We start from the raw sequence: 57,671 nt of genomic DNA on the forward strand, positions 1-57,671 counted from the left end.
CTACTATTCTTAAGCTGTTACTCCGTTTTTATGAAATTCAGCGTGGTGATATCCATGTAGGCAGCACACACCTCAGCCAAATGGGTTTTAGTTTCTGGCGAGGACAGTGCGGAGCGGTAACACAGGATGGTTTTATTTTCTCGGATTCTATAGCCCGGAATATTGCAGTTGGTGATCCGTATCCTGATCATGCTAAGCTTCAGCAGGCGTTGAAGGTAGCCAATATCACTGATTTTATACAGAGTCTGCCTTTAGGGTTAAACACCAAGATCGGTTCTGAGGGGAATGGGATAAGCCAGGGGCAGAAGCAACGTATATTAATTGCCCGGGCTGTTTATAAAGATCCGCGTTATCTGTTTTTTGACGAGGCAACAAATGCGCTTGATGCGAGAAACGAATCTGTAATCATGGATAATCTGGAAAGCTTTTTTAAAGGACGTACGGTAGTTGTGGTTGCCCATCGTTTAAGTACGGTTAAAAATGCGGACAATATAGTAGTGCTTGATAAGGGGAGGATTTTGGAAGAGGGAACACATGCTGAACTCACAGCGTTGAAAGGTGAATATTATCAGCTGGTCAAAAACCAGCTTGAACTTGGAAATTAGAGGATTAAATTACGCTTGAACAAAAATGCCGGAAGAATCTATATATCAACAGAATCATAGTGAAGAGGTGAATGAAATCATCACAGCAGTACCGTCATGGGTGCTCCGCCGCGGTATTACAGTCGTCTTTTTGGTTATCTTAAGTATAATCCTGCTTGCTGCTTTTATCCGGTATCCGGATGTAATCAGCACGAGTCTGAAAATCAATTCATTGAATGCGCCTAAGCCTGTTTATGCAAAACGGGCGGGTAAATTAACAGAGTTATTGTTGCCTGAAAAAAAGAGAGTAGAATTAGGGACGCCAATAGCTTTTCTGGAAAGTACGGGTTCTCACCGGGATGTACTTAAGCTTTCAGCGCAATTGAAATCACTGCGTGAAATGGTTTTGAGTGCTAAACCTTTGAGTTTGTATTTGTTGTCTCCAAATAGTAATCTGGGTGAATTACAGGCAGCTTATCAGAATTTTTACCAGCAATATGTACAGTATCTTTCTACGCAAAAGGGTGGGTATTATCAGGAAAAGCGTGTTTTCCTGGAAAGGGATCTCGGGTCTATCAAAGCGCTTAAAAGCCAGATTGTAACGCAGCAAAAGGTACAGCAAAAGGAGTATGCAAATATAGAACAGCAATATCTTTCTTATCAAAAGTTAATGGCTAAAAATGTCATTTCAAAAAGTGAGTTTCAAGAGCAGGAAAACAAATATTTGTCTGGTAAGTATCCTTTACAGCAAACTGAAACTGCGTTATTGAATAACACGGTAGCTTATGCAACTAAAGAAAAGGAAATACTGGATCTGGAGAATACGATTGCAGAGCAGCGGGCTAAGTTTTTACAGGCAATTAATAGTGTGATCAGTGATACAGAGGTTTGGATCAATCAGTATGTAGTGCTGGCACCGGTTGCTGGTACGCTTGGTTATGCGGGGGTTATTCAGCAGAATCAAACTGTAACACTGAATCAGGAGCTATTTGTAATTAATCCCGGAAATACTGACTTTTTTGGTGAAATACAGATCCCACAGAATAATATGGGAAAAATACGAATCGGGCAACGGACTTTAATTAAGATGCATAGTTATCCTTATGAGCAGTTTGGGATGATCAGGGGGAATATCAACTATATTTCGGATGCGGCGTTTAAAGACAGTGTTTTTATCGCCAAGGTTGGTTTTAAGACTTTTGAAAATAAAGACAATCTGCATAAAATAGTACTCAAAAACGGCATGTTGGGCAATGCAGAAATTATCACTGAAGAGAGTTCGTTGTTACAGCGGTTTTATAGGAATATTATTAAGGAATTAAACGGCCGGGAATAATTAACTGATAAGACGGATAAGCGGGCTGCATGCCGGTGAGCCGGCAGCATTAAACCTGTTTTGTTTTCCAGCTGCCTTTTTTAAATAAGATATAACCGGCAATGGCAATTCCTGTTTCTGCAACCGGGATGGCTATAAATACTCCGTCCGGGCCCATATTGAAATGTTTCGACAATATAAATGCGAGTGGAATCTGGAATAACCAGAAGCCGAAGAAGTTAATCAGGGTTGGAGTTGTTGTATCTCCTGCACCATTAAAGGTACTGGTCATGACCATTCCTACGCCGTAAAATAAGAATCCTGCACTCATCATATTCAGTCCTCTGGAAGCGACTTGCTGAATAAGTACATCGTCCGTAAAGAAGGAGATGAAATAATGTCCGGCTAAAAGGCAGAGTACCATAGCTATTCCCATATAAATAAGGATGTATTTAGTGGTTTGCCATACGGAGTCTTCTGCACGTTTCAGGTTTTTTGCACCAAGGTTTTGTCCTACAAGTGTTGCTGCCGCGCCGCTTAAGCCCCATGCAGGTAACATAAAAAACATCATGAGCCTTAAGGCGGTCTGGTAACCGGCTGAACCATGATCGCCGCCGGTAGTGGCTACGAGCTGTGCCAGGAAAATCCAGCTGCAAGAGGCAATGACGAATTGAAAGATAGCAGGGACTGCAATTTTCAGCAGGGCGATAATTTGTTTGAAATGAGGGATAAAATAGGTAAGTTTTATTTTTAACTGACCGTTTCCTTTTATCAATTGATATACCTGGTAACAAACACCCAGTCCTCTGCCTATGGTGGTCGCAATAGCGGCACCGGTTAACCCAAAAGCTGGAATAGGGCCGAAGCCATTAATTAATATTGGACATAGGATGATATTGGCCACATTGGCTACCCATAAACTTTTCATGGCAATAGCCGCATTTCCGGCACCTCTGAAAATTCCGTTAATCAGAAATAGCAGGACAATTATTGTGCTGCCGCACATCATAATCTGAATAAAAGGTGTGCCTGCGGTGGCTGTGTTTGCCGAAGCACCCATCAGCATCAGAATTTCACGGGCATAAATAAACCCGGCTATACTGAGTGCCAGGTTAAAGGCAACAGCAACCAGAATGGCCTGCATCCCTGCTTTTGCAGCGGCAACGGGATCTTTTTCTCCGATCCTTCTGGCTACTACTGCGGTGGCAGCCATACTCATTCCAACGGCAAGCGAATAGATAATGGCCAGTACAGATTCTGTTAAACCGACAGTTTGTATAGCTTCACTGCTATTGTGAAGGTGGCCCACAAAATAAAGATCAACCAGTGCGAAGACCGATTCCATGATCATCTCGAGCATCATCGGGATGGCGAGCAGCAAAACAGCTCTGCGCATACTGCCCTGGGTAAAGTCTAATTCTTTTCCCTGAACTGCTTGTTTGAGTAAGTCAAAGATTTTACTGGTCTGGCTGATTGAACTGTTTTGTGGTGTGGTCATATAATTATTATTCTATACTGAATAGGCTTTGATCATGTTTTCGCTTACTTTACAGCCTTTGCCTGTAGTAGTATCAATTAATACGTAATCAAACCATCCGTCTGAAGCTATTTTTCCTGTACGGACGTTTTCTATTTCAAATTGTACGCGGCAGCCTTTTTCATTGATTGTGAAGATCCCTGTTCTTATTTTAAGCAGATCCCCTAAAATTAACGGTCTTTTATAGTCTACATGGGCAGTTCTGACTACCCATCCGAAACCACTTTTCAGGAAGTCTTCCATCGGCATTTTATAGAATTTCTCCATCTGATCGTAACGGGCAGCCAGTACGTAGTCAAAGTATTTGCTGTTGTGTACATGGTTAAACATGTCTATATCGTCCGGTCTTACCTTCAACTCTGTCTCAAATATACTATATTCAGTCTTTTCCATCCTGCAAAAGTAAAGTTTGAGGGCTGCTTATTGAAATATTTTATCAGGATACGTGTTTATCCTGAAAACTTACACTATCTTTGCGCGTAATTAATTAATCAATATACACTTTAGTATAATTCAAGCAATGTATTTAAGTAAAGAAGTAAAAGCCGACATTTTCAAAACTCACGGCGAAGTAGAAACTAACACAGGATCTGCTGAAGGACAAGTAGCGTTATTCACTTACCGTATCGCGCACTTAACAGGACACTTAAAGAAAAACCGTAAGGATTTTTCTACTCAATTGTCTCTTCAAAAATTAGTAGGTAAACGCCGTGGTATTTTGGCTTACCTGTTTAAAAAAGATATCAATCGTTACCGTGCTATTATCAAAGCTTTAGGGCTGAGAGACATTATCAAACCATTAGGTTCGACAAGAGATAGCAAATAAGCGTTAAAATATCAAGAAAAGCCATTCTTAGGGATGGCTTTTTTAATTGAAATATAAAAATATAATATATATAAATCTGGTGTGTCGAAAGAGGAAAACACACCGCAACAATTTGTAAATGAATGTAATAAAAAAATCGTTCGATCTTGGAGATGGAAGAACCATCGAAATTGAAACAGGAAAATTAGCTAAACAGGCTGATGGATCCGTTGTGGTAAGAATGGGTGACACAATGTTATTAGCGACTGTAGTTTCTTCAGTAGGTGCTAAAGCTGGTGTTGACTTTTTGCCTTTATCTGTAGATTACCAGGAAAAATATGCGGCTGCTGGTCGTATTCCAGGTGGTTTCTTACGTCGTGAGGCAAGATTATCAGACTATGAGGTTTTAATCTCACGTTTGGTTGACCGTGCTTTACGCCCGATGTTCCCTGAAGATTATCACTCTGATACTCAGGTAATGATCACATTGATTTCTTCTGATAAAAATATAATGCCAGATTCATTGGCTGGTTTAGCTGCTTCAGCTGCCATCGCTGTTTCTGATATTCCTTTTAACGGACCAATCTCTGAAGTTCGTGTTGCTAAAATTGATGGTCAGTTAGTGATCAATCCTTATGTTAGCGATTTAGAACGTGCTACTTTAGAATTCTTAGTAGCTGGTACTGAAAATGACATCGTCATGGTTGAAGGTGAAGCTGATGAGATTTCTGAAGAAGAAATGGTTGAGGCTATCGAATTCGCACACAAAGCGATCGTTGTTCAGGTTAAAGTTCAAAAAGAACTTGCTGAAGCAGTAGGTAAAACTAAAAAACGTGAGTATTCACATGAAGACAGCAACCCGGAATTAAAAGAGCAGGTTTATGCTGCTACTTATGATCAGGTTTATGCTGTAGCCAAAAGCCAGACTTCTAAAGGTGAGCGTACGGAAAAATTTGCTGAGATTTCAGCGGCTTTCGTAGCAACGCTTGGTGAAGAGGTTGATGCAGTTACTGCTTTCTTAGCTAAAAAATATTTCCATGATGTACAATATGATGCTATCCGTAACCTTGTTTTAGACGAAGGTATGCGTTTAGATGGCCGTGATGTACGTACAGTACGTCCTATCTGGAGTGAGGTAAGTTATTTACCATCTGCTCACGGTTCGGCAGTATTTACACGTGGTGAAACCCAATCATTAACTACAGTTACTTTAGGTTCTAAAGATGATGAGCAAATGATTGATGGTGCTTTCGTCAATGGTTACAACAAATTCTTATTGCACTACAATTTCCCAGGTTTCTCTACAGGTGAAGTTCGCCCGAACAGAGGTGCTGGCCGTCGTGAAATTGGTCATGGTCATCTGGCTATGCGTTCTTTAAGAAAAGTATTACCAGGATTAGAAGAAAACCCATATACAATCCGTATCGTTTCTGATATTCTTGAATCTAACGGTTCTTCTTCAATGGCAACTGTTTGTGCTGGTACATTAGCATTAATGGATGCAGGTATTAAAATCAAAGCTCCGGTTTCGGGTATTGCAATGGGATTAATTACTGATGAGAAAACTGGTAAATATGCAATCCTTACTGACATCCTTGGTGATGAAGATCACTTAGGTGATATGGACTTCAAGGTTACTGGTACTGAAAAAGGTATCGTTGCTTGTCAAATGGATTTAAAAATCAATGGTTTGAAATGGGAAGTTTTAACTGCTGCCCTGAAACAAGCTAATGAGGCTCGTTTACATATCTTAAATGAGATGGCTAAAACTATCTCTGCTCCACGTGAAGATTACAAGGATCACGCTCCCCGTATTGTTTCTTTAAGTATTGACAAGGAATTCATAGGTGCTGTAATTGGCCCGGGCGGTAAAATTATTCAGGAAATGCAACGTGAAACTGGCGCATCTATCTCTATTGAAGAGGTTGGTAACAAAGGTATCGTTGAAATCTTCGCGGATAATAAAGCTGCAATTGATGCTGCTGTTAAACGTATTAATGCAATCGCTGCTAAACCAGACATAGGTGCTACTTATGATGGTAAAGTAAAATCTATCATGCCGTTTGGTGCTTTCGTTGAGATCATGCCAGGTAAAGATGGTTTACTTCACATTTCTGAGATTGCCTGGGAACGTTTAGAAACTATGGATGGTGTCCTTAAAGAAGGTGACAAAATCCAGGTTAAATTGTTAGATATCGATAAACAAGGTAAAATGAAACTTTCCAGAAAAGCTTTATTGCCTCGTCCACCGAAACCAGAAGGTGTAGAGACTAAGCCTGCTTAGTTTTATCATCCTATAAATAAAAAAACGCCTCACGAAATAATCGTGAGGCGTTTTTTTATGCTTTAATTTTTGGTTGTTCCTGAGCTATTCGTGCTTTAAAGAGTCTATTGGGGCAGCTTTGGCTACTTTAACGGATTGTATGCTAACAGTGATAATCGCTATGATTGATGATAAACTGATTGCGATAACAAAAGGCAACGCGTTTATCCCCACATTAAATTCATAGGCCGAAAGCCATTTGCTGATGATAATATAGGCCAGGGGAAATGCAATCAGGTTCGCAATAGCGACCAATTTAATGAAATCTTTGTTGAGCAAAGTTAAAATATTCAGGGTACTTGCGCCTAAAACTTTGCGGATACTGATTTCTTTTTTTCTTTGTTCTGCCATGAATAAGGCAAGACCCAATAAGCCCAGGCAGGAGATAAATATAGCGAAACCTCCAAACCAGTTGGATAGAATTCCTAATAGCCGCTCATCCTGGAATTTTTGCTCAAAATTATCACTTGCAAAAGTCCTGTCTACCGGGAAATTTGGATTGAGTGCTTTCACAACTTCATCAATTTGCGCTGCCGAGGTACTAATATTCTGCGCCGGATTTAACCTGGCAATGATAAATTCAACGTTTTCCATGTGATTTGTGATATACATCGGGGCGGCAGTTTTATATGGTGATTCCATGACAAAGTCTTTCATTACGCCGATGATGGTAAAAGGTTTACCCATTACATTGATGGTTTTCCCGATAGGATTTTTGAATCCTATTACTTTTACCGCTGCCTCATTGATGACAATATTCGTTGAGTCAGCTGTAAATTTGGATGAGAATTCCCTGCCAGCTACCATTTCCGAACCCATGGTTTGAGCAAAGTCTTCACCGGCAGCACGAGTATTGAATAAGATGTCTTCTTTGGGATTTTTACCTGGCCAGCTAACGCTAAAGGTATTATTGCCACTTATGTTTAAAGCGGTGCTGAAATAAGTGACCTGGGTAACTGAACCGGTTTTAATCAGTCTTTCTTTTAAAAGCGCCAGTTTCTCTTTGCCTGCAAGATTTCCCTGTATGGGAATTTGTACTAAACCCGCCTTGTTATAGCCAACTGGTTTATCTTTAATGTAATTAAGCTGCTGATAAATAACAGCTGTACAAATGATCAGACAAGCTGCAAATACAAATTGAAAGACTACTAAAATTTTTCTTACTGAAAGCGAAGAACTGCCGGCTGTATTGAACCCTTTTAATACTTTAACCGGTTCAAAAGAGGAGAGGTAGAATGCCGGATAGCTGCCTGCAACAAAACCAGTGAATGTAGTCAGACCAACCAGAACTGACCAGAATGTCCAGCTCTTATAGCTGATGATCAGTTCAATACCTAATAGTGAATTGAAATAGGGCAGGCTGACTTCCATTAAGGTAAAAGCCACCAGCATAGCCATGAAAGAAAGTAAAATAGATTCTATCATAAACTGACCTACTAAAGCACCTCTTGATGAACCGATTGCTTTTCTGACACCAACTTCTTTGGCCCTTTTTTCTGATCTGGCAGTGGAAAGGTTCATGAAGTTTACACAGGCAATTAAAAGAATACAAAAGGCCAGGATAAGAAATATCCGAAGCTGATCAATTTTACCTCCAACCGATTTACCGTTTTCAAAGTTATCGTATAAATGCCATTTCGATAGCGGGTGTAGTAATGCCTTGCTGGATGTGCCTTCCTGGTTGCGGCTATAGATATCTCTGATTTGAGAATTTGCCTGATCAAAATATGTATCTTTCTGTAATTGAACTACAGTCAGACACATATTGTTTCCCCAGTTGATGTCTTTTGCCCAGGGGTTTTGTTTAATGAAGAGTGTCCATGGCATGATATAGTCTAGCTGGATACTGCTATTTTTAGGGACATCCTGAATAACAGCTTCGACTTTTAAGACCTCAGTATTTTGCAGCTTTACCATTTTATTGATGGGATCTTCGTCGCCAAAGAGGTTTTTAGCCATGCTTTCTGTTAAAATAACTGAATTAATATTGGTTAAAAGTGTATTTGGATTCCCTTTGATAATTTTATAATCGAATATTTTCAGGAAGGATGGGTCTGTATAAACAGCTTTCTTTTTGAAAGTTTTTTCTCCATTGCTAATGACCTGCTCTTGCGGATAGGAAGAGTGAGAAGCGTAGGCCACACCTGTAATTTTACTTCTTACCTCGTCAGCCATGGCATTGGGTGTCCAGGCCCAGCTAAAGGTCTTTGTAGTGGTTTTAACGTTGTTATAGATGATATAAGTTTTTTCGAAATTAGTGAACTGCCGGTCGTAACTCCATTCATAGGCTACATAGAGCAGTAATATCATACAACTGGCCAGTCCGATGGCCAGGCCTCCTACATTAATTAAGGTATAGCCTTTATTTTTCCAAAGACTGCGTAAAGCTATTTTAAGGTCGAGTTTAAACATGTATTTAAGGTTAATATTCGTCTGAGGCCAAAAGCTAAACGTATGCCATTCCCTTGTAAAGTGTTTTTTGATGGGATAAACGATGTTTTTATATTGCTATAGGTTTCAAACTGCCCGAAAACGAACAGCGAGTGTGCGATTTCGTAATTATTGTGATGTTTTAGTAATTACATATTTCGTTGAATGTACCTTTTATCTCTATGAATTTGCGCTATAAACGGGTTATTTTTTTATATTTACTTTCTCAATAGCATTACAATTTAACCACATGAAACACCTGATTGCCCCCTCTGTACTCTCTGCTGATTTTGCCAATTTACAACGCGACATAGAAATGATTAATTCCAGCGATGCAGATTGGTTTCATGTAGATATTATGGATGGCGTATTTGTACCGAACATTTCTTTTGGTTTTCCAGTGATGGAAGCCTTGAAAAAACATGCAAAGAAACCTCTGGATGTCCATTTAATGATCGTTAATCCTGATCTTTATATTGAACAGTTTGCAGCGGCAGGAGCGCATAGTATTACGGTACATTATGAGGCTTGTGTACATCTGAACAGAACAATTCAGGCTATCCATAAAACAGGAGCGAAAGCTTGCGTGGCACTTAACCCGCATACGCCTGTAGAATTGCTGATTGATATCCTTCCGGTACTGGATATGGTATTGATCATGTCGGTAAACCCTGGTTTTGGCGGACAGCAGTTTATTCCCAATACACTGCTTAAAATCAGAAGGTTGAAAGCTATGGCTGCTACGGTAAATCCGGGATTACTGATTGAGGTAGACGGCGGCGTAGGTATCCATAACCTGGGCGATTTACTAGCTGCTGGTGCGGATGCTTTTGTAGCTGGAAATGCTATTTTCAGTGCTGAATCCCCTTTGGAAATGATCACCGCGATGAAGCGTGAATCAGCATCCTCTCTAAGCAGTATATAAAATCCATTCGTTTAGTAGTTATTTCAAAAAACCAAATATTATTTGGATAAAACAATTACATTTACAATAATTAATTAGCATATAAAATGAGACATAATTTTGGAGCAGGCCCCTGTATTTTACCTCAGGAAGTGTTTAGACAGGCGTCACAAGCCGTTTTAGATTTTAAGGATGGGTTATCGATTTTAGAGATTTCCCACCGTACACCAGAGTTCGAGGCCGTATTAGCTGAAGCTGTTAAGTTGGTTAAAGAGTTGTTAAATGTACCGGAAGGATACTCCGTTTTATTCTTACAAGGTGGTGCAAGTTTACAGTTTGCGATGGTTCCAATGAACCTGTTAAGCGAAGGACAGACAGCAACTTACCTGGAGACAGGTGTATGGGCTAACAAAGCTATTAAAGAAGTGAAAAACTTTGGTACTGCGAATGTAGTGGCATCATCGAAAGACGCTAACTTTAACTATGTGCCTAAAGGATATTCTATTCCTGAAGACAGCGCGTATTTCCATTGCACTTCGAATAACACGATTTATGGAACTGAAATGTTCAGCTTGCCTGAAACTAAAGTACCGGTGGTGTGCGATATGTCATCAGACATTATGAGCAGAGTGATCGACGTTTCACAATATGATCTGATCTATGCTGGTTCACAAAAAAATATTGGCCCTGCTGGTTCGGTTTTAGTCATTGTTAAGGATGAGATTTTAGGTAAAACAACCAATAAAATCCCTTCTATGTTAGATTATAAGGTACATATTGAAGGTGGTTCTATGTACAATACGCCTCCTGTTTTTGCAATCTATGTAGCGATGTTAAACCTGAGATGGTTAAAATCTAAGGGTGGTGTTGCTGAGATTGAAAAAGAAAACATTGCGAAAGCCAATGCTTTATATATGGAGATTGACAGAAATCCTTTATTTAAGGGGACTGCTGTCGTAGAAGACCGTTCAAGAATGAATATCTGTTTTGTAATGGAGGATCCTGAACTGGAGAAACCATTCCTGAAATTCGTGGAAGAGAATGATATCGAAGGTCTTAAAGGACATAGAAGTGTAGGTGGGTTCAGAGCTTCTATTTACAATGCGTTACCAATTACAAGTGTACACAGACTAGTGGAATTGATGCAGGTTTTTGCAGAGAAACACCAAAAATAAAATTTAATGATTAAGATACTTGCAAACGATGGGATCGATCCTATCGGAAAACGATTATTAGAAGAAGCCGGTTTTATTGTAGATACAGAAACTGTTGCTCAGGATAAACTGATTGAAGCATTGCAAAATTATGATGCAATTACAGTTAGAAGTGCAACGAAAGTCCGTAAGGATGTAATTGATGCTTGTCCAAATTTAAAGTTGATTGGAAGAGGTGGAGTAGGGATGGACAATATTGATGTGGATTATGCACGTGAACAAGGTCGCGCGGTAGTGAATACGCCTGCTGCTTCCTCTTTATCAGTTGCAGAACTGGTATTTGCACATTTATTCACTGGTATCCGTTTTTTACAGGATGCTAACCGTAAAATGCCTGTTGAAGGGGCTACGGGTTTCAATAAACTGAAAAAGGATTATGCAAAAGGTACTGAGCTTAGAGGTAAAACTTTAGGGATCATTGGCTTTGGCAGAATTGGAAGAGAGACGGCTACTTTAGCTTTAGGCTTAGGTATGAATGTACTGGCTTATGATCTTTATCCTTTTGATGGTAAACTGACTTTAAAGTTTCAGGGTGATTTAAGCCTTGATATTCCTGTTAAAACAGTAAGTCTGGAAGAAGTGATTAAAAACAGTGATTTCATCACTTTACATACGCCTTTTGCTGACCGTCCTATATTAGGTGCTGCTGAGTTTGATTTAATGAAACCAGGAGTTGGTGTAGTAAATTGTTCAAGAGGTGGTACAATTGATGAGCAGGCACTGATTAATGCGTTAGATGGTGCTAAAGTTGCTTTTGCAGGTTTAGATGTGTTTGACAATGAGCCTACTCCTCTGGAGGCGATTTTAAAACATCCTAAGATCTCGTTAACACCGCATATTGGGGCTGCAACGAATGAAGCACAGGAGCGTATTGGGGAAGAATTGGCTTCATTGATTATTGCACATTTTAAAAAATAACTATTAAAACAGTAAAATAAGTTAAATGGTTTGGGGATTTGATTATATTCGCCCCAAACCAAATAACACCTGTTTCATGCCTTTAGTAAAGCCTTTTTCAGCGCTTATCCCTGCTGCACATTTGCAGTCTTCTGTGGTCACACGGCCGCTTGAGTATTATAGTACAGGTGAGGCCAAATTAATCGCCTCTGAAAACAATTATAGCTTTCTTCATTTAATTAGTCCGGCGTTGGATCATGCTTATTTGCGTGATATGAACCAGGATCTGATCTTCCGCAAGATTTCTGAAAACTTCGATTCTTTTCTAAGTGGTAATGTACTGGTTCCAGTTAACCGTCCTTGTTATTATATTTATCAGGTTACCTGCAATGGGTTTACCCAGAAAGGTTTATGGACTTTAAGTGATGTACAGAGTTATCTGGATGGCAGTATTAAAAAGCATGAGCTGACGGTAGAGCGGAGGGAAAAACAGCTGGCTGATTATCTGCACCATACCGGGCTGGACGCGAACCCGGTCTTAATTACTTATCATCCGGTAAAGGCTATAGACGAAGTGATTGCAAAGTATATGCAGGAGCTTCCGGTAATTGATTTTACATTTACTGATCTGACCGGACATAAAGTCTGGCTGATTGATGATGAGGATGCTATTGATTTAATTACGAGTGAGATCGCAGAGATAGCTACTGTATATATTGCGGATGGTCATCATCGTGCGGCAGCAATGTCAAAAATGGATTATTTCTCCACGGTATTTATGAACACGGATGAAATTAAGGTCTTGCAGTTTAACAGGCTGGTCAGAGATCTGAATGGTTTAACGGCAACGGATTTTCTATCCAGGTTGGGTGATGCTTTTACGGTAGAAAAATCGCAGGAGCCGGTAGATCCGGATCAGTTACATACGATTGGAATGTATTTGGATAAACAGTGGTATTTTTTATCTCCAAAACCTAATGCTTATGATGCGAACGATCCTGTAGAGTTACTGGACGTGAGTATTTTACAGAATCAGCTGTTAGGCCCGATATTAGGGATTGATGATCCGCGTACCAATGCCAGGGTGACTTTTGAAGGAGGAATTACACCTTTAGCAGCGTTACAGCAAATGGTGGATAACGGTCTTTATGCAGTGGTATTTACTTTGTTTGCAGTTTCGGTAGAACAGATTATCAATGTAGCAGATGCGAATAAGACCATGCCTCCAAAGTCTACGTGGATAGAGCCAAAGTTCCTGGTCGGCATGCTGACTAATTATTGTATTTAAGCTTTTTTACGGAGTTTACTGTAAAAGAAAAGGCCGCCGGTAATGATAATCAGGATTAAAAACAAAATGGAATACGTTTCTGTGTTTTTTTCTGCTGCAATAACGGCTGTTTTTTTCTTCAGTTCTTCATTCTGATCTTGCAATTTTTTAATGGCTTGCATATAGCTTTCAATGCGCTTTGCATTATTGCCGGCATTGGTTTGTACTTGCTGTACTTCCTGATCCTTGTAGTTCATTAATACTTTAAGTTCCCTGAATATATTGTTGTCATTCAGTATGATACCTCGTAATATTTCATTAGAATTTTTGAGGTCATTTTTAGTCTGCAAACCGAAAATACCAGTTCTAGCACTAAGGCTTAAATCGTATTGTCCGAATTTGGCACTCCGCTCTGCGAGTAAGGCATTTATTTTTAAACGTTGCACCTGATAGGCAGAGGTGTCACTTTGTACGGCTAAGGCGTTAATAGTAGTGCTTAAACAGATAAATAGGAGGAGAGGTCTGATCATAAAGTATTATTTTGATGTATAAAGCAAAATCTATGCCTTATTAGGGATGAAACTGGATGCGGACAATATCACCGAGGTGTAGTCCGAGTAATCCGCTTGCTTTACCTTTGTTAATAGCAATTTCCAAATGGTTGCTGATTCCAAAGAGGCATAATTTCTCTCCTTCGGAAACTTCGTTATAGTGCCAGCTGAGCTGGGTAATGGTTTCGCTTTTCCGGAAATAGAGGGTGAAGTCTCTGTTACGCTGTATTTTAGTAAATAGTTCTTTGGTAATATTGGTAATTACGTTGCAGAAAGTGTCAATGTAAATGACGCTCCCTCTGATCATATCTTGTTCGATAACCGGATTCAACAGCATCTTTTCTTCAATGCTTGCTGTTGGTAAACCGATGTCTTTCAGCTTTCCGCCTTTGGCAAGGTGAATGGCTGCTTTAACAAAAATATCAACGAGCGGGAAGTGCAGGTACTTCAAATCCTGCATAATATTCAGCTCTACAATCTCATCTGGTTTGCCGTCGAATAGTAAAGAAAAAATCCCGTTATCAGCGCCGACAAAATAATGATCGTGATATTTTAACCCGATATATTTTGTATTTTCACTGAACACAGAATCTATACCTATCAGGTGCACAGTACCTTTAGGGAAATAGTGGTAAACATTCTTTAAAACAAAGGCTGCGTAAGAGATATTGAAGGATGGAACTTCATGGGTAATATCAACAATAGTAGCTGTAGGCAAGATCGTCAGGATACTGCCTTTGAGGGCAGCCTGATAAAAATCTTTGGATCCTAAATCTGTTGTTAAAGTGATAATGGCCATTAAAAATTGAATATTTATTCTTATTCTTGCGTATGCGGTAAAGCGCTACAAATATTCAACTTTTATATCAAAATATACACTCCTATCTAAAAAACAATATTTTGAACGAACTAAAACTAACATTAGAAACAGTAGATCCGGTACAATTCTGGGGTGCGAACAACGAGCATTATGAGTTGATCAAACACGCATTTCCTAAACTGAAAGTTGTTGCCAGAGGCAATGAGGTGAAGGTGTTAGGTGATGAAGGTGAGCAAAAACTCTTTGAAAAAAAGTTTGGTAAATTGATTGGTCACCTGGAGCAATATGGCTCTTTAAGCCCGGGTGATATTGAATCAATTTTAGCGTTTAAATATAACGCAGATGCTTATGGTGCTGATGCTGCACCAGAAAAAGTGAATGGTGGTGGCGGTGGAGAAGTCATTGTATTCGGGAATAGCGGTATGATGATCAAAGCCCGGACGGCCAATCAACGCAGAATGGTTGACAGTATCGTGAAAAACGATGTGCTTTTTGCTATCGGCCCTGCGGGGACGGGAAAAACGTACACGGCGGTAGCGCTTGCTGTGAGAGCATTGAAAAATAAAGAGATTAAAAGAATTATTTTAACCAGACCGGCTGTAGAGGCCGGGGAGAGCTTAGGTTTTCTGCCTGGTGATTTAAAGGAGAAAGTAGATCCTTATCTTCGTCCGCTGTATGATGCGCTTGATGATATGATTCCGGCAGAGAAGCTAAAGTTGTATTTAGAGAACAGAACGATCGAAATTGCACCGCTGGCGTTTATGCGTGGCCGTACTTTGGATAATTGTTTTGTAATTTTGGACGAAGCACAGAATTCAACGGATTTACAGTTAAAAATGTTCCTGACAAGGATGGGGCCTTCTGCGAAATTCATCGTTACTGGTGATGTGACGCAGATCGATTTGCCTAAGAAACAAATGTCGGGTTTACATAATGCTTTGCGTATCCTGGATGATATTCCGGGTATTGAAATCATCTACCTGACCGGGGAAGATGTGGTCAGGCATAAGCTGGTGAAAAGGATTTTGAAGGCGTACGGAGATATACAGTAATTTATAAACAATAATTGATGTGATCCATCAACAACATGAAAGCAATAAAAGAAACAAATTTTAATTTTCCTAAACAGAGTAGTTTTTACAAGGGTAAGGTGCGTGATGTATATACTATTGATCATCGTTTGATGGCCATGGTAGTGACTGACAGGATTTCTGCATTTGATGTGGTTTTGCCTGAGGCTATTCCTTTTAAGGGTCAGGTGTTAAATCAGATCGGTGCTAAATTTTTAAAGGCAACGGCAGATATCGTTCAGAATTGGGTGATTGCTGTACCGGATGAAATGGTAACGATTGGCCGCATTTGTGAGCCTTTTAAGGTAGAAATGGTGATCAGGGGTTATCTTGCCGGCCATGCGTGGAGGGAATATAGTGCGGGTAAAAGAAGTGTGTGCGGTGTAGCGCTTCCGGATGGTCTGAAGGAGAATGACAAGTTGCCTCAGCCGATTATTACGCCTACAACAAAAGCGTCTGTTGGGCATGATGAGGATATCTCGAGAGAAGATATTTTAGCGAAGGGTATTGTTTCTATTGTTGATTATGATCAGTTGGAGAATTATACTTATGCTTTGTATAAGAGGGGAACTGAAATGGCTGCTGAGCGTGGTTTGATCCTGGTGGATACGAAGTATGAGTTTGGTAAGGTTGGTGAGGATATTTACCTGATTGATGAGATTCATACGCCGGATTCTTCGCGTTATTTTTATGCGGAGGGCTATGAGGCGCGTCAGGCGGAAAATACTCCTCAGAAACAGCTTTCTAAGGAGTTTGTACGCAAGTGGTTAATTGAGAATGGTTTTCAGGGTAAGGATGGACAGGAAATTCCTGTAATGACTCCTGAGATTATTGCTTCTATTTCTGAGCGTTATATTGAGTTGTATGAGCAGATTACTGGTGATAAATTTGTAAAGAATGAGCAGGATGATATTCTGAACAGGATTGAGCAGAATGTTTTAGGTAGCCTGTTATCAAATTAAATGCTTAATTTTTTATATTAAAAAAGGGGGATGTTATGAAATTTTCAGTAGATAAACACGAAAAGTATGTCGCTATCAGGTTGGATGAAAACAGACTGACTGCTGATAATACGCCCGGATTAAAATCTGAGTTCATTTTATTGAATGCTGAGGGCTATTGTAATATCGTTCTGGACTTATCGATGGTGAGTGATTGTGATGATTCACAGGATCTTAGCTGTCTTTTGGTTGGGGACAGGCTTTGCAAGAAGGCAAATGGGTTATTCCTGGTAACGGGGGTAACGGAGTGTATTGCCAAATTATTGGAAATGTCGTCTATTGACCAGTCATTAAACATCGTGGGCAACCTGGATGAGGCGGAAGATTTGATCTTCATGGAAGAGATAGAGAAGGAATTACTAGGGAGCTTTGATCAGGAAAATTAATGAAGTTTGAGGTTACCATTTTAGGAAGTAGTTCTGCTACTCCTGTTTTTAATAGAAATCCGTCAGCACAGCTTTTAAATTGTAAGGATAAGTTTTATTTGATTGATTGTGGTGAGGGTACTCAGCAGCAGTTAATCAGGTTTGGTTTTAAGGCGAGTAAGATTGATGTGGCTTTTATCAGTCATCTTCATGGTGATCATTATTTTGGTTTGATTGGTCTGCTTTCAACGATGAATTTAAATGGCCGGATTAAGCCTTTCCAGATTTTTGCTCCGGCAGCTTTGATGGAGATACTGGAGATTCAGTTCAGGTATTCTGAAACGAATTTAAGGTTCGAGATTGAGTTTTGTCCGATTGTAGCGGATGTATCGAGAGTGATTTTCCAGAATCAGGATTTAACGGTTGAAACAATTGTGCTGAATCACAGGATCCCGTGTACGGGGTTCAGGTTTACGGAGAAAAAGAGGTTACGTAAGGTTTTAGTGGATAAGCTGGAGGCTGCAAATATTTCTCCGGATTATTATCAGTTGTTGAAGAAGGGTTTGGATTTGACTTTGCCGGGTGGTGAAGTGATTTTGAATGCTGATTATACGATTGATTCGGATACGCCGAAAAGTTATTGTTATTGTTCGGATACAATGGCGGATGGGAGTTATCTGGAGAGTATCCGGGGGTGCACAATGTTGTATCATGAGGCAACGTTTATGGACGATTTGCTGGAAAGGGCAAATGTGACGCATCATACGACGGCTTTACAGGCTGGGTTGGTGGCGAAGGAGGTTGGTGCTGGTAAGTTGATTATTGGACATTTTTCTTCAAGATATAAGGCGTTATTGCCGTTGCTGGAGGAGGCGCAGAGTGTTTTTGAAAATACTGCGTTGGCTTTGGAAGGGGTTACATTCACCGTTTAAATTATTAGAAAAAAAAGGAAGGGTAGCATGTCCTGACGGAATTCATGAAGAATGAATCATTGTCAGGACATGCTACGCCTTCCTTTTTTTTTACCACTAAAATAAGTAAAGGTTCATTCCAATTTGGGCATGATGCAGATTGGGGTAAAAAAAAAGATAGGAGACGCTTGTTTGTTGCAAAAAACAGGAGACGCTTGTTTGGTGGAGAAAACAGGAGACGCTTGTTTGGTGGAGAAAACAGGAGAAACTTGTTTGTTGCAGAAAACAGGAGATACTTGTTTGATGGAGAAAACAGGAGAAACTTGTTTGGTGGAGAAAACAGGAGAAACTTGTTTGATGGAGAAAACAGGAGAAACTTGTTTGATGGAGAAAACAGGAGAAACTTGTTTGGTGGAGAAAACGGGAGACGCTTGTTTGTTGGAGAAAACAGGAGAAACTTGTTTGTTGCAGAAAACAGGAGGTACTTGTTTGATGGAGAAAACAGGAGACGCTTGTTGATGCAGAAAATAGGGGAAACTTGTTTGGTGCGGAAAAACAATCTGACTGATATTTGGTTACGGTATAATGCGATATGATTCTGCTTATAAAAATTCTTCGGTTCCAAATGTTCGTGTTTTGCGATGGGTTTCAAGACTTTCTTTTTTGATGGATGAGCAGTTCAGGATTCCGGGGACAAAGTACAGGTTTGGGCTTGATCCGCTGCTGAATTTAATCCCTTTTGCTGGTGATATTGTTGGGTTTGCTGTTTCGGGTGGTTTGGTACTGGCTATGGCCAGTAAAGGACTCACGAGCAAGATTGTTGTGCTGATGTGTATCAATATTTTATTGGATACGACAATTGGGGCAATTCCGGGGGTTGGACAGGTTTGGGATTTTTTCTTTAAGTCAAATACCAGGAATATGCGCTTGATGGAGGAGTATTATGAGCAGGGTAAGCATCAGGGCAGCGGAAAGAGTACAATTGTATTGGCGCTGGTTATTTTGTTCTTGATCTTTGTTGTTTTGGTTAGTATTTTATGGGTACTGACGGCCTGGGTAATCAGCAAGTTTTAAGTACGGAGTCGTAGCCTGCGTATTCATAAAATTCATTAGTTTTAGTCAACGTATATGCTTAACTATAATCAACAGTTACCGGTTTATTCTTTGAAGCCAGACGAGGTAGGGAATAACAGACATTTCAGGATGTATAATTTTAATGGGACTTTACCTGATCATGAGGATTTTTTGATACCGCATCGAAAGGATCATTATCTGCTGGTGTTTATGAAACGTGGCGGAAGCAGTTTATGGATTGATATGACACCTTATTCGCTGAAGGATAATACTTTTTATTTTACGGGACCTAATCAAATTATTGTAAAGGATGGTTTCCAGGAGTTGTGGAGTACGGGTATTGCCTTTACGTCTGAGTTTTTGTCTCTTCAGGGAAATACTGCTTTAAGTTTGTTACCGTTGATTCAAAATCCTCAGAATGGACACGAGCTTTTGCTTACGGAGGCTGATGTTCTTTTTGTGGAGGATATGATTGCTAAACTGAATGTGGAGTATCAAAGCCCTGGTGAGTGGCAGCAAAGTATGTTAGGTGCTTATATGACGGTGTTGATTACTTATTTGAGCCGCTTGTATGTGGAGCAGTTTAAGGATAATGGCGTTGCTGAAGATAGGTTATTATTGAAGAGTTTTCAGTTGAAGCTCAATGAGCGCTTCCGGGAGTTGAGGGAGGTAAGTGAATATGCTTCTTTGTTGAATATTTCTGCGGGACATTTGAGCGAGGTTGTCAAGAGTCAAAGTGGCAAGCCTGCGATTAAACATATTCATGAACGACAGGTACTGGAAGCGAGACGCTTGCTTTTTCATACGAATAATTCGTTGAAGGAGATTGCTTTTGATCTTGGTTTTTCGGATGCTTCTTATTTTAATCGCTTTTTTAAAAGGGAATGTAATATTACACCGGTTGAGTATCGTACGGCTACCCGCAAAATGTACCATGATTACTGATGGATGTGCTACATCGGGAGGCTATAGGCGTTGTAGATTTGTTATATAATATAATTGATTATGAAAAAAGTATTGATAACAGGAGCAAACAAAAGCATTGGCTTTGAAACGGCAAGACAATTATTACAGCAGGGGTATTATGTATATCTGGGCAGCAGAGATATTGAAAAGGGTGAACAGGCGGTTAGCCAGCTGCGCTCTGAGGGCTTAAGTGAGGTGGAGGCCATAGAGATTGATGTGAATGATATTGCTTCGATACAGGCCGCGCGTGAAGCGTTGGGAAAGAAGGTTAGTGTGCTGGACGTATTGATTAATAATGCAGGTGTGGGTGGTGCGATGCCACAGACACCACTGGAAACTGATGTTGCGGTGTTTAGGGAGGTATTTGAAACTAATTTTTTTGGGGTGATAGGGGTTACGCAGGCGTTTGTTGATTTGATGATGGAGTCTGAGGAACCAAGAATTGTTAATGTTACCTCGGGTTTAGGTTCACTTGCGCTGCATAATGATCCTGAATGGAAGTATTATAGTGTTAAGCCGGCCAGTTATGTAGCGTCTAAGGCTGCGCTTAATGCTTATACGATTGTGCTGGCTTATGATCAGCGTTTTACGTCATTTAAGATCAATGCGGTTGACCCTGGGTATACTGCTACGGATTTTAATCATCATAGTGGCCCCGGAACGGTAGAGGATGCTGCTGCGAGAGTAGTGAAAGCTGCAATGATTGGGAAGGATGGCCCAACGGGCCAGTTCTTTAGTGATGACAATGCGCCGGAAACAGGTGTTAGCCCGTGGTAAAGTTTAGGGTTAGCTATTCGCCATGTTTAATGGTTTTTTTCTAAGGCATCTTAAGATTTTTTTTAAGCTCCCAACAATTAACCTAACCAGAAAATACGAGGGGAAATTAAATAAAAAAGGGAAAGGCGCTTTGCTGACATTGTTCATTCTTCATGAACGCCGACAGCAAAGCGCCTTTCCCTTTTTATTTACTACTTATCTTTTTTCGATCCTCCTCCGCCGAACACTGAGAAGTGTACGTAACGTTTTGGATTAGCTTTTAAATCGATAATCAGGTTATCTAAGTTTTTAGAGGCGTTGTTCAGGTTATCATACATCTGAGTGTCGTTAACGAGCAGGCCTAAACTTCCTTTACCGTCATTAACTTTAGTTACGATGCCCTGAAGGTCAGCTACAGCTTTATTTGCATTGTCAATAGTTTGCTTGAAGTTTGCTGCTGCAACCTGATCAGTGATTTTATTGATGTTGTTCAGGATAGCGTTGATTTTCTCGTTGTTGTTTTTAAGGTTTCCTGAAATTGATTCGGCATTTGCTAAAATAGCAGCGATTCTTTTGCTTTCAGTTCCTACTAATCCATCTACTTTCTTAGAGGTTCCTTCTAAGGATGCAAGGGTACCAGCAATGCTATTGAAACTCTTGTTGACGTTTTTCTGGAAATCAGGATTCAGGATAGAGTTCACGCTGGTCAGGATAGAATCCATTTTACCGATAATAAGTTCTGCTTTCTTTTGTACGGGCTGAACGGTCTCCATCAGGTTTTTCTCTACGTTAGAGTTTAGGGTGTCACCGTCCTGAGCGAAGTCTTTACCAGTACCTAAAGCCATTACGATTGCCTTGCTTCCCAATAGATCGGTGCTTTCTAATCTGGCTATGGTTGATTTTGGAATGTCGTATTTTCCTTTTATTTTCAGGGTAGCCAAAATAGACCCGTCAGGTTGTAAGATAAGTTTATCTACCCGACCAATCTGAAAGCCATTAATTAATACGGGTTTTGATATAGCCAAACCGTCAACACGAGAGTATCTGGCATATAGTAGTGTTTCGCTCGAAAATAACGAGTTACCCTTAAGGAAGTTATATCCGATAATTAATGAGGCGATAGAAAAGGCTGCTAATATGCCTACTTTGGTTTCGTTAGTTATTTTCACTTATAGTCTTTTTACTTAATTTACTTCTGTTTCTTGTTTGTAGGTCTTCACAGCTTTGAAGATTGCATTCACAATCTCCGATTGTCCGTTCGCTGAGTTTATATAATCTTCTTCGGATGGATTGGATATAAACCCAATCTCAGTTAGTACGGCTGGCATACCACATCTTTGTAAGATTAAAATTCCCTGCTCTTTAACACCTCTGTTAAATCTCTTGTTGTCGCGGGTGTAATTGTTCTGCATTAGACGCGCTAATTTCAGACTTTTGTCCCTGTATATATTTTTAAACAAAGATAGTATAATAAATGTTTCAGGATCCTTTGGATCGTAACCATCATAATTTTTTTTATAATCCTTTTCTAAGCTAATATCGGCATTTTCCCTGAGTGCTCCGTCTTGCTCGTTTAAGCGGTGACTACCGGCCACAAATGTTTCGGCACCACTGGTGGTTTTGTTTTTTACGTAACCGTATTTAGGTATTCTTTTTCCTTTTCTGGTGGTATAACCGGTTACAACTCTCCGGTCTGGCATGGAATTACAGTGAATAGAGATAAATAAATCAGCTTTTGCTGCGGTCGCAATTTCTGGTCTGCGGTATAAGGAAACGTCAACGTCTGTTTTTCTGGTGTAAACGATCTTTACACCTGGCATATCTTCTTCAAACTTCCGGCCCAATTTTAAGGCGACTTGCAGTGTTACGTTTTTTTCTAATGAATAGCTTCCGGCTGCACCTGGTTTATCACCACCGTGACCAGCATCGATAACTATAGTCTTTACTTTATAGCCCTGAGACAGGGCAGCTGTTGAACTGATCAATAAAAAAATGGCGCATAAGAATATATTCCTTTTTAATCTCATTTAATCTTTTTGTTTAATGGCTCCGGATCTGTTTAAATTATAAACTTAAACAGGTATAATTATCCCTTAATTGTAGCTTATTTGCGCACAAAGATAGTATAATATAATTTTTAGTACAGAATTGGTGCCCATTGTTTCAAATTGTTTTACAGCATGGCGGATGATCCACTGTATGACCGGTATATATGTTCGGATTTGCAGGGCCGGTTTTAATTATTTATGCACCATAATTTATTGGTAATCCGACGTTTAGAGGGGTGTTAGGAAATATTTTTAATCAAAATGGCATTTGCCCCCGGCAATGCTATATTTTTCGCTAATTTTGGACGTTTTGGGTTAAAAGGCTGTTTTAAACATAGATATTAATTTGTTTAAGCACAATTTTTGGCTGCAAGAGCGTTAATTGTTTTGGGAAGGTAATGGCTTTCTTTGCAACAGTTGAGCTGTTTCATTCAAAAATGGATATTAAACAATTTTAATCTATAAATTTAGACAGACTTTAACTACAGTTGCACTTATTACATTCACACAAGAATTTGAAATTTTTACGAACTATCCTCTTACTGAATTCTATCTTTTTACTGGTATCAGCCGGTCATTCTGCTTTTGCCTTTGAAAGTTTTTCTACACGACAAATATTGCAACAGCAGGACACCACCAAAAAAGCGATTAATAAAGTTATACCTACTACAAATACTACTGCTAAAAGTCCACTGAAATTGCCACAGGACACAGCGAAAAAAGACACTTCCAAGGTTAAGGTTGGTGGTGCTGCCGGTGCCAAGGGTGGCGTGGTAAAACAGGGGGATTCTAAAATAGAGTATTCAGCAGTCGATTCTACAAAATATAGTAAGGATAATAGTATTATCTACTTGTACGGAAAGGCAAGGGTTATTTATCAATCCTTCGAGCTTGATGCGGATTATATTACTTATAATTCTAAAACGAATACTGTTTTTGCCAGTGGAAGAAAAGATTCAAAAGGTAAGTATTTGGGTAAGCCTATTTTTAAGATGGAAAAACAGGGTTCCTCTATAGCAGATTCACTTTTCTACAATACGAAATCTGGAAAGGGTACTGTGTTTAATACTTTCACTGAACAGGAGGGGGGATTCTTTTCTGGTGGTCAGAGTAAGAGGCAACCGGACAATGAGATTCACCTGAAAGGGATGACTTATAGTACCTGTAATTTACCGCATCCCCACTTTGGAATCTTTATTACGAAGGGTATCGTAACGGATAAACAAATTATTACAGGGCCTGTATATCTTAAAATTGAAGATATACCGCTGCCTTTAGGTTTGCCGTTTGCTTTTTTTCCAAAACCTAATAAAAGGAATTCAGGTATTATTATGCCCAATGTTGGGGACGATTATACCAGGGGGTTCTTTTTCAGGGATGGTGGATATTATCTGAATCTGAATGATTACTGGGATGCTAAGATTCTGGGTACATTATATACCAGGGGTTCTTATGGAATGTCGGTAACTTCAAATTATGTGAAGCGCTATAAGTATAATGGAAGTATCAAAGTAGATTATAATAGTAATCGTTATGGTCTGGAAGGTACGCCGGCTTATTCGCCACGTAAGGATTATAGTATTCAGTGGGTACATTCACAGAACGCGAACGCGCATCCTGGAACAAACTTTGGGGCGAGTGTGAATATCAAGACCAGTGGTTACAACTTAAATACTGCTGGTGGAACGAGTTATGATTTCAGACAGATTACTGAAAATGCATTATCTTCCAGTATAAGTTACGGCAGGACATTTGCAGATGGAAAGGTTACCTTTTCAGCAGCGGCAAGACATAATCAGAATACACAATCTAAAACGGTAGACGTTACTTTACCGGATATTGCATTAGGCGTACAGACTTTTCCGCTTTTTAAACAAAAGGGTGTAGGGGAACAGAAGTGGTATAATAAGATTACTGTAGGTTACTCTATGGTAGCTTCCAATTCTATTTCTACTTCTGATAGTTTACTTTTTACCAAAAAGGCTTTGGATAGGTTAAAAAATGGGTTCAGTCACACGGTTCCGGTAAGTATCAACTTTACAGCTTTAAAGTATTTCAACTTTTCAGCGGGTGGAACTTATTTAGAGAAATGGCAGTTCCAGTCTATCCGCCAAACTGCAATCCGCGGGACTTTATTAAATGGGGTTGTACAGCCGGATCAGATCGTCAGAGATACAATTCAGGGTTTTAACCGCTCTGGTGAATATAGTATTAATATGGGCTTGTCTACCAAGATCTATAATACATTGCAGTTTAAGAAAATGGGTAATTTAAAGGCTTTGCGTTTAGTGATGACACCGAATGCGAACTTTAGTTACCGCCCTGATTTTTCTGATCCTTCGAAAGGAAATTACAAGACTTTACTTTATCAGGATGGTACGCCTGTTTATGATCCTTTTTATGGAAGAAATAAGCGCTATTCTATTCATGAGGGTACGCTGTATGGCGGACCGGGAGAAGGAAGAAATGCGAGTATCAGTTTTGGTTTGGATAACACTTTAGAGGCGAAAGTATTGTCGAAAAAGGATACGACGGGTACGGGTATGAGAAAAGTACCGATTATTCAGGGTTTGGGATTTAATGGGTCTTATAACTTTCTTGCACCAGCATTTAAGCTTTCTGAGTTGAGTTTTAGTGGACGTTCACAGTTTACGGATAAATTCGGAATTACTTACGATGGGTCATTTAACCCTTATGCGGTAGCGGATTCAACGATTAATGGGGTTTATCAAACTAAAAAACTGGTGGACAGGTATACGCTTCCAAGGTTAACAAGATTTAGTGTTTCGTTTGGTTATAGCTTAAATGCAGAAGCTTTCCGCAAGCGCAATGAGAGTCTGGACAAGACAACAAAAAAAGCGCAGCAGACTGGAATGACGCCGGAGCAGGCTGCACAGTTAGCTGAAGTAAGCAAGGATCCTAATGCATTTGTGGATTTTAAAATTCCATGGAACTTTACTTTCTCTTACCGTTTTGACTACTCCAGACAGGCAACTGGTTTGTTACCGACAGCAACAAATACGCTAAACTTTAATGGGGATTTTAACGTTACCCCTAAGTGGAAAGTACAGTTTACTTCTGGTTATGATTTTAAAAGTGCGGGTTTGTCACCTACTTCATTTGCGATATACAGAGATTTACATTGCTGGGATATGAGTATCAACTGGATTCCTATTGGCCCTTATAGAAGTTATAATTTGACAATTAAGGTAAAAGCTTCAATTTTACAGGATTTGAAGTTGAGCAAGCAACAAGCTTATTATACACGTTTTTAACGAATTTTTATGTTAGCTGAGATTATTACGATTGGCGATGAAATATTAATCGGCCAGATTGTGGATACAAATTCTGCATGGATGGCCAAACAACTGAATGCTGCGGGCATTAAAGTGAAACAAATAACCTCGGTGTCTGATGATGCTGAGCATATTATAGAGGCGCTGGGACAGGCAGAGCAAAGAGCGAAGATCATTTTAATTACTGGTGGATTAGGCCCGACCAAGGACGATATTACCAAATATACACTGGCGAAATACTTTAATATGGGTATGCGCCGTGATGCTGGTGTACTGGCCCAGGTGGAAGAGATTTTCAGACGTTTTAACCGGCCGATGATTGAATCAAATATCAAACAGGCTGATGTGCCTGATGGTTGTACGGTAATCCCAAATAAAAATGGAACGGCTCCTTGTATGTGGTTTGAGCGTGAGGGGACAATCTTTGTTTCTATGCCAGGTGTGCCTTTCGAAATGATGTATTTAATGGATGAAGAAATCCTGCCAAGATTGAAGCAGGCTTTTGAATTGCCTTTTATTTATCACAAAACAATCCTTACTGCAAATTTAGGGGAGTCTTTTCTGGCACAGCAGATTGAGGAAATTGAAGATAGTTTACCTCCTTCTATTAAGCTTGCTTATTTACCGAAACTCGGACAGGTAAGACTAAGGTTAAGTACATCTGGTACTGATGAGGCTCAGTTGAAGCAGGAGGTAGAGGTTTATGCGCAGCGGATTATTGCAAAGATCAAGCCTTATATTGTTGCTGAAGATGATATTGCCATTGAGAAGGCTATTCTTGATCTTATGGACAAAAGAGGATTGACGCTTTCTACTGCGGAGAGTTGTACGGGTGGATATATTGCGCAGTTAATTACGCAGCATCCGGGCTGTTCTTCTGTTTATGCGGGCGGCGCAGTTGTTTATTCTTATGAATTAAAGCAATCTGTTTTAGGTGTAAAAGCGGATACACTGGCAAAATATGGTGCGGTTAGTGAACAAACTGTAAAAGAAATGGCTGCTGGTGCAATTACTCATTTTAATACGGACTATAGTGTAGCGGTAAGCGGTATCGCCGGACCTGATGGCGGAACCGTTGATAAACCAGTCGGAACTGTCTGGATAGCAGTGGCAAACAAGAATGGGGTAGTAGCTAAGTTATTTACTTTTGGAAGTAAAAGGGCACAGAATATTGAGCGTTCAGCTATAGCTGCATTAACAATGATTTTGAATCTGCTGAAAGAAGATAACAATTAACTGCAAAAAAGCCTTACTTTTGCATCCGATAGGAAATACCAAATTTACTGTAAACTAAATGGCACAATACGAATTATTATTACCTAAAATGGGAGAAAGTGTTGCAGAAGCAACCGTCATCAAATGGTTAAAACAACCTGGTGATATGATCAGTTTGGATGATACCCTGTTAGAAATCGCAACGGATAAAGTGGACTCAGAAGTTCCGTCACCAGTGGCTGGAAAACTGATCCAACAATTATATAAGGAAGATGATGTTGTTCAGGTTGGCGCTGTAATTGCAATAATCGAGACGGATGCTGCTGAAAGTAAAGCTGCTGAAAAGCAGGAGCAGCCAGTGGTAGCTGAACAGGCTCCTGCGGCTGAGCCGGTAGTCAACATTCCGGGAACTGAACAGTTGAATGATACACCGGTAAATTCTGCGCAGCATAGCAGTGAACCGGATCGCTTTTATTCTCCTTTAGTAAAAAGCATAGCTGCTCAGGAGCAGATTAGCGTAGCTGAGCTTGATGATATTGCTGGTAGTGGTGCTGATGGCCGCTTAACTAAGGATGATCTGTTAAATTATATTCAGAATGGGCGTAAGAGTACGGGAGCCGTATTGGCTAACCGTGCAACAAGCCAGCCCGCTGCTGTTAAGGAAGTACCAGTTAATAATGTCGCTTCACCAGCACCTGTTGCAAAATCTAATAGCGCACAGCCGGTAGTGAGTGTTAGCGGGGCTGATGAAATCATTGAAATGGATCGCATGGGTAAAATCATTGCGGATCATATGGTGATGAGTAAGCAGACTTCTGCTCACGTAACTTCATTTGTAGAGGCCGATGTGACGAACATGGTGCTTTGGAGAGATAAGGTGAAGAAAAACTTCGAGAAGAGAGAAAACGAAAAGATTACTTTTACGCCAATCTTTATTGAAGCGGTAACTAAAGCAATTAAAGATTTCCCAATGATCAATGTTTCTGTAAATGGAACTAAGATCATTAAGAAAAAAGATATTAATATTGGTATGGCTGCTGCTTTACCTAGTGGTAACTTAATCGTTCCTGTAATTAAAAATGCAGATCAGCTGAACCTTGTTGGATTGACTAAATCTGTAAATGATCTGGCAAACCGTGCAAGGGGTTCTAAATTGAAACCTGATGAAACGCAGGGGGGTACTTTTACGCTGACTAACGTAGGTTCATTCGGAAACGTAATGGGAACACCTATTATCAATCAGCCTCAGGTAGCTATTCTTGCAGTAGGGGCTATTAAAAAGAAACCAGCAGTTTTAGAGACTGAATACGGAGATGTTATTGCAATCCGCCATATGATGTTCCTCTCGTTGTCTTATGACCATAGAGTGGTTAATGGTGCGCTTGGTGGTACTTTTGTTCGCCGCGTTGCAGATTACCTGGAAAACTGGGATATCAACAGAGAAATTTAATTCCTGAACCTGGAAAATAATTAAAAAGGGGTATCCGGTTTTAACCGGATACCCCTTTGTCGTAATTTACATCTGGTCTCAGACCTCACTCAGCCTGAAGTATTTTCCACCGCTATAAAGTTCCGGATCTACTACCCGATCTTTTAAATTGAAACTGGGCGTATATTCTTCAAAATCCTGTAGTTTTTTAATTTCTTCAATGCGCTGTTTTCCGGCAACAGTATTTTCAATTAGTTTCAGGAGCTGGGTATCATCTTTTTCAAAGTCAGCAGGTGTGATTGCCTTTTCAGCGAGCAGCTGTTTGATTATTTCCGTCAATTTCTCGTTGGCATAAAGGTGTTCTTTTTTTGCGAAATAGTCCTTGTTCAAAATTTCAAATTTGCTTTTAAACCATTGTGCTTCTGCTATCGAGGTCACCATGATTCTTCCTTCATGAATGGAGATTGCTGAAATAAAGTCTTTAACTTTTTCTTTGTTAATAAACCCGGCATAAAACAGGTCTCTCAAAGCATAATCAACCCGGTCTGCACAAAGATTAGGTAGGGGCTGCTCCAGAATATTAAAGTCTTGATCTGTCAGTTCTGAAAGTGTGTATCCATATTTGCTCAGAATTTCCGGGATCTCAGAGTCATTTAAAATTCTCTGATAGATTTCTTCGTGGTAATCTTCTCCGGCATGTTCAAATACATAGTCAATAACGTGAGAAAATGCTGTGTGTGAAATATCATGAAGTAATCCTGCTGCTTGTTCCATTTCAGTTCCACCCAGTAGCTTAATCAGTAACATGACCCCGATAGAATGTTCATGCCTGGTCAACGTTAGTTTTGGGTTAACCAAAAATATTCCACCACCCTGATGTATTCCCTTAAGCCTTTCAAAAGGCCTGGAGTTAATTAATTCATTGATAAGGGGAGAAATACTGAATTTGCCGTATAAATTGTCTTCTATTATATCCATAAGCATCTGCTGTTATCTTCTAAAATATCTGCCTGCAATTTACGTAAATGGAAGTATATTTGAATAACCTAAACCCCAATAGAACTATGAGTGATCCGATTAATACTACTGTTGTCAATGAAACAGTAGCCCACAATGTTTATTTTGAAGGTAAAGTTCAAAGCCTTGGACTGGAAACTGAGAAAGGTAAAGCTACACTTGGAGTGATGAAGAAAGGAACCTATGTTTTTTCAACTTCTTCACCAGAAAAGATGATCGTGATCTCTGGTAGTATGAAAGTAAAGTTAACTGATGAGTATCAGGTTTATAACGCGCAGGAAGAATTTGATGTTGTTTCAGGTACCTCTTTTGAGGTGATTTGCGATCAGGATGTAGCTTATTTGTGCTATTACGGATAATCTTCGGTGTAATTGCTGCGGGCTATGTTTGCTTACTATGAACAATGCATTAAGTTTTGCTGAACGCATAAAAAATTAACTTAAATCACTGATCTTTAGTTTATCTATTCATTAATAAATAACCTATAAAAAAAAGATCTATGAAAAACTTTAAAATTTTATTCGCATTGCTAACCTTTGGTATGCTGTTTTCATCTTTTACGAAAGACAGTAATTCTTCATTAGCTTTAGTAAACACGCTACAGGCAACAACAGTTAGCATTGCTGGTCATACTACAAAGCAAGCAGCGGTAACAGTTCCGCAAAAAGCTTATACGGTTGCTGATTATGTAGCTAAAAATGGAAAAGCACCTCAGGGATATGTAGGAGGGACAGTGTTCCAGAACCGTGAAGGCTTATTACCACAAGGAGTAGCTTACAAGGAATATGATGTCAATCCAAAAGTAAACGGACAAAACAGGGGAACAGAAAGAATTATCCTGGGCAATGACGGAAGCCGCTACTATACCAATGATCACTACGCATCATTTACCTCATTTTAATAGGTAACATTAACGAAAAAGCCTTTCAGTCAATCCTGAAAGGCTTTTTCGTTTGTTAACTCCAGAGAGTTTTTTGTGTATGGATTTAGTGGACAAGTGCCTCTTCTCCGGCAATCACTTCTATCTGCTTATCTGTGTAAGTGAATCTTCCGGTATGGGCTATAAAAACATCCTTTTGTACCAGTAAATCTTTATTTGCTAACAGTGATTTCAGGCTTACACTACCAATCACATACTTAAAGTCATTCCTTGAAAAACGTTCTACAATGTTTTCAATCTTCAGTTTTTCAACGGTATATTCATGTGTATATCTCAGGTAAACTTCGATATTTACATTGTCTGTATGAATCAGCCCGTTTTGCTGATGAAACTTTTTGTACTCATATCTGTAGCCATATCTTAAGGCTGCAATATCAGATAAAACTGCCGCGCCAGTTGGATGTCCACCAGCACCTTTTCCGAAAAAGAACTGTTTGTCTGCAAAAGCAGCCTGTACAGTAACTCCATTGTATTCATTTTCTACGTTATATAAAAAATCATCAGATTTCACAAACTTAGGCAATACATAAGTTACCACTTGCTTGGTACTGATTTTACGCGCCGTAGGTACCAGTTTAATCTTGTAATTCTTTTCTCTTGCATATTGAATATCCTGCTCTGATAAGTTCTGGATACCAACATTCAGGATTTTATCCGGATCAATAAATAAGCCGTAAGCATGAGCAGTCGCAATGGCCAGTTTAAACTTAGGGTCATAACCACCAACATCCATAATCGGATCAGTTTCTGCAAAACCAAGTTCCTGTGCTTGTTTCAAAGCAACATCATATGGCATATTCTCGTTGAATATTTTAGATAAAATATAGTTCGATGAACCATTGAAGATCCCGCTTATTCCATGCAGCAGTTCATTGTCATAATACTCTTCCAGGTTTCTGATAATTGGAATACTGCCACATACTGCGCCTTCATAAAGTAAGGAAGCCCCGTATTTAGCTTGTAATTCTACTAATTCTTCTAAATGATTGGCAATCATTTTTTTATTGGCAGAGACTACATGTTTTCCACTGGTCAATGCTTTTTTTGCAATAGCAAACGCTGCGTCTGCATCATCTATTAATTCTACAATCGTGTTAATCTCCGGATTATTTAAAATCTCATCATGATCGGTAGTAAATAGCCCGGCATCCAGACTACGTTTCTTATCCGGATTTTTGATGGCTATTTTAATAATTTCCAGATTTAAATCCTGGCCACGGATGATGTCATGTAGGCCCTGTCCCACAACTCCAAAACCGAATATTCCAATTTTAAGTTTCTTACTCATTTATGCTGTTTTATGCAGTTTAACAATTTTTTTATTGACACTTTCTTTGAGGAAATTGCCGATGATATTAGTTAGTATGTCTGTTTCAATTAAAAATCCATCATGGCCATAGGCCGAATTAATGCTGTGAAATTCTGCACCCTGAATGTGTTTAGCCAGATATTCCTGTTCTACTAAAGGAAAAAGGAAGTCATTTTCAATTCCAATCACCAGTGTATTAGACTTGATGGCTTTTAAAGCCTCAATAACACTTGTCCTTCCTCTGCCTACATTGTGGCTATCCATCGCTTTACTTAGGTACCAATAGCTATAGGCATTATATCTTTTGCAAAGTTTTTCTCCCTGGTAATTCTGATAAGAGGAAGCCCGGAAGCCATCAGTTTTTTCATTGACACTTTCCAGTTGTGTCGCATTATAGGCTTCATAAGTCCGGTAAGAAAGCAGGGCGATGCTTCTCGCTGCCTTTAAGCCTTTTATCCCGCCATCAGGTTGTTGTGCATAAAAACTACGGTCCGTACTGATCGCCAGACGCTGACTCTCATTGAAAGCGATTCCCCATGGGGAGTGGTAAGCATTGGTCGCTACAAGAATCAGGTTCTCTATTTTGTTGCTTTCCATAATTGCCCATTCGCTTGCCTGCTGGCCACCTAAAGATCCACCAATTAATACGCGGATCTTTTGAATGCCTAAATGTTCAGCCAGCAGCTGATGTCCGTGAACCAAGTCCCTGATGGTAAACTCAGGAAATGATAAGTAATAAGGGGTTCCCGTCACCGGGTTAATGCTCAGTGGGTTTGTGCTTCCATAATGTGAACCAATAACGGTAGCACAAATGATAAAATGCTCTTCTGGATTAAATAGGTTTTTCTCTCCAAAAAGCCCCTTCCACCAGTCCAGTACATCTGCATTGGCGGTTAATGCGTGACATGCCCAGATCACATTATCTTTGCTGGCATTTAGCTTTCCAAAAGTCTGATAGCTAATTTGTACCCCGCGCAATTTTTTGCCGTTCTCCAGCTTAAATTGTTTTGGGTAATTATATAGGTGTGTTGATGACATTTTATTTCTATCTTTTTTAAGCTTAAAGCTATTTTCCTGATGATAATTTTTCAAAAGCTTTTTCGAAATCAGCTTTGATATCATCGATATGTTCAATTCCTACAGATACTCTTAGTAATTGAGGTGTAATCCCGGCAGCTGCTTGTTCGGCATCGCTTAATTGCTGATGCGTAGTTGCTGAAGGTTGTATGATCAGTGTTTTTGCATCACCTACGTTAGCCAGATGACTAACCAGTTGCAGCTCATTCACAAATTGCACGGCTTGTTCTTTGCCGCCATGCAGTTCAAAGGAGAGTACAGCACCAAATCCGTTCTTCAGATATTTCTTTGCATTCTGATGATATGGGCTGCTTTCTAGGCCGGGATAAAATACTTTACTCACGGCTTCATGGTTTTCCAGCCAGGTTGCCAGCGCTAATGCATTGTCAACGTGTCTTTGAACGCGTAATGATAAAGTTTCCAGTCCCTGGATTAAAAGAAACGAGTTGAATGGTGAAATAGCAGGGCCGAAATCTCTTAAACCCTCTACTCTTGCACGGATAATAAACTGAATATTTCCAAAGTCACTTCCAATTCCAAATACATCATTAAAGACCAGACCGTGGTAACCTTCAGAAGGGGAGGTGAACTGTTTGAATTTGCCATTTCCCCAGTTATAGTTTCCGCCATCTATAATTACACCACCGATACTTGTTCCGTGTCCGCCAATCCATTTGGTAGCAGATTGTACTACAATGTGAGCACCATGTTCCAGGGGTTTGAATAAGTAACCGGCAGCACCGAATGTATTGTCTACGATTAAAGGCAGGTCATATTTTTGAGCAATCAGCGAAAGCTTTTCGAAATCAGGAATACTGAAGGATGGGTTGCCAATGCTTTCCAGGTAGATTGCTTTCGTGTTTTTATCGATTTTAGCTTCAAAATCTTGTGTGTCATCAGTTGCAGCAAATCTTACTTCTATGCCCAGGCGTTTAAAAGCAACTTTAAATTGATTATAACTACCTCCATAAAGATGTGGAGAAGAAACAAAGTTATCACCGGCTTCCAGGATATTGTTTAAGGCAATAAACTGAGCGGCCTGTCCTGAGGCAACTGCAAGTCCTGCAACACCCCCTTCAAGTGCAGCTACACGTTTCTCGAAAACGTCTGTAGTAGGATTCATTAAGCGGGTATAAATGTTACCGAATTCTTTTAATGCAAATAGGTTTGCACCATGTTCGGCACTTTTAAATCCATAAGAAGTAGTTTGATAAATAGGTACCGCTCTTGAACCTGTTGTTGGGTCAATTTCCTGACCTGCATGAAGTTGTAATGTTTCGAATCTATAATTTGCTGACATGATTTCGCTGATTTAGAATGTTAAAATGGATTTTTACAGATAGATACGGGATTTGAGTTGATTGCAAAATCCGTATAAGGGATTGCATACCTCTGAAAAGAGGCCTTCCGGTTGAACTAATACTAATTTTACGTGGAAGATTGTTTTTAGCCGATGCAACAACACATACATGCAATGGTTTGCAGATACTGGATCGTGTAAGAAACGGAGTCGCCTGATTGCGATGGTTGGTGGTTAGTTTTCATTTTGTCTTAATTTATCTTTCCAGAAAGCACTATGCAAACTGGTCAGGAATTGGCACCTTCTCCATTTGGGAGGGTTGCCAGTGGGTCACGGAGCCTGTCTCTCGCCACTTCTTTATAAATCAAACCCAGATTGCGGGTTGACTTGAATAGCTTTCGCTATATAGTTACAAATGTAGCGTATTTGTGTAAACTTCCAAAATAATATTCTGAAAAATAATTAATATCCTGTTTTTTAGTTATTTAAATTAGGTTTTTATGTTTGATGCATGGCTTTAGTTAAACTAAAGCCTGCTCCAGATCAGCAATCAGGTCGTCGATATGCTCCAGTCCAACGGATATCCGAATTAAATTCTGTGGTGTTTTAGTGTCGGGGCCTTCTACAGATGCTCTGTGTTCAATCAGGCTCTCCACGCCTCCAAGGCTTGTGGCCTGTGCAAATAATTTCACCTTATTGACTACTTTTTTTGCATTTGCAGCATCACCTTTAACTAATATAGATAACATCCCGCCAAAAGCACTCATTTGCTTTTTTGCGACTTCATGCTGCGGATGTGAAGGCAGCCCTGGATAATAAACGGCTTCAATTTTTGGGTGTGCAGCGAGGTGTTTTGCGAGCGCCATACCATTCTCTGCATGTCCGCGCATTCTATAAGGTAATGTTTTGATACTTCTTAAGAGTAAAAAACAATCAAAAGGAGAGGGTACTGCGCCTCCGATCTGCTGAATATTCCTGATTTTATCCCAGAATTCATTTTTAGTGGCTGTGATCAGCATACCACCCAATACATCACTGTGACCACCGATGTATTTAGTAGAGGAGTGCATCACGATATCTGCACCCGATAGAATAGGGTTTTGAAAACATGGAGAAGCAAATGTACTGTCGCAGGCAAAAATAAGCTTATGTTTTTTAGCTATGGTTGAAATCAGTTTCAGATCTGTGATTTTTAACAAAGGATTTGAAGGGGTTTCTACCCAGATCATGACGGTATTACTTTTGATATAACTTTCCAGTGTAGCTGTGGTAGTGAGGTCAATAAAATCTATGGTCAGTATACCGGCAAAGATAGATTGTAATTGTTTTTTAAATCCCCAGTACATATCATCGGGTGCGATAATATGGCTGCCGGGGGGTAAGGCCTGAAAAAGGGTCATTCCGGCTGTATTTCCGGAAGAGAAAGCACACGCATCTGCACCTTTTTCCAGATCAGCCATTACTTTTTCCAATGCGGAACGATTCGGATTACTGACACGGCTGTACATATGTCCACCAGGGTAGCCACCTTGTTCATCTCTGAAAAATGTGGTGGAAAGGCTAATAGGAGGGGTTACGTCCCCTGTGGTACTGCGAGTTAAATTTCCGGCGTGTATAGCAATTGTTTCAGTCTGCATAGAATTTAGGTTTTCGGGTTTTTTTGGCAGGATTTATGTAAGCTGTTTTCGAAAATACAAGATATGAAAAGAATATTAGTTATAGCAGCCATTTTATGTAGTTCATTGATGGTTTTACAGGGCTGTTCACCAAAAGGTGCAACTGCTGGTGCTAGTTTAAAAAGAGGAAATGTATCTGGAACATGGGTACTGAATGATGTTACTTTCGACGGTGTACCTGCAATGAATGTAAAATCTCTTTTTAATGAAGCTTCCTACAAATGTTTTATTGGTAGTACCTGGAAATTAACTAACAGCGGAAACGGTTCTTATTTACTTCCTGGAACTGCTGATTGTCCAACAAAAACACAAACTATTTTCTGGTCAGTAAGTACCGCAGACCAAACTTTCCAGTTTAAGAAATTATATGAAGGTGATAAAGCTAAAAATGTAACTGAAGGCTATAGATTAATCCTTTCTGAGGCAACGGGAGATCGTCTGGTCTTAAAATCGCCTGTAGATTATGGAAAAAATCCAGCTTATATTATCTTGAACTTTACCAAAGCGATGAAATAGATCTTTTATCAAACATTACACCTTTGAGCTGCCTTTTTTAAAAAAGAGGCAGCTTTTTTTATGCTGCTGTTTCTAGCTTTTACATAAAGCTGACAGCTTAAAAGTATTGTTACGCCTTGTTATGTCGATTTTATCTTACTTTTGACGTATAAATCAATCAAAGATGGATACGACTGCAAAGCTTACTTTTATACTGGACAATGCTGATTTATCTCAGGAACTGAGAGGGATAGCATTAAAAGTTCAGCAAAAAGAAAGGATCACTTTCGATGAAGGTGTTTATTTATATGAACATGCTGAATTAGGGTTTTTAGGCGTTTTAGCTAATTACATAAGGGAACAAAAGCATGGTGACAAGACTTACTTCAACCGGAATTTTCATATCGAACCTACTAATGTTTGTATATATACCTGCAATTTCTGCTCTTATTCGCGTTTAATCAAGAATAAAGAAGATGGTTGGGAAATGAGTGTAGACGGGATGATGGATATCCTGAAGAAATATGATAATGAGCCGGTAACTGAAGTACACGTTACAGGTGGGGTAGTGCCAAAGCAAAATCTGGAATTCTATGCTGATTTCTTTAGAAGTGTGAAAGCACATCGTCCGTCACTGCATATTAAAGCATTAACGCCGGTTGAGTGTTATTATATTTTCAAAAAAGCTAAACTCAGCCATTATGATGGCTTGAAATATTTCAAAGAGGCCGGCCTGGATTCAATGCCGGGTGGCGGAGCGGAAATCTTTCATCCGGAAGTCAGAGAAAAGATTGCAAATGATAAATGTACTGCTGAACAATGGCTTGATATTCATGAGCAGGCACATAAACTGGGTTTAAAAACGAATGCGACTATGTTATATGGTCATATTGAAGAATTTAAGCACCGGGTTGACCATATGGAGCGTTTGCGCCAGTTGCAGGATAAAACAGGCGGTTTCCAGGCATTTATTCCGCTTAAGTTCAGAAATCAGAATAACCAGATGGAACATGTTCCTGAGGTTTCTGTGGTAGAAGATTTAAGGAATTATGCGATTGCGCGTATCTACCTTGATAACTTTGATCATATCAAAGCTTATTGGGCAATGATCAGCCGTCAGACTGCCCAGTTATCTTTAAACTTTGGTGTAGATGATATCGATGGTACACTGGATGACACGACAAAGATTTATTCGATGGCAGGTGCTGAAGAGCAGACGCCAGGAATGAGTACACGTGAACTGGCTAACCTGATTAAACAGGTGAACCGTCAGCCGATAGAAAGGGATACCTTTTATAATGTAGTTACAGATTATACAGATTTTGTTTTTGAGGAAGATGTTAAGCCTCAGTACTATAAGCTCCCTGTTATTAATTAATGGATAAGGAAATATATATCATCCGTCATGGAGAGACGGAGCTGAATAAACAAGGAATTATACAGGGCAGAGGAATAGACAGCGATTTAAACGCTACCGGAAGAGCTCAGGCTGCTGCATTTTATGAGTTGTACAAAGACGTACCTTTTGATAAAGTTTACACTTCTGTACTTAAACGTACACAACAAACTGTTCAGCAGTTTATTGATGCGGGGCTTCCCTGGGAGAAACATACGGAACTGGATGAGCTGGCCTGGGGAGAGTTTGAAGGACAACATACCAGTGAACTGGTGATCGGAGCTTTCAAAGATATCACTGAAAAGTGGCAGGCAGGAGATTATGATGCGCATTTTACCGGAGGCGAAAGCCCGGCAGATGTAGCGATAAGATTAAAGGAGATTGTGGAAGTTATCAAATCCAGAACTGATGAAAAGTTAATCCTGATTTGTATGCACGGGCGTTCTTTGCGCCTGCTCATGTGTTTGTTAACAAACAAGCCACTTTCCGAAATGTATGACTTTCCGCATCAGAACACAGGTCTTTACAGACTTGATTTAACGGGGGATACCTTTACGGTTCTTACCCAAAACAATACCGACCATTTAAACGTATAAAATTGAATAAGATCAGAATTTCTGCCGTTGCCTATACCAATACCAAGCCATTTATCTACGGAATCAATCATTCCGATGTATTAAACCAAATAGATTTAAGTTTAGATATCCCTTCAGATTGTGCCGCCAAGTTAATTGATGGTACTGTTGATGTGGGTTTAATCCCGGTTGCAGCAATTCCGCAGGTACCGAATGCAAATATTATCTCTGATTATTGTATCGGGTCTGTAGGTGCTGTAAATTCTGTATTTATATTCAGTAATGTTCCGGTGAGTGAAATCCGGACTTTGCGTTTGGATAGCCATTCCAGGACTTCAAATAACTTAGCAAAAGTATTGCTGAAATTCCATTTTAAGCAGGAAGTAAGTTATACAACAGACGTTAATGCACAAACTGATGCGCTGGTTTTAATAGGCGACCGTACTTTCGGTAAAAAAGATGATTACGCTTTTGTTTATGATATGGGAGAGGAGTGGATGAACTTCACCGGGCTTCCTTTTGTATACGCAGCCTGGGTTGCCAATAAAGTTATTCCTGAAGCCTTTATAAATGAGTTTAATACGGCTTTGAAGCAAGGACTGGATGCCAGAAAAGAATTGTTGAAAACACTTCCTGTAAATCCTGTTTTTGATCTGGATGATTACCTGATGCATAAGCTGGATTTTGAACTGACGGATAAGAAAAGAGAAGCTTTATCGCTGTTTTTATCTTATATAGAACAGTTGTAGGTTAGATTAGTGGTGATTCTTCTTCCTTATTTTTCAAAAAAAAACCTAAAGCTAATCCTTAGATAGTATATTTACATTTTTGTAACGTAACATATATTTTGGCTAAAGATAAGACGAAAGAAACACCATTAATGCAACAGCACAGTGCGATCAAGGCAAAGTATCCTGGTGCATTATTATTGTTTAGGGTTGGGGATTTTTATGAGACATTTGGCGAGGATGCCATTAAAACCTCTCAGATACTGGGGATTGTTTTAACAAGGAGGGCAAACGGGACTGCTGCTTATATTGAGCTCGCAGGTTTTCCTCATCATTCGCTGGATACTTACCTCTCTAAATTGGTCCGTGCAGGTCAGCGGGTAGCAATTTGTGATCAGCTGGAAGATCCCAAAACAACTAAAACTATTGTAAAACGCGGAGTTACTGAACTGGTGACGCCCGGAGTGGCTTATAATGATAATATTCTTAGCCAGAAATCCAATAACTATTTAGGCGCGGTATACTTTGATAAGGCAATGATTGGCGTCTCATTTCTGGATATTTCCACAGGTGAGTTCCATGTTGCACAAGGTAATGCGGAGTATATAGATAAACTTTTACAAGGTTTTAAGCCTACTGAGGTTATCTTTCAAAAAAGTAAACGTCAGGAATTCTTCGAATTGTTCGGTGATAAATTTTATACTTTCCCGATGGATGACTGGGCTTTTACCACTGATTATGCCAATGAAACTTTAAACAAACATTTTGAGGTTAGTTCTTTAAAGGGTTTTGGTGTAGATAAAATTCAGACTGGTATTATTGCTGCGGGGATTGTATTGCATTACCTGAATGAAACCGAACACCGGAATTTAAAGCATATTACCGCTATTTCCCGTCTGGAAGAGGATAATTATATGTGGCTGGACCGTTTTACGGTCCGCAATCTTGAACTGGTCAGTTCTGCCAATGAAAATGCAATGACGCTTTTCAATGTGCTGGATCAGACTTCTACACCTATGGGGGCCAGGATGCTTCACAAATGGATTGTGATGCCTTTGAAGGAATTAAAACCAATTCAGGAGCGTCTGGGGACCGTTGAATTTATGGTGGCTCATGAAGGATTGATTGAAGAATTCTTAACACATATTAAATTAATTGGTGACCTGGAAAGATTGATCTCTAAGGTTGGTTTGCAGAAATGCGGACCAAGGGAGTTGAGTCAGCTTAAAAAGGCATTGTACCATATTGAAGAAATAAAGGATACGGCTTTAACTTCAGATAATCCATACCTGATTCAGCTTGCAGAGCAACTGGACCCTTGTGTGAGTATCCGTGAAAAACTGCAAAGAGAACTTCAGGAAGACCCTCCTGCTTTATTAATCAAAGGAAATGTAATTGCTGACGGAATTGATGAAGAGCTGGACAGGCTGCGTCAGATTTCATCGGGCGGAAAAGATTTCCTGGTAGAAATTCAGAAACGTGAGGCTGCAAAAACAGGCATTCCTTCGCTGAAGATCTCATTTAATAACGTTTTCGGCTATTATCTGGAAGTCACGCATACCCATAAAGATAAGGTACCTGCGGAATGGAGCCGTAAACAGACCCTTGTGAATGCAGAAAGATATATCACTCCGGAGCTTAAAGAATACGAAGAGCAGATTTTAGGTGCGGAAGATAAGATACAGCAGATCGAAGTGAGGCTTTATGAAGCATTAATGCAACAGGTAGCTGCTTATATCAGGCCGGTTCAGTTGAATGCATTCCTGGTTGCACAACTCGACGTTTTGCTATGTTTTGCACAGTTAGCGATCAAAAATCATTACGTTAAACCGGAAATGAATGTTTCTAAAGTACTTGATATCAAAGGTGGAAGACACCCGGTGATTGAAAAACGCTTACCGGTAGGGGAAGAGTATATTACGAATGATGTTTATCTGGATAACGATACGCAGCAGATTATTATCATTACAGGGCCCAACATGTCGGGTAAGTCTGCGATTTTAAGACAGACTGGTATCATTGTATTAATGGCCCAGATGGGCTGTTTTGTTCCTGCTAAAGCTGCTCATATTGGTCTGGTTGATAAAATCTTTACCAGGGTAGGTGCTTCTGATAACCTTTCTTCAGGAGAGAGTACATTCATGGTAGAAATGAATGAGACTGCCAGTATCCTGAATAATATTTCTGACAGAAGTTTAATCTTACTGGATGAAATTGGCAGGGGTACGAGTACTTATGATGGTATTTCAATTGCCTGGGCGATTGCAGAGTTTTTACACACGCATCCTTCGGCAAGGCCTAAAACATTATTTGCTACGCATTATCATGAGTTGAATGAGCTGGCCGGAACGATGAACCGGATCAGGAATTTCAATGTATCTATTAAAGAAGTTGGCAACAAGATTATCTTTTTGCGTAAACTGATTCCTGGTGGTAGTGAGCATAGTTTTGGTATCCATGTGGCTAAAATAGCGGGTATGCCTCCTAAGCTGATTAACAGGGCCAATGAGATCCTTAAAAAGCTGGAAATAGACAGAACTGAAGGGCAGAGTATTAAAGATAGTTTTAAAAAGGTTCAGAACCAGGCTTACCAGTTGCATATGTTTGCTGTTGATGATCCGGTTCTGGTACAAATAAGAGATATGCTGAACAATCTTGATGTGAATGTACTGACGCCTGTAGAGGCTTTACTGAAACTGGATGAGATTCAGCGATTAATTAAACAATAAAAATAAGGCTTATGACTTTACGCAGTATCCGCGCCTCTCATTTGATCATACTGTTGGCCGCAATGGCTTTTCTTTCTTCCTGTGGAAGCAGAAGATCAACAGTTTATAAAGAAAGCAGAGGTGCCAAAGCTGCTGAAGCCATGGCGAATGTAAAAAGTAAGCAACTGTACCGTTTCATTACGGATTGGACAGGCGTGAGGTACAGGCTTGGTGGATTAGATAAAAGAGGGATAGATTGTTCAGGATTTGCCTTACTTTTGAATAAGGAGATTTATGGATTAAATTTACCCAGACGGTCTAAAGATCAGGCCGACGTGATTAAAGAAAAAAATGTTTCGCAGCTCAAAGAGGGAGATCTGATCTTTTTCTCTTTCGGGGGCAATGGAATAGACCATGTGGGCGTTTATCTTAATCACGGGTTCTTTGTACATGCTTCTACTACACGTGGTGTGATTGTAGATGATTTAAGCCTGCCTGCTTACCAGCGTGTGCTGGTCAAAGCAGGGCCTGTAAAAGATTAAAAAGACAAATATATAATAGATGGAAGGCAAGAAGTACGAGATATCATTTTGGAATAAGTATAAGAAATTCGCTACTACTGAAATATTAATGTATCTTATTATGATAATTGGTATAGGATTAGGTATTATTTTTCTTATTTGAAAATTAGTTTTCCCTGCCAGGGATTTAAATCGTATCATTGACTACACCATCTGACCATTAAAAAATTAAAAATACTGATGAAATTAAATCTAATCCGTCCTCTTGCTTTTTTTGATTTGGAAACCACAGGAATTAACGTTGGTTCTGATCGTATCGTTGAAATTGCAATTTTGAAAGCCATGCCAGATGGATCTGAGCTGGTAAAAACATTACGCGTCCACCCGGATATGCCGATCCCTTTGCAATCTTCACTGATTCATGGAATTTACGACAAGGATATTGCTGATGCGCCTAAGTTTAATGAAGTAGCAGCAGAAATTGCTGAGTTTATAGGTGATGCGGATCTTGCAGGTTACAATTCTAATCGTTTTGATATTCCTGTTTTACTGGAAGAATTTTTACGTGCGGGTGTAGATTTTGACATGACCGGAAGAAGATTTGTAGATGTACAGAATGTGTTTCACCAGATGGAGCAGCGTACTTTGCGTGCAGCTTACAAATTCTACTGTGATCAGGATATTATCAATGCACACTCAGCAGAAGCAGATATAAAAGCAACTTACCATGTTTTGCTTGCACAGCTTGACCGATATGAAAATGTAGATTTTGAAGATAAACAAGGTAATATCTCTCAGCCGGTTAAAAATGATGTAGAGGCACTTCATGCTTTTACAAACATGAACAAGCCTGTTGACTTTGCAGGCAGAATGGTGTTCAATGAAAATGGGGAAGAGGTGTTTAATTTCGGAAAGCATAAAAATAAAACTGTAGAGCAGGTATTTGATACTGAGCCAAGTTATTATGCGTGGATGAAACAGGGAGATTTTCCTTTATACACTAAAAAGAAACTGGAAGAGATCTGGACACGCTGGAATAAGAAAAAGGAATTGAGCAGAGCGGCAAAAATGCCGGCAACGCCAAAACCAGCAGAAGCGGCAGGTAATCCTGTAAAACCTAAACCTGCGGCGGCACAACCAAGGCCTCAACAGGCAGCAGGACAACCAAGACAACCCGCTCCACAACCTAAAAAAGAAAAACCAGCAGTTAATGTTACTCCGGACATGCTGGAACAGTTAAAAATGAAATTCGGTAAATAGCCAGCAAAACCTGCATATGATGAATATGCAGGTTTTTTATAAAAGGGAAAATAAAATATATACTAATGAAAAAAATAACAATGCTCAGTCTCTTCAGTATGATAGGTCTGAGCGTTTTTGCGCAACAGGGTTTGCCGGTTCCTGCGGGTATTCAACAGGCTTACAACAAAGGAACAAGAGCTGTGAATGGGAAACCAGGATTAAAATACTGGCAGAATACAGCAGATTACGATCTGAAAGTAGATTTTGATCCTGTGTCGGGATTACTAAAGGGTACAGTTGATGTCATTTATAAGAATCAAAGTCCTGATACGTTGAAAGAGGTTTGGTTTAAGTTGTATCCAAATTTATATAAGCAGGGTAGTCCGCGTGCAAGTAAGGTTGCGGACAGAGATCTGGGCGAAGGAGTTAAAATTGGTTCCATGTCTATTAATGATAAAACAGTTGCTGCCGATGCACTTCAAATTGACGGAACAAATATGCATACTTCCATTGCTGCACTGGCTCCGGGAAGAAGTATAAAAGTTAAAATCGCTTATCAATATACGTTGAACAGAGGTTCTCATAACAGGACTGGTATGGTAGATGAAGGTTCTTATTTTGTAGCCTATTTCTTCCCGCGTATTACAGTTTATGACGATATAGATGGGTGGAACAAGTATCCTTATCTTGGAGATGCGGAGTTCTACAATGACTTTTGTACTTTCAAAGCTGCGGTAACGGTGCCTAAAAACTATGTGATCTGGGCAACGGGAGATCTGATGAATGCTAAAAGTGTGTTTCAGAAGAAAATTGCTGATAAGCTAGCCTTAGCTGAGCAGGCAGACAGCGTAGTCAATGTAATCAATGAGAATGACCTGGCCACGCAGACTATAACTAAAAACCAGGATTTTAATACCTGGAAATTTGAGGCGAAAAATGTAACTGACTTTGTTTTTGCAACCAGTAACCATTATTTGTGGAAGTCAACGAGTTTAGTGGTTGATCCGAAAACCAATAGAAGGACACGTGTAGATGCAGCGTTTAATCCAGGTCACAAAGATTATTATGAAGTAATAGATTTTGCGCGTAAATCTGTACATGCAATGAGTTATGAGTTCCCGAAATGGCCATATCCTTATGCGCATGAAACGATCTTTGACGGGCTTGATCAGATGGAATATCCAATGATGGTAAATGATAACCCTGTTGAAAAGCGCGAGAATTCAATTACGCTGACTATCCATGAGATTTTTCATACGATGTTCCCTTTTTACATGGGAACCAATGAAACAAAATATGGCTGGATGGACGAAGGATGGGCAACAATAGGAGAATGGTTAATTTCTCCGATGATAGACTCCACTATGGTAGATGAATATGGTATACAACCTACAGCATTTACCTCTGGTACAAAAAATGATACGCCTATTATGACCCTTACGCCAGATCTGGTGGGTTCAGGTTCTTTTACCAATTCTTATCCTAAGCCTGCTTTAGGTTATCTGTTTGTAAAGGATTATCTGGGTGATGAATTGTTTACCAAAGCATTGCATAATTATATTGAACAATGGAACGGTAAACACCCGATGCCATTTGATTTCTTTTACAGCATGAACGAAGGTTCTGGTAAAAATATGGATTGGTTCTGGAACAGATGGTTTTTTGGCGAAGGGGATATCGATCTGGGGATTACTGGTGCAGATAAAACTGCTGACGGTTATGTTTTCAAAATAGAGAATAAAAGTCTTAAACCACTTCCTGTTGACCTGACTTTAACTTATGATGATGGTTCTACTGAAAAAGCGCATTGGAATATCGGTGTCTGGGAGAAACCTGAATTGAATATTTCTCTTCCATTCAAGACCAGTAAAAAAATAAAGAAAGCTGTGCTTGGAAGTACTTATGTACCGGATAAAAACGACTATAATAACATAATATTTGTTAAATAAGCTCATTTGAGCTCAATCCTTAACTTTCATCAGGAATCTGCCTGATGAAATCAATATTGCGGGTTAAGCCTTTAAACTTAGTCCGCTTTACTGCCGAATTCTTAAAGATCTGTTTAAATACATCTTCGGTAATGTCCAGCCAGTCTTCTTTTTTCATCGTCAGTAAATTTTCATTAGGCTTGAATTGTGGTTCGGTATGAGGAACTGAAAATCTGTTCCAGGGACAAACATCCTGACAAATATCACAGCCAAACATCCAGTTCTCCATTTTATTGTCAAAGCTTTTAGGGATTTCCTCTCTGAGCTCGATCGTAAGATAAGAGATACATTTAGTCGCATCGATGATAAAAGGAGATAAGATCGCATCTGTTGGGCAGGCGTCGATACATTTGGTACAGGTACCACAATGGTCAGTGGCAAAAGGTTGATCATAAACCAGGTCGAGGTCAATGATCAATTCTGCCAGAAAGAAGAATGAGCCGCTTTTTTTACTGATGATATTGCTGTTTTTACCAATCCAGCCGATACCCGCACGTTTCGCCCAGGCTCTGTCCAGTACGGGTGCAGAATCCACGAAAGCTCTTCCGCTTACTTCACCTATGTTTTCCTGAATAAAATTGAGCAATAAGAATAACTTATCTTTAATTACAGTGTGATAGTCTGCTCCATAGGCATATTTAGAGATTTTCGGTGCATCGGGATCTGTTTGCTGCTCCTGGGGAAAATAATTTAGAGTCAGAGAGATCACAGATTTTGCATCGTCTACCAATAACGTAGGATTCAACCTCTTGTCAAAGTGATTTTCCATATAGCTCATTTGTCCGTGACGATTGTCTTTGAGCCATTTTTCTAATCTTGGAGCTTCTTCTTCGAGGAAACCTGCTTTAGCAATACCGCATTGCATAAAGCCCAGTCTGAGAGCTTCATCTTTAATGAGTTGACTATATTTTGCAGGATTGTTGTACATTTTTCACCGCAAAGGTACGCTTCTGTTGCCTATAAAAAAATTGATGTATAGTGTTAGTATGCATGGAAGAACTGCTTTTTGTGTCAGATGGCCCTATGAAATGAGCTTTTTAAGCCATAAGTTGGTGCAATAAAAATACAAAAAGGAGAAAGCCGAAAATCCTTAAAAGAGTAGGTTTAAATTAAAGTTTTTGATACTTTTTGATAAATAAAAGTATTATTGATTATGGCTAATTCCTGGTATGCTTATTTAGGTGGAGATGTAACTTTGATATCAAGTTACAGAAGAACAAGTGTAGTGCCAACCTTTAAAAAAGATGGTAATACACTATCAGCAGTTTATTTACCTGATGCTGAAGATGAAGAGGGCAATGTAACCAGTGTTTATCCTGCTTATATTCCTTCCAGTGCATTGGATTATATTGCAGAAGCACTGATAACCGGACGATCACAGTCCTCAGATAGTCAACCTTATGTTTGTTTAAGATAAATTTGGCGCTGAAAAAAGATAGTTGGAAAATAGCGTGTCCTGCTTTAGAGGAAACTTTTAAGTCTTTTCTTTGTTATCCATGTATCAAACTAAACTAATTGAATTTAACTTAACACTGTCAATTATGGAAAATACAGAATCTGATTTCAAAGAAAATCCAGAAAATAATCCCAGAGAAGTAGAGACTGATTATCCAAAACATCAGGATGACCCGGGACCATCACCGCAGGCTGTAAACGAAGATAACGATAAAGGAGCAGGACCAGTAATCAAATGGGGTGTGCCCATTATTATACTGATCCTGCTCATTTATTGGTTGTTTTTACGTAAATAATTTTTTGTTACTTAAGTAATTTGACTTCATACAAATCAGTACGACGGTCTTTCAATATTTTAACTGTACCAAAATGGTGCAATTCATCTAGTAAATGCAGGTCTACGTCTACAACAAGCATCATTTCGGTGTTTGGCGTAGTTTCTGCCTTTACCGCGTTTGTTGGAAAAGCGAAATCTGATGGGGTAAATACCGCAGACTGCGCAAATTGTATATCCATGTTATTTACCTTCGGCAGGTTACCTACGCAACCTGCTATAGCCACATAACACTCATTTTCTATTGCTCTGGCTTGCGCGCATCTTCTAACCCTGGTATAGCCATTTTGCGTATCAGTCAGGAAAGGGACAAACAGGATCTGCATTCCCTGGTCAGCATAAATTCTGCTTAATTCCGGGAATTCAACGTCATAACAGATCAGGATACCTATTTTACCACAATCTGTATCAAATACCTGGATCTTATCACCACCCACCATACCGTAGTATTTAAGTTCGTTTGGCGTAATATGAATCTTTCTGTATTCCTCAGTTTTTCCACTTCTATGGCACAGATAAGTCGCATTATACAACTTATTGTTCTCTAAAATTGGCATACTGCCCGAAATAACATTCACATTATAAGAAACTGCGTAACTCTGGATTTTCTCTACGATTTCCGGAGTAAGCTCAGCCAGCTTGCGCATAGCTTCCATTTCTGGCAAATGATTATAAGGTTGTAATAATGGGGTATTAAAAAGTTCGGGGAACATGATAAAATCAGATTTGTAACCACTTACAGCGTCTACAAAAAACTCCACCTGTTCATAAAAGGCATCCATATCCGGGAAAAGCCTCATTTGCCACTGCACTAATCCAATTCTGATTGTTTTAGCCGAACGTGCTGAAGCATCTACACCTTGATAATAAATATTGTTCCATTCAATTAATGTGGCGAATTCTTTGGATTCATGATCTCCCGGAAGATAATTCTTTAATACTTTTCTGACGTGAAAGTCATTGGATATCTGAAAAGTAAGGGTAGGATCATAGATCTCTTTAGCTTTAACTTTATCAATATACTGTCTTGGGCTCAATTGATCTGCATGTTCATGGTAACCTGGTATACGGCCGCCAGCAATGATACTTTTTAAATTAAGGCTTTCACAAAGCTCTTTTCTTGCTTCATATAACCTGCGGCCTAATCTCAACCCTCTGTATTCGGGAGAAACAAAGATCTCGATTCCGTATAAGGTATCTCCATTAGGATCATGCGTAGAAAAAGTATAGCCACCCGTAATCATTTGATAGGTATGTTTATCACCATACTGATCATAGTCTACGATTAATGCCAGTGAACAGGCTACTACTTTGTCATCTACAGCTATGCAGAGCTGACCTTCAGGAAATAGTTTAAGTAATTTGGCGATGGTTTGTTTGCTCCAGATTTGTCCGCCGAGGGTATCGTATGCCTGTAACATTGACTCTTTCAGGTCATCATAATCTTCCAGGGTCAGTTTTCTTGTTTCAATATTCATGTGTGCGTTATTTTATAGCCAGTTATTGCTTATAAATAGTCATTAAAACTAGCGGTAAACAATAACTGGCATGAAAGGTATTTAATATAGCTGTTGCTACACATAAATGATGCCTCAAAAATATTTTTCTTAAAATAATTTACCAGACTGTGCCTGATATTGTCTTTTAAGGTGTTTGTAAGCCGCTTCTGTAACTTCTCTTCCGCGGGAAGTACGCATCATATAACCTTCCTGAATCAGGAAAGGCTCATATACTTCTTCTATTGTTCCTTCATCTTCACCAACAGCAGTAGCAATGGTTTTTAAACCAACCGGGCCGCCTTTAAATTTATCAATAATCGTCAGCAGGATCTTGTTGTCCATTTCATCCAGTCCGTGTTCGTCCACATTTAAAGCTGTTAAAGCGTATTTGGCAATAGTGGTGTCAATGGTGCCATTTCCTTTGATCTGTGCAAAATCTCTCGTCCTTCTCAGCAAAGCATTCGCAATCCTTGGTGTACCGCGGCTTCGTCGTGCAATTTCATAAGCACCTTCTTCTGTAATCGGGGTTTTAAGGATTTCTGAAGAACGCAGTACGATTGTAGTCAGTAATTTAGCGTCATAATAAGCCAGTCTGGAATTGATACCAAATCTTGCTCTTAAAGGTGCAGTTAACAAACCCGAACGGGTAGTGGCACCAACCAATGTAAACGGATTTAATGTAATCTGAACAGAACGGGCATTAGGCCCGCTTTCCAGCATAATATCAATTTTGAAGTCTTCCATAGCAGAATACAAGTATTCTTCTACCAGAGGGCTTAAACGGTGTATTTCGTCAATAAAAAGGATATCTCCGGTTTCCAGGTTGGTCAGAAGTCCTGCCAGATCACCCGGTTTATCCAGTACCGGGCCGGAAGTCACCTTAATACCAACACCCATTTCATTGGCGATAATATAAGAAAGCGTAGTTTTTCCTAATCCCGGGGGGCCGTGAAGTAATACATGGTCTAAAGGTTCGCCCCGCAGTTTAGCTGCTTTAACGAAAATCTTCAGATTCTCCATGATTTTTTCCTGACCGGTAAAATCTTCAAAAGCCTGGGGACGCAGCACTTTTTCTATATCCCTTTCTATGGGAGATAAGCTTTCTGAAGAGGGATCAAGGTTTTCGTTCATGTGGTAAAGTTAAGATAAAAACTTAGCTGCTGGTTTCGCCTCTTTGACGCCCGCACTGTAATCATAAAATCCTTCTCCGGATTTTACTCCTTTTTTGCCTGCCATCACCATATTCACTAACAGCGGACATGGTGCATATTTGGCGTTGCCAAATCCTTTATGTAATACATTCATAATAGCCAGGCAGACATCAAGACCTATAAAATCTGCTAATTGCAGCGGCCCCATTGGGTGAGCCATACCCAATTTCATCACGGTATCGATCTCTGAAACGCCGGCAACACCTTCAAATAAAGTGTAGATAGCTTCATTGATCATGGGCATTAAAATACGGTTGGCTACGAATCCAGGATAATCGTTTACTTCAACAGGAGCTTTACCTAGTTTTTCTGATAAGCTCATTACCAATGCAGTAGTTTCGTCAGAAGTAGCGTACCCGCGAATCACTTCTACCAATTTCATCACTGGTACAGGGTTCATAAAATGCATGCCAATTACCTTTTCTCCCCTGGTGGTTACTGAGGCAATATGGGTAATTGAAATAGAAGAGGTATTGCTTGCTAATATAGCTTCTGGTTTTGCATAGGCATCAAGATCTCTGAAGATTTTTAACTTAAGCTCAAGATTTTCCGTAGCGGCTTCAACGATCAGATCAGCCTCGGCAACGCCCGGTTTTAAGTCTGTGAAAGTGGTTATGTTTTTTAATGTTCTGGCTTTATCTTCTTCAGTTATTGTCCCTTTATTTACTTGTCTGTCAAGGTTTTTGCTAACTGTATCTAATCCTTTGTTTAATGCCTCCTGGTTAATGTCAACCAGGTTTACCTGGTAGCCAAATTGTGCAAAAGTATGTGCGATACCATTTCCCATGGTACCAGATCCGATTACTGCTATTTTAGTCATTTTTTATGTTTAAGGTGCTAGTCTGTTAATTGTCCATACGCCGTTAACGCTGGTATAAGTGATCCGGTCGTGTAAACGGCTCGGGCGCCCCTGCCAGAACTCTATGTGTGCCGGCTTCAATACATAACCTCCCCAGTGTTCAGGACGCGGAACTTCTGTTTCCTGATAGGTTGCAGTCAATTCTTTTACCCGCTCTTCTAAAATTTCCCTGTCTGGGATAACGGTGCTTTGTGGTGATGCGCTGGCTCCGATCTGGCTGCCTTTTGGGCGGGAGTGAAAATAAGCTGTAGAAGCTTCTGCTGTAGCCTTGGTTACTATACCTTCAATTCTGACTTGTCTTTCCAGTTCCGGCCAGAAAAACTGCATGGCAGCCTGTGGATTTTCCTGAAGGTCTTTACCTTTTTTACTGTTATAATTGGTAAAAAAAACAAAACCATCTTCATCAAATCCTTTTAAAAGGAGAATTCTGGAAGAAGGTTTGCCGGATAAGTCGGCTGTAGCCAAAGTCATTACATTGGGCTCATACAATTTAGCGTCTAACGCGTCTTTGAACCATTTTGCGAATTGTGCAATCGGATTTTTGTCGATATCGGCCTCTGAAAGTTCAGCAGCGCGGTAATCTTGTCTTAGGTTTTGAATATTTTCTTTGGTCAACTCCATTTGACAAAAATAGTCTTTAGTTTTTTTAAAATTATAAGTAATTTTCCGAAATGATAAGTCGATTAACACCCTCAGCCGGTAAACTTCTTGTTTCCGAACCTTTTTTAAATGATCCTAATTTCACCCGGTCGGTAGTGTTTCTGACCGAACACAGTGAACTGGGGACGCTTGGTTTTGTAATTAACCAGCCAAGCCTTCTTTTATTAGGAGAGTTGATTGAGGATATCGGCGGACCGGCTTTTCCGGTATGCTATGGTGGCCCGGTAGCTACAGATACAATCCACTTTATCCACCGCTGTCCTAAAAAGATCTCAGGCGGAGAGGAGATTGCCAAAGGGATTTTCTGGGGAGGGAACTTCGAGAGCTTCAGAGCCTTAATGGGTAAAGGAGAGCTGACTAAAGATGAGGTGAAAGTTTTTGTTGGCTATTCGGGCTGGGAGGGGCCTCAGCTTAAAGCAGAGATGGAAGAGAATACCTGGATTGTTTCCGATCAGTATGATGCTGACATGATATTTTCTGCTGATGAAGAGCAGCTGTGGAAAGAAGTAATTATCCATTTAGGGCCTAAATATGCGCATATCAGTAATTTTCCTAAAAACCCTAATTTGAACTGATCCGGTAATCATTACTATAAAGGCATAAAAAAATGCCCTGCTATAATTAGCAGGGCATTTTTTGTAGAGTTTAAGACTCTAACTCAGCAGCAGATTCTTCTACTTTTTTTCTCAATTCATCTTTATATTCCTGCATTTTAACAGCTAATGTGCTATCAGCAGTAGATAAAATCTGTACGGCAAGCAAACCTGCATTTTTAGCTGCATTTAATGCTACAGTAGCTACAGGAATCCCATTTGGCATCTGTAAAATAGATAAAATCGAATCCCAGCCATCAATACTATTAGAACTCTTTACAGGGACACCAATAACTGGTAAAACAGTAATTGATGCAACCATACCTGGTAAATGCGCAGCACCGCCAGCACCAGCGATAATAACCTTAATTCCTCTTGAAGCAGCTTCTTTCGCATAGCTGAACATTCTATCCGGTGTACGGTGTGCCGAAACAACCGTCATTTCAAACTCTACTCCAAATTCCTTTAAAATATCAGCAGCATCGTTCATGATATTTAAATCAGACTTGCTGCCCATAATTATGCCTACTTGTGCGCTCATTAAGATATTACTTTTAGTGTTTCTTTGATTAAATTTGCCTTTTCAATAGCAGCTTCCCTGTTTTGGTCCACAATAGTGATGTGGCCCATCTTGCGGAAAGGCTTTGTATATTTTTTACCGTAAAGGTGTACATAAACACCATCGATAGCCATTATTTTCTCTAAACCCTGGTATTTTGCAACACCGTCATGCCCTTTTTCGCCCAATACATTTAGCATCACTGCATTATTGATTGCACGGGTATCGCCCAAAGGCAAGTTAAACACCGAACGTAAGTGCTGATCAAATTGTGATACATAATTACCTTCTATAGTGTGGTGTCCACTATTGTGAGGTCTTGGCGCCAGTTCATTGACTAATATCTGTCCATCTTTGGTAATAAACATTTCTACTGCCAGCAGGCCAGTTATATTTAAAGCTGCGGCAATGTTTTTAGCAATTGTTTCTGCTCTTTCCTGAACGTGTTCAGGGTAAGTAGAAGGAGAGATTAAAAATTCTACAAGATTTGCTTCTGCATTGAATTCCATTTCTACCATAGGGAAGGTCTTCACCTCGCCATTAGAATTTCTGGACACAATAACAGCGATTTCTTTTTCGAAATCTACCAGTTCTTCAATTAAGCAAGGACTGTCAAATGCATTGTCCAGATCTGCGATGTTATTAATCCGCATCACACCTTTACCATCATAACCATCTTTGCGCTGTTTAAGCATGTATGGGAATGGAAAACTTGAATTTAATAAGTCTTCTTTGGTATTAGCCAGCTGAAAAGGAGCTGTAGGAATATCATTTTCTTTGAAAAATTGTTTCTGAATACCTTTATCCTGGATTAAACGGATAACTCTGGCTTGTGGAAATACCATTTTGCCTTCTTTCTCCAGTTGCTCTAAAGCCTCGATATTTACCTTTTCAATTTCGATAGTAATCACATCTGCTTTTTTACCGAATTTATATACTGTATCGAAGTCAGTGATAGATCCGCATTCAAAGTAGTTTGCAAGATGTTTGCAGGGAGCTTCATGATCAGGATCCAAAACCAGCGTAGTCAGGTTGTAATTAATAGCTTCCTGAATTAACATCCGCCCTAATTGTCCACCACCCAGAATTCCTAATTTTAACTCACTTATTTGTTTTGCCATGTCAATATGAAAATATATGCTTTTACGCCTGTTTAAAATTTACCTGATAATTTGTTTATGCTTCTTTTTAGCTGCAACTTCGTCAAATTCAATTTAGGTAGGAAAGCTATCAAAATTGAATTTAACTTTGTTTCACTGAAAAATAAGCTGTAAACAATTTTATCATATAAAATTAAACAGGCTTTATTTTGCACAAAAATAACAATATAAACGGATTTGATGGAGGCTGATGCTATAATAATTGGGGCGGGCGCATGCGGATTGATGTGTGCAGTACAAGCTGGATACCTTGGTAAGAAGGTGATTATACTGGAAAAAGGAAGTAAGGCGGGAGCCAAAATATTAATCTCCGGAGGCGGTAGGTGCAACTATACCAATATGTTCGCTACCGACGAACAATTTATTTCGGGAAATAAACACTTTAGTAAATCGGCCTTTACACAGTGGACGGTCGCAGATACCATCAGCTTTTTTGAAACTTACGGGATTGATGGGAAAGAAAAAACGTTAGGACAATTGTTCCCTGAGGATAAGAATGCAAAAGACATTGTAGAGGTATTTACAACGCTGTGTTCAGACTTTGGACAGGAGATCAAATGCAATGCCGATGTAACTGACATTATACAAAACGACGGTTCTTATAGTATCACTTATCAGCAATCTGGTAAAACATATACTTTGAATACTCCGAAACTTGTCATTGCTACAGGTGGATTACCAATTCCAAAGATGGGTGCAACAGATTTTGCACTCCGTTTTGCCCGTAAAAACGGGTTAAAGATTATTGATACTGCGCCAGCACTGGTTCCACTGACAATTACAGGAAAAGAGGAAGAATGGTACGCACAACTTTCTGGAAATTCAGTTTTTTGCGAAGTCAGCAATGATAAAATCTCTTTCGAGGAGAATATTCTGTTTACCCACTGGGGATTAAGCGGGCCTGCAATCTTGCAGATCTCCTCTTACTGGCAACCAGGAGAAAGTATAAATATTAACCTTTTACCGCGGGAAGATATCACTGCACTGCTTGAAGAAGAAAGAAAATACCATGGAAAGACATTATTGTCTACCTTACTGAACAGATATTATGCGAAAAAATTTACTGATGCCCTGCATAAATACCTTCCAGTTGACAAAGCTGTAGCCTCTTTAACAAAAACTGAACTGGAATTAATCCATCAGACCATTCATTTGTTTAAAGTGAAGCCTGCGGGTGATAAGGGCTATGACAAGGCAGAAGTAATGCGTGGTGGAATTGATACCAACGAGTTATCTTCTAAAACGCTTGAATGTAAAAAAATGCCAGGCCTTTATTTTGGCGGGGAATGTGTAGATGTTACCGGCTGGCTTGGCGGATATAATTTTCAATGGGCATGGGCTTGTGGCTTTGTGATTGCACAGGGGATATAGCGCATTTTTTATGAACGAAACAGAAGTATTAAAACAATATTGGGGATTTAATTCATTCAGGCCTTTACAGCAGGATATTATCCAGGCTGTATTGGAAGGAAAGGATGTGATGGCACTTTTACCAACAGGAGGCGGGAAATCTTTATGTTTCCAGGTGCCTGCGCTAGTAAAAGAAGGGATTTGTATTGTGGTTTCGCCACTGATTGCCCTGATGAAAGATCAGGTAGAAAATTTAAAAGCAAAAGGGGTCAATGCCGTAGCTATCTACGCTGGAATGGGTAAAAGAGAAATAGATATTTTGCTGGATAACTGTATTTATGGCCCTGTTAAATTTCTTTACCTGTCACCGGAACGTTTATTAGCTGATCTGGTGAGAACCAGGATTTCTTATATGAATGTTAACCTGATTGCGATAGATGAAGCGCATTGTATTTCACAGTGGGGTTATGATTTCAGGCCATCTTATATGCAGATTACCGCATTGAGAGAAATCCATCCGGAAGTTCCTTTTATCGCGTTAACGGCAACTGCTACAGCTTTTGTAAGGGAAGATATCGTAGATAAATTAACGCTCAGAGACCCACAGATCTTTGTACAGAGCTTTGCGCGTAAAAACCTGAGTTATGTAGTTTTTGGACTGGAAGATAAGCACAAAAAGCTGATTGATATTGTGACAAACGTAAAAGGGAGCGGGCTGGTTTATGTACGAAACAGGCGCGAAACTTCAGAAATTGCTCTTTTTTTGAAGAGAAATCAGATTGCTGCCGATTTTTATCATGCAGGAATAGAAAAAGATGAACGTTCCAAAAAGCAGGAAGCCTGGAAGCAGAATAAGATCAGGGTCATGGTGGCAACCAATGCTTTTGGGATGGGAATAGATAAACCTGACGTCCGTTTTGTAGTTCATCTGGATCTCCCTGAAAGTCTGGAAGCTTATTATCAGGAAGCGGGTCGCGGTGGCAGGGACGGAAAAAGGGCTTATGCGGTTTTGCTGGCTAATGCCTCAGATCAGTTGGCCTTAAAAGCAAAATACACAGATAGTTTTCCATCTGTAGAAGAAATCAAGAAGACCTATCATTATTTAGGAACTTACTTTCAGCTGGCTTATGGAGCAGGAGCAGGGGTCAGCTTTAGCTTTGATCTGGCGGATTTCTGCAAGCGTTTTAAGCTGGGTGTAATCAAGACTATGGGCGCATTGAAATTTCTGGAGCATGATGGTTATATCACGCTTTCAGAAAATATATTTTTACCTTCCCGGGTTTTATTTACCGCGGGAAATGAAGATGTTTATCGTTTCCAGATTGAGAACTCTGGCTATGATCCTTTGATTAAAACGATATTGAGGTCTTATGGTGGAATGTTTGACCATTATGCTAATATTAGTGAAAGCGATATTGCGACAAAGTTGAAGACCTCTTTTAACAGTGTGGTGCGGCAACTGAATAATTTGCAGGATCAGGGCTTAATCTCTTATCTTCCGCAAACAGATCAGCCTCAAATGCAGTTTGTAGTAGCGAGAGTAGATTTATTACATCTGGATACGGATGTAAAATATATAGAATTGAGAAAAAAGATACAATCTGAACAGATCCGCGCAGTATTGGCTTATGCAGATACATTTGTTTGCAGAAGTATCCAGTTATTATCTTATTTTGATGAACCTAATGCTGATCAGTGCGGGGTATGCGATGTTTGTTTAGCGCAGAAAAGGAATGAAGACCTTGCAGAACTGGACGATAAGATAGATTTTGAAATTGCAACGCTGGTTCAAACGGAACCTCAGACACTTGATGCGCTGATTAATCAGATCAGAACGGGCACAGATCAGGATAAGCTAAACCGCATTCGCGAGCTATTGGATGCAGGTAAAATTAAAACAGACGGCAAAAACTATTACCTTTGACAAACCTTGAAAAATTATGATGAAGAAATTATTCCTATTTAGCTTAGCTCTACCGTTACTTTTTACAGCATGTAAAACTAAATGTGTAGAAGATTCGGGTCTGCACTCCAGTAAAGAATTTACAGTGAAGCCTTACAATGAAATTGTAGTAAGCGGGCCTATCAAATTACTGATGCGCCAGGATAGTAGTTTTAAAGTGAATATACAGGCAGATTCTAATGTTATCGGGCTTATTAAAGCTGAAGTGAATAAAAATGGATTGGTTATTGAACTTGATCCGAAAAAATATTGCGGAAAAGATTCTATTATCGTGAGTG

The 57,671-nt window shown here is 39.6% G+C and carries 54 protein-coding genes and 1 riboswitch (2 of these 55 only partly in view); of the genes, 35 read left to right on the forward strand and 19 right to left on the reverse strand.

The window, feature by feature from the left end; all coding sequences use genetic code 11:
- Both HDE70_RS07080 and HDE70_RS07085 read left to right on the forward strand, forming a co-directional pair.
- Positions 1-605, forward strand: the final stretch of a protein-coding gene (locus HDE70_RS07080; protein ID WP_183889031.1) for a peptidase domain-containing ABC transporter. The gene continues 1,582 nt to the left of window position 1, outside the view; the window shows 605 of its 2,187 coding nt (coding positions 1,583-2,187); its start codon lies beyond the left edge, outside the window; its stop codon occupies positions 603-605.
- A gap of 25 nt (positions 606-630) precedes the next feature.
- A complete protein-coding gene (locus tag HDE70_RS07085) occupies positions 631-1,920 on the forward strand; it encodes an HlyD family secretion protein (RefSeq protein WP_183889033.1) in 1,290 nt (429 codons plus the stop codon).
- Positions 1,921-1,969: 49 nt separating this feature from the next.
- On the opposite strand, the gene HDE70_RS07090 is transcribed toward HDE70_RS07085, so the two are convergent.
- Both HDE70_RS07090 and HDE70_RS07095 read right to left on the reverse strand, forming a co-directional pair.
- On the reverse strand, positions 1,970-3,397 hold the full coding sequence (locus tag HDE70_RS07090) for an MATE family efflux transporter (protein ID WP_183889035.1): 1,428 nt from the start codon (positions 3,395-3,397) through the stop codon (positions 1,970-1,972).
- 12 nt (positions 3,398-3,409) lie between these two features.
- A complete protein-coding gene (locus tag HDE70_RS07095; RefSeq protein ID WP_183889037.1) occupies positions 3,410-3,829 on the reverse strand; it encodes an acyl-CoA thioesterase in 420 nt (139 codons plus the stop codon).
- Positions 3,830-3,956: 127 nt separating this feature from the next.
- Between HDE70_RS07095 and rpsO the strand changes: the two genes are divergently transcribed.
- Both rpsO and pnp read left to right on the forward strand, forming a co-directional pair.
- On the forward strand, positions 3,957-4,262 hold the full coding sequence (rpsO, locus tag HDE70_RS07100; protein WP_068399255.1) for a 30S ribosomal protein S15: 306 nt from the start codon (positions 3,957-3,959) through the stop codon (positions 4,260-4,262).
- A gap of 118 nt (positions 4,263-4,380) precedes the next feature.
- Positions 4,381-6,525, forward strand: coding sequence for a polyribonucleotide nucleotidyltransferase (pnp, locus tag HDE70_RS07105; RefSeq protein WP_183889039.1), 2,145 nt, complete (start codon positions 4,381-4,383; stop codon positions 6,523-6,525).
- Positions 6,526-6,609: 84 nt separating this feature from the next.
- Here pnp and HDE70_RS07110 read toward each other — a convergent pair whose 3' ends face one another.
- Positions 6,610-8,976, reverse strand: coding sequence for an ABC transporter permease (locus HDE70_RS07110; protein ID WP_183889041.1), 2,367 nt, complete (start codon positions 8,974-8,976; stop codon positions 6,610-6,612).
- A 268-nt stretch (positions 8,977-9,244) separates the two neighbouring features.
- Here HDE70_RS07110 and rpe point away from each other — a divergent pair, with 268 nt between their 5' ends.
- From rpe to HDE70_RS07130, 4 genes are all read left to right on the forward strand, one after another.
- Positions 9,245-9,919: a ribulose-phosphate 3-epimerase gene (rpe, locus tag HDE70_RS07115; protein ID WP_183869841.1), complete on the forward strand. Its 675-nt coding sequence runs from the start codon at positions 9,245-9,247 to the stop codon at positions 9,917-9,919.
- Positions 9,920-10,005: 86 nt separating this feature from the next.
- Positions 10,006-11,073: a 3-phosphoserine/phosphohydroxythreonine transaminase gene (serC, locus tag HDE70_RS07120; protein WP_183869842.1), complete on the forward strand. Its 1,068-nt coding sequence runs from the start codon at positions 10,006-10,008 to the stop codon at positions 11,071-11,073.
- Positions 11,074-11,079: 6 nt separating this feature from the next.
- Positions 11,080-12,030 carry a D-2-hydroxyacid dehydrogenase gene (locus HDE70_RS07125; protein WP_183869843.1) on the forward strand — a complete coding sequence of 317 codons (951 nt, stop codon included), beginning with the start codon at positions 11,080-11,082 and terminating at the stop codon, positions 12,028-12,030.
- Between the two features lie 76 nt (positions 12,031-12,106).
- The gene (locus HDE70_RS07130) at positions 12,107-13,297 is read left to right on the forward strand and encodes a DUF1015 domain-containing protein (RefSeq protein WP_183889043.1); all 1,191 of its coding nucleotides are present in this window, start codon (positions 12,107-12,109) and stop codon (positions 13,295-13,297) included.
- Here HDE70_RS07130 and HDE70_RS07135 read toward each other — a convergent pair.
- The gene (locus HDE70_RS07135) at positions 13,294-13,806 is read right to left on the reverse strand and encodes a hypothetical protein (protein ID WP_183869845.1); all 513 of its coding nucleotides are present in this window, start codon (positions 13,804-13,806) and stop codon (positions 13,294-13,296) included. The genes HDE70_RS07130 and HDE70_RS07135 overlap by 4 nt on opposite strands.
- Positions 13,807-13,846: 40 nt before the next feature.
- The gene (locus HDE70_RS07140; RefSeq protein ID WP_183869846.1) at positions 13,847-14,626 is read right to left on the reverse strand and encodes an S-adenosyl-l-methionine hydroxide adenosyltransferase family protein; all 780 of its coding nucleotides are present in this window, start codon (positions 14,624-14,626) and stop codon (positions 13,847-13,849) included.
- Between the two features lie 101 nt (positions 14,627-14,727).
- Here HDE70_RS07140 and HDE70_RS07145 point away from each other — a divergent pair, with 101 nt between their 5' ends.
- From HDE70_RS07145 to HDE70_RS07180, 8 genes are all read left to right on the forward strand, one after another.
- Positions 14,728-15,699: a PhoH family protein gene (locus tag HDE70_RS07145; RefSeq protein WP_183869847.1), complete on the forward strand. Its 972-nt coding sequence runs from the start codon at positions 14,728-14,730 to the stop codon at positions 15,697-15,699.
- Positions 15,700-15,734: 35 nt separating this feature from the next.
- Positions 15,735-16,679 carry a phosphoribosylaminoimidazolesuccinocarboxamide synthase gene (locus HDE70_RS07150; RefSeq protein WP_183869848.1) on the forward strand — a complete coding sequence of 315 codons (945 nt, stop codon included), beginning with the start codon at positions 15,735-15,737 and terminating at the stop codon, positions 16,677-16,679.
- A 35-nt stretch (positions 16,680-16,714) separates the two neighbouring features.
- On the forward strand, positions 16,715-17,104 hold the full coding sequence (locus tag HDE70_RS07155; protein ID WP_183869849.1) for an STAS domain-containing protein: 390 nt from the start codon (positions 16,715-16,717) through the stop codon (positions 17,102-17,104).
- Positions 17,104-18,015 (forward strand): ribonuclease Z, encoded by a 912-nt coding sequence (locus tag HDE70_RS07160; protein ID WP_183889045.1) that lies wholly within the window; start codon positions 17,104-17,106, stop codon positions 18,013-18,015. Before HDE70_RS07155 ends, HDE70_RS07160 begins: the two co-directional genes overlap by 1 nt.
- A gap of 129 nt (positions 18,016-18,144) precedes the next feature.
- Positions 18,145-18,513, forward strand: a complete 369-nt coding sequence (locus tag HDE70_RS07165) for a hypothetical protein (RefSeq protein ID WP_183889047.1) — start codon at positions 18,145-18,147, stop codon at positions 18,511-18,513.
- A 66-nt stretch (positions 18,514-18,579) separates the two neighbouring features.
- Positions 18,580-19,068: a DUF4112 domain-containing protein gene (locus HDE70_RS07170; RefSeq protein ID WP_183869852.1), complete on the forward strand. Its 489-nt coding sequence runs from the start codon at positions 18,580-18,582 to the stop codon at positions 19,066-19,068.
- A gap of 54 nt (positions 19,069-19,122) precedes the next feature.
- The gene (locus HDE70_RS07175) at positions 19,123-20,013 is read left to right on the forward strand and encodes a helix-turn-helix domain-containing protein (RefSeq protein WP_183889049.1); all 891 of its coding nucleotides are present in this window, start codon (positions 19,123-19,125) and stop codon (positions 20,011-20,013) included.
- 60 nt (positions 20,014-20,073) lie between these two features.
- The gene (locus tag HDE70_RS07180; protein ID WP_183889051.1) at positions 20,074-20,811 is read left to right on the forward strand and encodes an SDR family oxidoreductase; all 738 of its coding nucleotides are present in this window, start codon (positions 20,074-20,076) and stop codon (positions 20,809-20,811) included.
- A 191-nt stretch (positions 20,812-21,002) separates the two neighbouring features.
- Here the strand turns inward: HDE70_RS07180 and HDE70_RS07185 are convergent, their stop codons facing one another.
- Together HDE70_RS07185 and HDE70_RS07190 are read right to left on the reverse strand one after the other, a co-directional pair.
- On the reverse strand, positions 21,003-21,959 hold the full coding sequence (locus HDE70_RS07185; protein WP_183869855.1) for an MlaD family protein: 957 nt from the start codon (positions 21,957-21,959) through the stop codon (positions 21,003-21,005).
- 15 nt (positions 21,960-21,974) lie between these two features.
- Positions 21,975-22,817 carry an N-acetylmuramoyl-L-alanine amidase gene (locus HDE70_RS07190; RefSeq protein WP_183869856.1) on the reverse strand — a complete coding sequence of 281 codons (843 nt, stop codon included), beginning with the start codon at positions 22,815-22,817 and terminating at the stop codon, positions 21,975-21,977.
- A gap of 536 nt (positions 22,818-23,353) precedes the next feature.
- Here HDE70_RS07190 and HDE70_RS07195 point away from each other — a divergent pair.
- The 3 genes from HDE70_RS07195 to HDE70_RS07205 are packed head-to-tail and all read left to right on the forward strand — an operon-like array spanning position 23,354 to position 28,799.
- Positions 23,354-26,113, forward strand: coding sequence for a putative LPS assembly protein LptD (locus HDE70_RS07195; protein WP_260160083.1), 2,760 nt, complete (start codon positions 23,354-23,356; stop codon positions 26,111-26,113).
- Positions 26,114-26,122: 9 nt separating this feature from the next.
- Positions 26,123-27,370: a competence/damage-inducible protein A gene (locus HDE70_RS07200; protein ID WP_183869857.1), complete on the forward strand. Its 1,248-nt coding sequence runs from the start codon at positions 26,123-26,125 to the stop codon at positions 27,368-27,370.
- Positions 27,371-27,428: 58 nt separating this feature from the next.
- Positions 27,429-28,799: a dihydrolipoamide acetyltransferase family protein gene (locus HDE70_RS07205; protein ID WP_183889053.1), complete on the forward strand. Its 1,371-nt coding sequence runs from the start codon at positions 27,429-27,431 to the stop codon at positions 28,797-28,799.
- Positions 28,800-28,877: 78 nt separating this feature from the next.
- Here the strand turns inward: HDE70_RS07205 and HDE70_RS07210 are convergent, their stop codons facing one another.
- Positions 28,878-29,756, reverse strand: coding sequence for an HD domain-containing protein (locus HDE70_RS07210; RefSeq protein WP_183869859.1), 879 nt, complete (start codon positions 29,754-29,756; stop codon positions 28,878-28,880).
- A gap of 86 nt (positions 29,757-29,842) precedes the next feature.
- Between HDE70_RS07210 and HDE70_RS07215 the strand changes: the two genes are divergently transcribed.
- Positions 29,843-30,154, forward strand: a complete 312-nt coding sequence (locus tag HDE70_RS07215; RefSeq protein WP_183869860.1) for a pyrimidine/purine nucleoside phosphorylase — start codon at positions 29,843-29,845, stop codon at positions 30,152-30,154.
- Between the two features lie 140 nt (positions 30,155-30,294).
- A complete protein-coding gene (locus HDE70_RS07220; RefSeq protein WP_221270758.1) occupies positions 30,295-30,696 on the forward strand; it encodes a ribonuclease domain-containing protein in 402 nt (133 codons plus the stop codon).
- A gap of 85 nt (positions 30,697-30,781) precedes the next feature.
- Here the strand turns inward: HDE70_RS07220 and HDE70_RS07225 are convergent, their stop codons facing one another.
- The 4 genes from HDE70_RS07225 to HDE70_RS07240 all read right to left on the reverse strand — a co-directional run bounded on the left by HDE70_RS07225 (position 30,782) and on the right by HDE70_RS07240 (position 36,058).
- Entirely contained in the window at positions 30,782-32,023 is a 1,242-nt protein-coding gene (locus HDE70_RS07225; RefSeq protein WP_183889055.1) for a homoserine dehydrogenase, read from the reverse strand.
- The gene (gene metX / locus HDE70_RS07230; protein WP_183889057.1) at positions 32,024-33,082 is read right to left on the reverse strand and encodes a homoserine O-acetyltransferase family protein; all 1,059 of its coding nucleotides are present in this window, start codon (positions 33,080-33,082) and stop codon (positions 32,024-32,026) included.
- Between the two features lie 28 nt (positions 33,083-33,110).
- The gene (locus tag HDE70_RS07235) at positions 33,111-34,421 is read right to left on the reverse strand and encodes an O-acetylhomoserine aminocarboxypropyltransferase/cysteine synthase family protein (protein ID WP_183889059.1); all 1,311 of its coding nucleotides are present in this window, start codon (positions 34,419-34,421) and stop codon (positions 33,111-33,113) included.
- Positions 34,422-34,674: 253 nt separating this feature from the next.
- Positions 34,675-34,787: riboswitch (SAM riboswitch) on the reverse strand.
- 155 nt (positions 34,788-34,942) lie between these two features.
- A complete protein-coding gene (locus HDE70_RS07240; RefSeq protein WP_183869864.1) occupies positions 34,943-36,058 on the reverse strand; it encodes a trans-sulfuration enzyme family protein in 1,116 nt (371 codons plus the stop codon).
- A gap of 63 nt (positions 36,059-36,121) precedes the next feature.
- Here HDE70_RS07240 and HDE70_RS07245 point away from each other — a divergent pair, with 63 nt between their 5' ends.
- From HDE70_RS07245 to HDE70_RS07280, 8 genes are all read left to right on the forward strand, one after another.
- Entirely contained in the window at positions 36,122-36,613 is a 492-nt protein-coding gene (locus HDE70_RS07245) for a lipocalin family protein (RefSeq protein WP_183869865.1), read from the forward strand.
- A gap of 163 nt (positions 36,614-36,776) precedes the next feature.
- Positions 36,777-37,970 (forward strand): aminofutalosine synthase MqnE, encoded by a 1,194-nt coding sequence (mqnE, locus tag HDE70_RS07250; protein WP_183869866.1) that lies wholly within the window; start codon positions 36,777-36,779, stop codon positions 37,968-37,970.
- Positions 37,970-38,584, forward strand: coding sequence for a histidine phosphatase family protein (locus tag HDE70_RS07255; RefSeq protein ID WP_183889061.1), 615 nt, complete (start codon positions 37,970-37,972; stop codon positions 38,582-38,584). The genes mqnE and HDE70_RS07255 overlap by 1 nt, the downstream gene beginning before the upstream one ends.
- A gap of 2 nt (positions 38,585-38,586) precedes the next feature.
- Positions 38,587-39,312, forward strand: a complete 726-nt coding sequence (locus tag HDE70_RS07260) for a menaquinone biosynthetic enzyme MqnA/MqnD family protein (RefSeq protein WP_183869868.1) — start codon at positions 38,587-38,589, stop codon at positions 39,310-39,312.
- Between the two features lie 98 nt (positions 39,313-39,410).
- A complete protein-coding gene (gene mutS / locus HDE70_RS07265) occupies positions 39,411-42,020 on the forward strand; it encodes a DNA mismatch repair protein MutS (protein ID WP_221270759.1) in 2,610 nt (869 codons plus the stop codon).
- Positions 42,021-42,031: 11 nt separating this feature from the next.
- The gene (locus HDE70_RS07270) at positions 42,032-42,541 is read left to right on the forward strand and encodes a C40 family peptidase (RefSeq protein WP_183869871.1); all 510 of its coding nucleotides are present in this window, start codon (positions 42,032-42,034) and stop codon (positions 42,539-42,541) included.
- A gap of 219 nt (positions 42,542-42,760) precedes the next feature.
- Positions 42,761-43,780, forward strand: coding sequence for a 3'-5' exonuclease (locus HDE70_RS07275; RefSeq protein ID WP_183869872.1), 1,020 nt, complete (start codon positions 42,761-42,763; stop codon positions 43,778-43,780).
- Between the two features lie 65 nt (positions 43,781-43,845).
- The gene (locus tag HDE70_RS07280; RefSeq protein ID WP_260160095.1) at positions 43,846-45,711 is read left to right on the forward strand and encodes a M1 family metallopeptidase; all 1,866 of its coding nucleotides are present in this window, start codon (positions 43,846-43,848) and stop codon (positions 45,709-45,711) included.
- A gap of 19 nt (positions 45,712-45,730) precedes the next feature.
- On the opposite strand, the gene queG is transcribed toward HDE70_RS07280, so the two are convergent.
- The gene (gene queG, locus HDE70_RS07285) at positions 45,731-46,678 is read right to left on the reverse strand and encodes a tRNA epoxyqueuosine(34) reductase QueG (protein ID WP_183869873.1); all 948 of its coding nucleotides are present in this window, start codon (positions 46,676-46,678) and stop codon (positions 45,731-45,733) included.
- 225 nt (positions 46,679-46,903) lie between these two features.
- Here queG and HDE70_RS07290 point away from each other — a divergent pair, with 225 nt between their 5' ends.
- Entirely contained in the window at positions 46,904-47,167 is a 264-nt protein-coding gene (locus HDE70_RS07290) for a hypothetical protein (RefSeq protein WP_183889063.1), read from the forward strand.
- A gap of 124 nt (positions 47,168-47,291) precedes the next feature.
- Entirely contained in the window at positions 47,292-47,501 is a 210-nt protein-coding gene (locus HDE70_RS07295) for a hypothetical protein (RefSeq protein ID WP_183869875.1), read from the forward strand.
- A 7-nt stretch (positions 47,502-47,508) separates the two neighbouring features.
- Here the strand turns inward: HDE70_RS07295 and HDE70_RS07300 are convergent, their stop codons facing one another.
- The 4 genes from HDE70_RS07300 to pdxH all read right to left on the reverse strand — a co-directional run bounded on the left by HDE70_RS07300 (position 47,509) and on the right by pdxH (position 51,729).
- Complete coding sequence (locus tag HDE70_RS07300) at positions 47,509-49,017, reverse strand: carbon-nitrogen hydrolase family protein (RefSeq protein ID WP_183869876.1); 1,509 nt, start codon at positions 49,015-49,017, stop codon at positions 47,509-47,511.
- A gap of 129 nt (positions 49,018-49,146) precedes the next feature.
- Positions 49,147-50,169 (reverse strand): Holliday junction branch migration DNA helicase RuvB, encoded by a 1,023-nt coding sequence (gene ruvB / locus HDE70_RS07305; protein WP_068399147.1) that lies wholly within the window; start codon positions 50,167-50,169, stop codon positions 49,147-49,149.
- 9 nt (positions 50,170-50,178) lie between these two features.
- Complete coding sequence (locus tag HDE70_RS07310) at positions 50,179-51,069, reverse strand: 3-hydroxybutyryl-CoA dehydrogenase (protein ID WP_183889065.1); 891 nt, start codon at positions 51,067-51,069, stop codon at positions 50,179-50,181.
- A gap of 9 nt (positions 51,070-51,078) precedes the next feature.
- Entirely contained in the window at positions 51,079-51,729 is a 651-nt protein-coding gene (gene pdxH / locus HDE70_RS07315) for a pyridoxamine 5'-phosphate oxidase (RefSeq protein WP_183889067.1), read from the reverse strand.
- Between the two features lie 50 nt (positions 51,730-51,779).
- Between pdxH and HDE70_RS07320 the strand changes: the two genes are divergently transcribed.
- Positions 51,780-52,343: a YqgE/AlgH family protein gene (locus HDE70_RS07320; protein ID WP_183889069.1), complete on the forward strand. Its 564-nt coding sequence runs from the start codon at positions 51,780-51,782 to the stop codon at positions 52,341-52,343.
- A gap of 70 nt (positions 52,344-52,413) precedes the next feature.
- Here the strand turns inward: HDE70_RS07320 and purE are convergent, their stop codons facing one another.
- Positions 52,414-52,902, reverse strand: coding sequence for a 5-(carboxyamino)imidazole ribonucleotide mutase (gene purE / locus HDE70_RS07325; protein ID WP_183889071.1), 489 nt, complete (start codon positions 52,900-52,902; stop codon positions 52,414-52,416).
- Positions 52,902-54,041, reverse strand: coding sequence for a 5-(carboxyamino)imidazole ribonucleotide synthase (locus tag HDE70_RS07330; RefSeq protein WP_183869881.1), 1,140 nt, complete (start codon positions 54,039-54,041; stop codon positions 52,902-52,904). The genes purE and HDE70_RS07330 overlap by 1 nt, the downstream gene beginning before the upstream one ends.
- Before the next feature lie 219 nt (positions 54,042-54,260).
- On the opposite strand from HDE70_RS07330, the gene HDE70_RS07335 reads away from it, so the two are divergent.
- The 3 genes in view from HDE70_RS07335 to HDE70_RS07345 are tightly spaced (at most 16 nt apart) and all read left to right on the forward strand, a layout consistent with a single transcriptional unit that may run on beyond the window.
- A complete protein-coding gene (locus tag HDE70_RS07335) occupies positions 54,261-55,451 on the forward strand; it encodes an NAD(P)/FAD-dependent oxidoreductase (protein WP_183889073.1) in 1,191 nt (396 codons plus the stop codon).
- 10 nt (positions 55,452-55,461) lie between these two features.
- A complete protein-coding gene (locus tag HDE70_RS07340) occupies positions 55,462-57,354 on the forward strand; it encodes an ATP-dependent DNA helicase RecQ (RefSeq protein WP_183889074.1) in 1,893 nt (630 codons plus the stop codon).
- A gap of 16 nt (positions 57,355-57,370) precedes the next feature.
- On the forward strand, positions 57,371-57,671 hold the beginning of the coding sequence (locus tag HDE70_RS07345; RefSeq protein ID WP_183869884.1) for a head GIN domain-containing protein. It continues 413 nt past the right edge of the window; 301 of the gene's 714 nt are visible here — the first part of the coding sequence; its start codon is at positions 57,371-57,373; its stop codon lies beyond the right edge, outside the window.

This window comes from Pedobacter cryoconitis (assembly GCF_014200595.1).
GTDB lineage: Bacteria > Bacteroidota > Bacteroidia > Sphingobacteriales > Sphingobacteriaceae > Pedobacter > Pedobacter cryoconitis_C.

Bases quoted from the DNA above. Each gene is read 5' to 3' on its own strand.
- HDE70_RS07085 (WP_183889033.1), top strand. From the start codon at position 631: ATGCCGGAAGAATCTATATATCAACAGAATCATAGTGAAGAGGTGAAT.
- HDE70_RS07090 (WP_183889035.1), bottom strand. From the start codon at position 3,397: ATGACCACACCACAAAACAGTTCAATCAGCCAGACCAGTAAAATCTTT.
- HDE70_RS07095 (WP_183889037.1), bottom strand. From the start codon at position 3,829: ATGGAAAAGACTGAATATAGTATATTTGAGACAGAGTTGAAGGTAAGA.
- rpsO (WP_068399255.1), top strand. From the start codon at position 3,957: ATGTATTTAAGTAAAGAAGTAAAAGCCGACATTTTCAAAACTCACGGC.
- pnp (WP_183889039.1), top strand. From the start codon at position 4,381: ATGAATGTAATAAAAAAATCGTTCGATCTTGGAGATGGAAGAACCATC.
- HDE70_RS07110 (WP_183889041.1), bottom strand. From the start codon at position 8,976: ATGTTTAAACTCGACCTTAAAATAGCTTTACGCAGTCTTTGGAAAAAT.
- rpe (WP_183869841.1), top strand. From the start codon at position 9,245: ATGAAACACCTGATTGCCCCCTCTGTACTCTCTGCTGATTTTGCCAAT.
- serC (WP_183869842.1), top strand. From the start codon at position 10,006: ATGAGACATAATTTTGGAGCAGGCCCCTGTATTTTACCTCAGGAAGTG.
- HDE70_RS07125 (WP_183869843.1), top strand. From the start codon at position 11,080: ATGATTAAGATACTTGCAAACGATGGGATCGATCCTATCGGAAAACGA.
- HDE70_RS07130 (WP_183889043.1), top strand. From the start codon at position 12,107: ATGCCTTTAGTAAAGCCTTTTTCAGCGCTTATCCCTGCTGCACATTTG.
- HDE70_RS07135 (WP_183869845.1), bottom strand. From the start codon at position 13,806: ATGATCAGACCTCTCCTCCTATTTATCTGTTTAAGCACTACTATTAAC.
- HDE70_RS07140 (WP_183869846.1), bottom strand. From the start codon at position 14,626: ATGGCCATTATCACTTTAACAACAGATTTAGGATCCAAAGATTTTTAT.
- HDE70_RS07150 (WP_183869848.1), top strand. From the start codon at position 15,735: ATGAAAGCAATAAAAGAAACAAATTTTAATTTTCCTAAACAGAGTAGT.
- HDE70_RS07155 (WP_183869849.1), top strand. From the start codon at position 16,715: ATGAAATTTTCAGTAGATAAACACGAAAAGTATGTCGCTATCAGGTTG.
- HDE70_RS07160 (WP_183889045.1), top strand. From the start codon at position 17,104: ATGAAGTTTGAGGTTACCATTTTAGGAAGTAGTTCTGCTACTCCTGTT.
- HDE70_RS07165 (WP_183889047.1), top strand. From the start codon at position 18,145: ATGATGCAGATTGGGGTAAAAAAAAAGATAGGAGACGCTTGTTTGTTG.
- HDE70_RS07170 (WP_183869852.1), top strand. From the start codon at position 18,580: ATGCGATATGATTCTGCTTATAAAAATTCTTCGGTTCCAAATGTTCGT.
- HDE70_RS07175 (WP_183889049.1), top strand. From the start codon at position 19,123: ATGCTTAACTATAATCAACAGTTACCGGTTTATTCTTTGAAGCCAGAC.
- HDE70_RS07180 (WP_183889051.1), top strand. From the start codon at position 20,074: ATGAAAAAAGTATTGATAACAGGAGCAAACAAAAGCATTGGCTTTGAA.
- HDE70_RS07190 (WP_183869856.1), bottom strand. From the start codon at position 22,817: ATGAGATTAAAAAGGAATATATTCTTATGCGCCATTTTTTTATTGATC.
- HDE70_RS07200 (WP_183869857.1), top strand. From the start codon at position 26,123: ATGTTAGCTGAGATTATTACGATTGGCGATGAAATATTAATCGGCCAG.
- HDE70_RS07205 (WP_183889053.1), top strand. From the start codon at position 27,429: ATGGCACAATACGAATTATTATTACCTAAAATGGGAGAAAGTGTTGCA.
- HDE70_RS07210 (WP_183869859.1), bottom strand. From the start codon at position 29,756: ATGGATATAATAGAAGACAATTTATACGGCAAATTCAGTATTTCTCCC.
- HDE70_RS07215 (WP_183869860.1), top strand. From the start codon at position 29,843: ATGAGTGATCCGATTAATACTACTGTTGTCAATGAAACAGTAGCCCAC.
- HDE70_RS07220 (WP_221270758.1), top strand. From the start codon at position 30,295: ATGAAAAACTTTAAAATTTTATTCGCATTGCTAACCTTTGGTATGCTG.
- HDE70_RS07225 (WP_183889055.1), bottom strand. From the start codon at position 32,023: ATGAGTAAGAAACTTAAAATTGGAATATTCGGTTTTGGAGTTGTGGGA.
- metX (WP_183889057.1), bottom strand. From the start codon at position 33,082: ATGTCATCAACACACCTATATAATTACCCAAAACAATTTAAGCTGGAG.
- HDE70_RS07235 (WP_183889059.1), bottom strand. From the start codon at position 34,421: ATGTCAGCAAATTATAGATTCGAAACATTACAACTTCATGCAGGTCAG.
- HDE70_RS07240 (WP_183869864.1), bottom strand. From the start codon at position 36,058: ATGCAGACTGAAACAATTGCTATACACGCCGGAAATTTAACTCGCAGT.
- HDE70_RS07245 (WP_183869865.1), top strand. From the start codon at position 36,122: ATGAAAAGAATATTAGTTATAGCAGCCATTTTATGTAGTTCATTGATG.
- mqnE (WP_183869866.1), top strand. From the start codon at position 36,777: ATGGATACGACTGCAAAGCTTACTTTTATACTGGACAATGCTGATTTA.
- HDE70_RS07255 (WP_183889061.1), top strand. From the start codon at position 37,970: ATGGATAAGGAAATATATATCATCCGTCATGGAGAGACGGAGCTGAAT.
- HDE70_RS07270 (WP_183869871.1), top strand. From the start codon at position 42,032: ATGACTTTACGCAGTATCCGCGCCTCTCATTTGATCATACTGTTGGCC.
- HDE70_RS07275 (WP_183869872.1), top strand. From the start codon at position 42,761: ATGAAATTAAATCTAATCCGTCCTCTTGCTTTTTTTGATTTGGAAACC.
- HDE70_RS07280 (WP_260160095.1), top strand. From the start codon at position 43,846: ATGAAAAAAATAACAATGCTCAGTCTCTTCAGTATGATAGGTCTGAGC.
- queG (WP_183869873.1), bottom strand. From the start codon at position 46,678: ATGTACAACAATCCTGCAAAATATAGTCAACTCATTAAAGATGAAGCT.
- HDE70_RS07290 (WP_183889063.1), top strand. From the start codon at position 46,904: ATGGCTAATTCCTGGTATGCTTATTTAGGTGGAGATGTAACTTTGATA.
- HDE70_RS07295 (WP_183869875.1), top strand. From the start codon at position 47,292: ATGGAAAATACAGAATCTGATTTCAAAGAAAATCCAGAAAATAATCCC.
- HDE70_RS07300 (WP_183869876.1), bottom strand. From the start codon at position 49,017: ATGAATATTGAAACAAGAAAACTGACCCTGGAAGATTATGATGACCTG.
- ruvB (WP_068399147.1), bottom strand. From the start codon at position 50,169: ATGAACGAAAACCTTGATCCCTCTTCAGAAAGCTTATCTCCCATAGAA.
- HDE70_RS07310 (WP_183889065.1), bottom strand. From the start codon at position 51,069: ATGACTAAAATAGCAGTAATCGGATCTGGTACCATGGGAAATGGTATC.
- pdxH (WP_183889067.1), bottom strand. From the start codon at position 51,729: ATGGAGTTGACCAAAGAAAATATTCAAAACCTAAGACAAGATTACCGC.
- HDE70_RS07320 (WP_183889069.1), top strand. From the start codon at position 51,780: ATGATAAGTCGATTAACACCCTCAGCCGGTAAACTTCTTGTTTCCGAA.
- purE (WP_183889071.1), bottom strand. From the start codon at position 52,902: ATGAGCGCACAAGTAGGCATAATTATGGGCAGCAAGTCTGATTTAAAT.
- HDE70_RS07330 (WP_183869881.1), bottom strand. From the start codon at position 54,041: ATGGCAAAACAAATAAGTGAGTTAAAATTAGGAATTCTGGGTGGTGGA.
- HDE70_RS07335 (WP_183889073.1), top strand. From the start codon at position 54,261: ATGGAGGCTGATGCTATAATAATTGGGGCGGGCGCATGCGGATTGATG.
- HDE70_RS07340 (WP_183889074.1), top strand. From the start codon at position 55,462: ATGAACGAAACAGAAGTATTAAAACAATATTGGGGATTTAATTCATTC.